Origin of the sequence: Treponema sp. Marseille-Q4130, from assembly GCF_014334325.1 — a bacterium.
Classification (GTDB): domain Bacteria; phylum Spirochaetota; class Spirochaetia; order Treponematales; family Treponemataceae; genus Treponema_D.
The window spans coordinates 1-50,499 of sequence record NZ_JACSET010000015.1; the positions used below are offsets into that span (position 1 = coordinate 1).

Annotated in this window: 45 protein-coding genes, 2 tRNA genes and 1 rRNA gene; 16 read left to right on the forward strand and 32 right to left on the reverse strand. The window is 50.1% G+C overall.

Annotated elements, in window-relative coordinates; genetic code table 11:
- From H9I36_RS12165 to H9I36_RS12215, 11 genes are all read right to left on the reverse strand, one after another.
- Positions 1-124, reverse strand: a 16S ribosomal RNA gene (locus H9I36_RS12165); the annotation flags it as partial.
- 383 nt (positions 125-507) lie between these two features.
- Complete coding sequence (locus H9I36_RS12170; RefSeq protein WP_187385615.1) at positions 508-1,263, reverse strand: pseudouridine synthase; 756 nt, start codon at positions 1,261-1,263, stop codon at positions 508-510.
- Positions 1,264-1,269: 6 nt separating this feature from the next.
- Positions 1,270-2,634, reverse strand: coding sequence for a citrate/2-methylcitrate synthase (locus tag H9I36_RS12175; RefSeq protein ID WP_187385616.1), 1,365 nt, complete (start codon positions 2,632-2,634; stop codon positions 1,270-1,272).
- 128 nt (positions 2,635-2,762) lie between these two features.
- On the reverse strand, positions 2,763-4,001 hold the full coding sequence (locus H9I36_RS12180) for a tetratricopeptide repeat protein (protein WP_187385617.1): 1,239 nt from the start codon (positions 3,999-4,001) through the stop codon (positions 2,763-2,765).
- 83 nt (positions 4,002-4,084) lie between these two features.
- The gene (locus tag H9I36_RS12185) at positions 4,085-5,176 is read right to left on the reverse strand and encodes a flagellar filament outer layer protein FlaA (RefSeq protein ID WP_187385618.1); all 1,092 of its coding nucleotides are present in this window, start codon (positions 5,174-5,176) and stop codon (positions 4,085-4,087) included.
- A gap of 71 nt (positions 5,177-5,247) precedes the next feature.
- Positions 5,248-5,724, reverse strand: a complete 477-nt coding sequence (locus H9I36_RS12190; protein ID WP_187385619.1) for a GerMN domain-containing protein — start codon at positions 5,722-5,724, stop codon at positions 5,248-5,250.
- Positions 5,725-5,741: 17 nt separating this feature from the next.
- Positions 5,742-6,785: an N-acetylmuramoyl-L-alanine amidase gene (locus H9I36_RS12195; protein WP_187385654.1), complete on the reverse strand. Its 1,044-nt coding sequence runs from the start codon at positions 6,783-6,785 to the stop codon at positions 5,742-5,744.
- A gap of 31 nt (positions 6,786-6,816) precedes the next feature.
- The gene (locus tag H9I36_RS12200) at positions 6,817-8,613 is read right to left on the reverse strand and encodes an ATP-grasp domain-containing protein (protein ID WP_187385620.1); all 1,797 of its coding nucleotides are present in this window, start codon (positions 8,611-8,613) and stop codon (positions 6,817-6,819) included.
- Positions 8,606-11,104 carry a cytidylyltransferase domain-containing protein gene (locus H9I36_RS12205; RefSeq protein ID WP_255422752.1) on the reverse strand — a complete coding sequence of 833 codons (2,499 nt, stop codon included), beginning with the start codon at positions 11,102-11,104 and terminating at the stop codon, positions 8,606-8,608. Before H9I36_RS12205 ends, H9I36_RS12200 begins: the two co-directional genes overlap by 8 nt.
- Positions 11,101-12,054 carry a hypothetical protein gene (locus H9I36_RS12210; RefSeq protein WP_187385621.1) on the reverse strand — a complete coding sequence of 318 codons (954 nt, stop codon included), beginning with the start codon at positions 12,052-12,054 and terminating at the stop codon, positions 11,101-11,103. The genes H9I36_RS12205 and H9I36_RS12210 overlap by 4 nt, the downstream gene beginning before the upstream one ends.
- Complete coding sequence (locus tag H9I36_RS12215; RefSeq protein ID WP_187385622.1) at positions 12,029-13,576, reverse strand: spiro-SPASM protein; 1,548 nt, start codon at positions 13,574-13,576, stop codon at positions 12,029-12,031. The genes H9I36_RS12210 and H9I36_RS12215 overlap by 26 nt, the downstream gene beginning before the upstream one ends.
- 182 nt (positions 13,577-13,758) lie before the next feature.
- Between H9I36_RS12215 and pyk the strand changes: the two genes are divergently transcribed.
- Entirely contained in the window at positions 13,759-15,552 is a 1,794-nt protein-coding gene (pyk, locus tag H9I36_RS12220; protein WP_187385623.1) for a pyruvate kinase, read from the forward strand.
- A gap of 122 nt (positions 15,553-15,674) precedes the next feature.
- Complete coding sequence (locus H9I36_RS12225; protein WP_187385624.1) at positions 15,675-15,842, forward strand: hypothetical protein; 168 nt, start codon at positions 15,675-15,677, stop codon at positions 15,840-15,842.
- A 52-nt stretch (positions 15,843-15,894) separates the two neighbouring features.
- Here the strand turns inward: H9I36_RS12225 and H9I36_RS12230 are convergent, their stop codons facing one another.
- Positions 15,895-16,548: an RluA family pseudouridine synthase gene (locus H9I36_RS12230; RefSeq protein ID WP_187385625.1), complete on the reverse strand. Its 654-nt coding sequence runs from the start codon at positions 16,546-16,548 to the stop codon at positions 15,895-15,897.
- Between the two features lie 29 nt (positions 16,549-16,577).
- On the opposite strand from H9I36_RS12230, the gene H9I36_RS12235 reads away from it, so the two are divergent.
- Positions 16,578-17,768 (forward strand): hypothetical protein, encoded by a 1,191-nt coding sequence (locus H9I36_RS12235; RefSeq protein WP_187385626.1) that lies wholly within the window; start codon positions 16,578-16,580, stop codon positions 17,766-17,768.
- Between the two features lie 38 nt (positions 17,769-17,806).
- On the opposite strand, the gene H9I36_RS12240 is transcribed toward H9I36_RS12235, so the two are convergent.
- From H9I36_RS12240 to H9I36_RS12250, 3 genes are all read right to left on the reverse strand, one after another.
- Positions 17,807-18,454, reverse strand: a complete 648-nt coding sequence (locus tag H9I36_RS12240; RefSeq protein ID WP_187385627.1) for a PTS sugar transporter subunit IIA — start codon at positions 18,452-18,454, stop codon at positions 17,807-17,809.
- A gap of 166 nt (positions 18,455-18,620) precedes the next feature.
- Positions 18,621-19,199, reverse strand: coding sequence for a hypothetical protein (locus H9I36_RS12245; protein WP_187385628.1), 579 nt, complete (start codon positions 19,197-19,199; stop codon positions 18,621-18,623).
- 415 nt (positions 19,200-19,614) lie between these two features.
- Positions 19,615-20,043, reverse strand: a complete 429-nt coding sequence (locus tag H9I36_RS12250) for a cytidine deaminase (protein WP_187385629.1) — start codon at positions 20,041-20,043, stop codon at positions 19,615-19,617.
- A 357-nt stretch (positions 20,044-20,400) separates the two neighbouring features.
- Here H9I36_RS12250 and H9I36_RS12255 point away from each other — a divergent pair, with 357 nt between their 5' ends.
- The 3 genes from H9I36_RS12255 to H9I36_RS12265 all read left to right on the forward strand — a co-directional run bounded on the left by H9I36_RS12255 (position 20,401) and on the right by H9I36_RS12265 (position 23,021).
- Positions 20,401-20,964, forward strand: a complete 564-nt coding sequence (locus H9I36_RS12255; protein WP_187385630.1) for a hypothetical protein — start codon at positions 20,401-20,403, stop codon at positions 20,962-20,964.
- Positions 20,965-21,076: 112 nt separating this feature from the next.
- Positions 21,077-22,138 (forward strand): hypothetical protein, encoded by a 1,062-nt coding sequence (locus tag H9I36_RS12260; RefSeq protein WP_187385631.1) that lies wholly within the window; start codon positions 21,077-21,079, stop codon positions 22,136-22,138.
- Between the two features lie 10 nt (positions 22,139-22,148).
- Positions 22,149-23,021, forward strand: a complete 873-nt coding sequence (locus H9I36_RS12265) for a M23 family metallopeptidase (protein ID WP_187385632.1) — start codon at positions 22,149-22,151, stop codon at positions 23,019-23,021.
- 60 nt (positions 23,022-23,081) lie between these two features.
- Here H9I36_RS12265 and H9I36_RS12270 read toward each other — a convergent pair whose 3' ends face one another.
- From H9I36_RS12270 to H9I36_RS12310, 9 genes are all read right to left on the reverse strand, one after another.
- On the reverse strand, positions 23,082-23,873 hold the full coding sequence (locus tag H9I36_RS12270; RefSeq protein WP_187385633.1) for a MetQ/NlpA family ABC transporter substrate-binding protein: 792 nt from the start codon (positions 23,871-23,873) through the stop codon (positions 23,082-23,084).
- Positions 23,874-23,965: 92 nt separating this feature from the next.
- Positions 23,966-25,141: a tRNA 2-thiouridine(34) synthase MnmA gene (gene mnmA, locus H9I36_RS12275; RefSeq protein ID WP_187385634.1), complete on the reverse strand. Its 1,176-nt coding sequence runs from the start codon at positions 25,139-25,141 to the stop codon at positions 23,966-23,968.
- A 52-nt stretch (positions 25,142-25,193) separates the two neighbouring features.
- Positions 25,194-26,186 (reverse strand): tRNA (adenosine(37)-N6)-dimethylallyltransferase MiaA, encoded by a 993-nt coding sequence (gene miaA, locus H9I36_RS12280; protein ID WP_187385635.1) that lies wholly within the window; start codon positions 26,184-26,186, stop codon positions 25,194-25,196.
- Positions 26,173-26,367 (reverse strand): DNA-directed RNA polymerase subunit omega, encoded by a 195-nt coding sequence (locus H9I36_RS12285; RefSeq protein WP_021331210.1) that lies wholly within the window; start codon positions 26,365-26,367, stop codon positions 26,173-26,175. The genes miaA and H9I36_RS12285 overlap by 14 nt, the downstream gene beginning before the upstream one ends.
- A gap of 291 nt (positions 26,368-26,658) precedes the next feature.
- On the reverse strand, positions 26,659-27,084 hold the full coding sequence (locus H9I36_RS12290) for a bactofilin family protein (RefSeq protein WP_187385636.1): 426 nt from the start codon (positions 27,082-27,084) through the stop codon (positions 26,659-26,661).
- The gene (gene lnt / locus H9I36_RS12295; protein WP_187385637.1) at positions 27,084-28,706 is read right to left on the reverse strand and encodes an apolipoprotein N-acyltransferase; all 1,623 of its coding nucleotides are present in this window, start codon (positions 28,704-28,706) and stop codon (positions 27,084-27,086) included. The genes H9I36_RS12290 and lnt overlap by 1 nt, the downstream gene beginning before the upstream one ends.
- Positions 28,703-29,020: an HU family DNA-binding protein gene (locus H9I36_RS12300; protein WP_187385638.1), complete on the reverse strand. Its 318-nt coding sequence runs from the start codon at positions 29,018-29,020 to the stop codon at positions 28,703-28,705. The genes lnt and H9I36_RS12300 overlap by 4 nt, the downstream gene beginning before the upstream one ends.
- An 86-nt stretch (positions 29,021-29,106) precedes the next feature.
- Positions 29,107-29,400 (reverse strand): 30S ribosomal protein S20, encoded by a 294-nt coding sequence (gene rpsT, locus H9I36_RS12305; RefSeq protein WP_187385639.1) that lies wholly within the window; start codon positions 29,398-29,400, stop codon positions 29,107-29,109.
- 243 nt (positions 29,401-29,643) lie between these two features.
- Positions 29,644-29,716, reverse strand: a tRNA-Lys gene (locus H9I36_RS12310).
- A gap of 165 nt (positions 29,717-29,881) precedes the next feature.
- Here H9I36_RS12310 and H9I36_RS12315 point away from each other — a divergent pair.
- Together H9I36_RS12315 and H9I36_RS12320 are read left to right on the forward strand one after the other, a co-directional pair.
- Positions 29,882-29,953 (forward strand) — tRNA-Val (locus tag H9I36_RS12315).
- A 1-nt stretch (position 29,954) separates the two neighbouring features.
- A complete protein-coding gene (locus H9I36_RS12320) occupies positions 29,955-31,616 on the forward strand; it encodes a nucleoside kinase (RefSeq protein ID WP_370586976.1) in 1,662 nt (553 codons plus the stop codon).
- 76 nt (positions 31,617-31,692) lie between these two features.
- Here the strand turns inward: H9I36_RS12320 and H9I36_RS12325 are convergent, their stop codons facing one another.
- The 7 genes from H9I36_RS12325 to H9I36_RS12355 all read right to left on the reverse strand — a co-directional run bounded on the left by H9I36_RS12325 (position 31,693) and on the right by H9I36_RS12355 (position 38,477).
- Positions 31,693-32,127 (reverse strand): flagellar export protein FliJ, encoded by a 435-nt coding sequence (locus tag H9I36_RS12325; RefSeq protein ID WP_187385640.1) that lies wholly within the window; start codon positions 32,125-32,127, stop codon positions 31,693-31,695.
- The gene (locus H9I36_RS12330; protein ID WP_187385641.1) at positions 32,124-33,533 is read right to left on the reverse strand and encodes a FliI/YscN family ATPase; all 1,410 of its coding nucleotides are present in this window, start codon (positions 33,531-33,533) and stop codon (positions 32,124-32,126) included. Before H9I36_RS12330 ends, H9I36_RS12325 begins: the two co-directional genes overlap by 4 nt.
- 27 nt (positions 33,534-33,560) lie before the next feature.
- Positions 33,561-34,493 carry a flagellar assembly protein FliH gene (gene fliH, locus H9I36_RS12335; protein WP_187385642.1) on the reverse strand — a complete coding sequence of 311 codons (933 nt, stop codon included), beginning with the start codon at positions 34,491-34,493 and terminating at the stop codon, positions 33,561-33,563.
- Positions 34,494-34,513: 20 nt separating this feature from the next.
- Complete coding sequence (gene fliG / locus H9I36_RS12340; RefSeq protein WP_222864703.1) at positions 34,514-35,629, reverse strand: flagellar motor switch protein FliG; 1,116 nt, start codon at positions 35,627-35,629, stop codon at positions 34,514-34,516.
- A 4-nt stretch (positions 35,630-35,633) separates the two neighbouring features.
- Positions 35,634-37,346, reverse strand: coding sequence for a flagellar basal-body MS-ring/collar protein FliF (gene fliF / locus H9I36_RS12345; protein ID WP_187385643.1), 1,713 nt, complete (start codon positions 37,344-37,346; stop codon positions 35,634-35,636).
- A gap of 30 nt (positions 37,347-37,376) precedes the next feature.
- Complete coding sequence (locus H9I36_RS12350) at positions 37,377-37,556, reverse strand: hypothetical protein (protein ID WP_187385644.1); 180 nt, start codon at positions 37,554-37,556, stop codon at positions 37,377-37,379.
- 267 nt (positions 37,557-37,823) lie between these two features.
- Entirely contained in the window at positions 37,824-38,477 is a 654-nt protein-coding gene (locus H9I36_RS12355; RefSeq protein ID WP_187385645.1) for a DUF4230 domain-containing protein, read from the reverse strand.
- Between the two features lie 99 nt (positions 38,478-38,576).
- Between H9I36_RS12355 and hflK the strand changes: the two genes are divergently transcribed.
- The 3 genes from hflK to H9I36_RS12370 are packed head-to-tail and all read left to right on the forward strand — an operon-like array spanning position 38,577 to position 42,289.
- Positions 38,577-39,551 (forward strand): FtsH protease activity modulator HflK, encoded by a 975-nt coding sequence (gene hflK / locus H9I36_RS12360; protein WP_180485273.1) that lies wholly within the window; start codon positions 38,577-38,579, stop codon positions 39,549-39,551.
- A complete protein-coding gene (gene hflC / locus H9I36_RS12365) occupies positions 39,548-40,534 on the forward strand; it encodes a protease modulator HflC (RefSeq protein WP_187385646.1) in 987 nt (328 codons plus the stop codon). Before hflK ends, hflC begins: the two co-directional genes overlap by 4 nt.
- An 18-nt stretch (positions 40,535-40,552) precedes the next feature.
- Complete coding sequence (locus H9I36_RS12370; protein WP_187385647.1) at positions 40,553-42,289, forward strand: hypothetical protein; 1,737 nt, start codon at positions 40,553-40,555, stop codon at positions 42,287-42,289.
- A gap of 895 nt (positions 42,290-43,184) precedes the next feature.
- Here the strand turns inward: H9I36_RS12370 and H9I36_RS12375 are convergent.
- Positions 43,185-43,883 (reverse strand): Bax inhibitor-1/YccA family protein, encoded by a 699-nt coding sequence (locus tag H9I36_RS12375; RefSeq protein ID WP_187385648.1) that lies wholly within the window; start codon positions 43,881-43,883, stop codon positions 43,185-43,187.
- A 117-nt stretch (positions 43,884-44,000) separates the two neighbouring features.
- Here H9I36_RS12375 and H9I36_RS12380 point away from each other — a divergent pair, with 117 nt between their 5' ends.
- The 5 genes from H9I36_RS12380 (at position 44,001) to H9I36_RS12400 (ending at position 50,191) form a co-directional block, all read left to right on the forward strand.
- Positions 44,001-45,137 (forward strand): Mbeg1-like protein, encoded by a 1,137-nt coding sequence (locus H9I36_RS12380; RefSeq protein WP_187385649.1) that lies wholly within the window; start codon positions 44,001-44,003, stop codon positions 45,135-45,137.
- A 69-nt stretch (positions 45,138-45,206) separates the two neighbouring features.
- Positions 45,207-48,296, forward strand: a complete 3,090-nt coding sequence (gene lon, locus H9I36_RS12385) for an endopeptidase La (protein ID WP_187385650.1) — start codon at positions 45,207-45,209, stop codon at positions 48,294-48,296.
- Positions 48,297-48,548: 252 nt separating this feature from the next.
- A complete protein-coding gene (locus H9I36_RS12390; RefSeq protein ID WP_187385651.1) occupies positions 48,549-48,773 on the forward strand; it encodes a DUF6364 family protein in 225 nt (74 codons plus the stop codon).
- Positions 48,766-49,188, forward strand: a complete 423-nt coding sequence (locus H9I36_RS12395) for a PIN domain-containing protein (protein WP_370586977.1) — start codon at positions 48,766-48,768, stop codon at positions 49,186-49,188. Before H9I36_RS12390 ends, H9I36_RS12395 begins: the two co-directional genes overlap by 8 nt.
- Positions 49,189-49,282: 94 nt before the next feature.
- Positions 49,283-50,191 carry a hypothetical protein gene (locus H9I36_RS12400; RefSeq protein ID WP_187385653.1) on the forward strand — a complete coding sequence of 303 codons (909 nt, stop codon included), beginning with the start codon at positions 49,283-49,285 and terminating at the stop codon, positions 50,189-50,191.
- Positions 50,192-50,499 lie beyond the last annotated feature (308 nt).

The window sequence follows — 50,499 nt, forward strand, 5'->3', positions numbered from 1 at the left end:
GGGTACGTTATCCACGTGTTACTCACCAGTCCGCCGCTCTCGGCATTGCTGCCTGCCGCTCGACTTGCATGGTTAAGACGCGCCGCCAGCGTTCGTTCTGAGCCAGGATCAAACTCTCCATCATTATTTTCCCGGATTGCTCCGGGTCTAATTCCGTTCGTTTGTCCCCGCTTGCTCTCGCTTAATTCGGGAGACTTTCTATCTCCGCATGCGTCTTGCTTTCTTTCCTTCCCTCTACCTATCAAACAGCGCACCCGTGATTTGCGCGGGTAGCTTGTAATTTACTACTTTTCTCCACTCTATGTCAAGTACCTCCCCTCCCTTTTTCAAAACTTTTTTCTCCACCGTATATGCGTTTTGGAATAAGAGCTGCCCCCGACTCCCCTCACTTTACAAAACACAATGTCCTTATCAGCGGTGCAGCGACGGTAACCACCCCTTTGATAAAAATAAATCAGCGCTTTTGCGCTTTATTTCCTTATCATGCTGAAGCGCGCGCACAAGTTTTCAAATTCGGTATAGCAGCTCAATTTCATCTTCCGAAAGTTCCCTCCAATCACCTTTTTCAAGGCTTTCGTCCAACCGAAGCGATCCGATTGCGATGCGTTTCAAATAGGCGACTTCGTTTCCGAGCGCGGAAAAGATACGCCTTACTTCGTGAAACTTTCCTTCGTAAATCGTAAGCGTGCATTCGTCTTTTTCATCGCCGCTTCCGATCCATATGAGTTCGGCGCTTTTGCAGTCCGCTTCTTTTTCTCGTCCTTCCGGTTCTATGTGCACGCCTTGCGCGCACTCGGAAACATAGGCCGATCCTTCCGCGCTTCGAACTTTCTTTGCGAGGCGCACAAAATACGTTTTTCCGCATTCGCTTTTCGGAGAAGTGATGCGGTGCGTGAGTTCTCCGTCGGTTGTAAGGATGAGGAGACCTTCCGTATCGCAGTCGAGTCTTCCGATCGTGTGCAGATTGTCTTCGAAAAAAGGCGTACGGTACGCATCGCCGAGAAAATCGAAAACCGTTCGATGAAGTCCGTCGCGCTTTGCACACACATAACCCGAAGGCTTGTGCATCATGAGGTAGACCTCTTTTCGGATTTCGATTTTTTTACCGTCCGCGGCGACAACATCGCGATCTTCATCGATGTGAAGCGACGGGTCGAATACGCTTTTACCGTTTACCGTTACGGCGCCCGAACGAAGAAGTTTTTTTACGGAAGAGCGGGACCCCAAACCTCCGTGCGCCAGCAATTTGTCGAGGCGGATCATGTGCGCTTACTTTACGCGCTTTTCGATCGGAACGTAATCGCGCACATCGCACACGTTTTTGTACGCCGGCCGGTAAATCCTGCCGCCCGCAACGATCTCTTCGATGCGGTGCGCGCTCCAGCCTGCAATACGCGAAATCGCAAAGATGGGCGTATAGAGTTCACGCGGAATATTGAGCATGGAATAGACGAAGCCCGAATAAAAATCGACGTTCGGACAGATTTTTTTGTCGGCGCCGTGCACTTCGGCGAGAACTTCCGGAGAAATATCCGCAATGAGATTATAGAGCCGGAATTCCGCTTCGCATTTTTTTTCTTTTGCAAGCTTTGCCGCCCGCTCGCGAAGGAGTACGGCTCTCGGATCGTTGATCGTGTACACCGCGTGTCCCATACCGTAAATCAAACCCGTGCGGTCGAACGCTTCTCTCTTTGCAATTTTAATTAAATAATCGCGAATCTGCTTTTCGCTCGTCCAATCCTTTACGTGAGACTTGATGTCATCCATCATTTCCATAACCTGGATATTCGCTCCTCCGTGTCGATGTCCTTTAAGCGAACCGATAGCTGCTGCGATCGCCGAATAGGTATCGGTGTCGGCGGATGAAACGACGTGCACCGTCAAACTCGAATTGTTTCCGCCGCCGTGTTCGGCGTGCAAAATGAGGGCAAGGTCGAGGATTTCCGCTTCAAGGCGGGAATAGTTTTTATCCGGACGAATGAGGCGCAAAAAATTTTCCGCAGTCGAAAGCTCGGGCAGCGGATTGTGGATATACATGCTCTTGTCGTCGTAAAAACGCCGCTTCGCCTGATACGCGTAGGCGGCAAGCGTCGAAAATCGCGAGATGAGTTCGATGCACTGCTTGAGCACGTTTGCGATATCCCGCCCTTCGGGATCGGTATCGTACGAATAACTTGCGAGCACGCCGCGCGCCATCTTGTTCATAATATCGCTCGAGGGCGCTTTCATGATCATATCTTCCGTAAAATTCGGCGGGAGCGTGCGGCGGAGTCCCAAAAACTGGGTAAACTCGTCGAGCTGCTTTTGCGTCGGAAGCTTGCCGAAGAGCAGAAGATAGACGCACTCTTCGTAGCCGAACTGCTTTGTACGCTCGGCATCTTTAACGAGGGAAGCGACATCGTAGCCGCGATAAAAAAGTTTTCCGGGGATCGGCACTTTTTCGCCGTCTATCATATCGTAACCGACGACATCGCCGATGCGCGTGAGTCCGACGAGCACGCCCGTTCCGTTCGCATAGCGGAGTCCGCGCTTTACATCGTACTTGGTGTATAGAGCGGGAGGGATCGGATCGTTGCGTTGGGCAAGCACCGAAAGTTTTTTTAAAAATGCGTTTTGAATCTGTTCTTCCGACATGGCAATCCTGTAAAAAATGCGTTTTAATTATACAGATTTTTTACCGCAACCGCAAGGCGAAAATGAGCCGACATCTTTTGCGAGCAGCCGAGCCGCGCGCCGAAACGCATTCGGCAAAATATGCGCTCCTAAATTTTATCCATAATCTTTGCGAGCAGCACGTTGCAAGCGTCGTCGTTTATGCCGAGTTTTTCCGCAGCGCGTATATCGCCGAGCGCGCTTTCGTATTCGCCTTTTTCGTAATACGCTTGTGCGCGATGATAAAAGGCGTGAGACTGGTATTCGTTGATCGACAAAGACTTCGAAAAGCGATCGATCGCGGCCGTATTGTCGCCGAGAATGCCGTAGACGATCCCCTCGTAATACAGGGCGCGAAAGTTTTGCGGGTTATGAGCCGAACTCGCTTGAAAATCTTCGAGCGCTTTTTGATATTCGCTTTCGGTAAAATAGGCCATACCGCGGTGTTTATATATGACGGACAGCACGACGGCGGGCGGAACAGATTCGATGATCTGCGTGTAGATTTCGATCGCCCTCGCCAAATCGCCCGTATTGTGCGCGTGAATGGCATCAAGGAGCAAATCGTCGATCGTTCCTTTTGCAAAAGGTGCGGCGCTTCCTTCCTGTTCGGGAGAAGTCTGTTTTATCTCGCGCTTGATCGTATCGAGTTCATCGACTTTTTCATAAAACAATTTGCGCCGCTCGTTCACTTCGTCCTGCAGTTTTTTTTGATAATCGCGGATCTCCTGAAAAATCGTATCGGCGAGCGTCAGCGACGCGTTGATCGATGCGAGCTTTCTGCGAAGCGGCAAATCGAACGGAGAAAACTCGCTTTTGTAGATAAGCTCGTGCTCAACTTCCGCCCACGCGTCCTGCAAAATCGTGCGGATTTGAATTTCGCACACGATATCGTTTAAGCGCGGAAGCGACGGAAAATCGGACGGCGACGGAAAACACGAATCGGGGATGTTAACGAGGATGTGAATCGACTCGTATTCGAAAGCTTTGAAATTCTGAGCGGGTCCCTTTTGCTCGATCTCTCGCACATCGAAAAGTCCTTGCACCTGTTTCAAAACGACGGCGATGTCTTCGAGAAACGCGCAGATGATGCGTATGCCGATCATATCGGTGAGACAGATGAGAGAGCCGTCATCCGGAGAACTCACCTTTAAGCGCAGAATCTTTTTATAATAACTGTCGAAAGATTTTATGCGTGCTTTATACGTCGGAGGAGATGCGAGCGTGACGGCACGTTCGAGCCGCTTTTGAATATTTTCCATAACGGCATAAAAATACGGCTCGTATGCTTTATAGGTTTTTTGAATACGGTCTTTTGCCGGCAAATTATCGTAGGCTTTGTATTCCATAACTCGAAAGAACGGTTAAAAAAACGTCCCCCTCCGCACGGAGCGGCAAGAAGGACGTTTTATTAACAAAAACTTACGGCAGCTTATCGTGCATTTGCGGAATTGCCCGACGAACGAGCAGCGTTCGACGTGGAGTCCGGATTGAGACTCGAAGTAAAGCTTTCTTCCGTAGCCTGTTTGATGCGTTCGAGATAGCGATTGACCTGCTTGTTGCCGAAGCGCTCCATTTCAAACGCTTGGCGTTTCTTTTCGCGCTCACCGATAATACCCCACAGATCTTCGTCCGCAATATCGCGCTCCGACGTCAAGACAGCTCTGTCGTAGATGATTTTGACATCTTTGAAGTAGCCGATATAGTCGCCGCCGATGTGAGCGGCATCGCGCGTGATCAGGAAGCCGGCAAATTTTACATACGGAACGCCGCGCGGATAGATCGGGTATACGCGGATTTCGCGGTTGCGGATATCGCTGATATACTGTGGGTTATTCCACACGAGTTCTTTCCAGCCGTCGAATCCGAGATAGCCCATAAAGTAGCGGCGTTCGATGCCGTCGTTGTCTTTGAGTAAAACGTACAAGCCTTCGGGGTAGTTCATACCCATCGTCGTGACGGCGATCGATTTGATCGCACCGACATTTCTGACGATACCGTAACCGTCTTCGAAAAGAATCTTACCGCTCGCTTTTTCTTCGTCGGTCTGTGCCTGGCGGTTGCCGTCGGCGTCGGCGGCTGCAAGCGGTTCAAACGCGGGAATGTCGAACGGCGGTTCAATGCGCGCGTTTGCGTTCGAATTCCATTCGGGGAAAATGATACGAACGCCCATGACGTTCGATCCGGCGAAGGGAACATCAGCTCCGCTGCGCACAGGGGCTGCGACGACCGTCGAAAGCCCTACGGACTGGACGTTCTGTGCCGATGAATTGAGCACGATTTCCCATTCGGGAAGAGCGAGAGAGGTCTTCATGAGATCCCGCTGCTCTGCGGTGAATGTAGCGCCCGCAGCTGCGGCGTAATTCATTACAGTACGGCCGTTCTGCGTCGGATTGCCGTTTGCATCGGCGACGACGTCCGCATCGAGCTGCGTAAAATCGATAAGCATCGATTCCGTAGCAAAAAGCCCCGCGCCTCCGATGAGCAGCATTCCCGCCGCAATCACTAAAAAAGTCTTCTTCATTTTGGAAGCTCCTTATACTATTCGATGTAGCCTTGTACCGTTTATCACGATAGTGCAAAAAAATCCGTTTGTCAAGGATTTTGTTTTTGCAAATCTCCTCGGGCGTTTTTTTCGTACACGTGATTGCCGGCGACAAACACTTCGATAGTATTAATATTTTTAAAATTATACAGGATATTTTTCCTGAATAATTCCATCCCTTGTCGTATTTCGGATGCGCCGTCCGATTCGGAAACGAGCACGTCCGAAAGATCGACATACAGAACGCCGCCGCGCACAAAACACGATTGCGCACGGGTACCCCGCGTAAAAAGCGGGCGGTATTCCGCAGTCAAAGGTCCGAGCAAAAGTTCGTCCACGTAACAGTTCACCTTTCCCTGCACGGGACGTCGCGGTAAATACCTCGACTCCATGCAGATTTTGCCGGTCGCAGCCGACTGGAACATAAATACGCGCCGTATGCCCGGATAGCTCATTATCCACAGCACAAGAGACAGAACGAAAGAAGCCGACACGATTGCAATAAACGCCGTTGTTTTTCTTTTCATAGCGCAATCGTACAAAATCATTTTGATGATGTAAAGCCTCTCGATCGCTCAAAGTGCGTGATAAAATCACTTATGCCGTTATATATGCCGAATGCGGCTTTTTGCAGATACTGCGTATCGCTCAAATTCCGCGCTTCGGTATAATTCGTTAAAAAACCCAATTCGACGAGTACGCTCGGCATGTTGGCGTTTCGAACGACGAACCATTCTTCCGCCTTTATGCCGCGCGCTTTCGACTTGTCGCCTATCTGCGCCTGTAAGCCGTCCATGATAAATTTTGCGATGAGGACACTTTCGGTCGTATACTCTTCTTCCGTCATCGCGTTCAAAATCGGAAAAAGCGTTTTATCTTCTCCCGCAGCTGCCTTGTCGATAACGGTGCGGCGATATCCCGGCGACAGATACCACACTTCGTAGCCGCTCGCTTTTTTATCCAAAGAAGCGTTTACGTGAACGGAAACATAGAGCACCGCTTCGTTTTTTTTCAGCCGCACGGAATTGGCGATATCGGTTCTCTCGCCGAGCGAAAGAAAGGTATCTCCGTTTCTCGTCAATATGATCTTTTTGTCGGGAAACGCCGTTTTGAGTTTTGCATACAGCATTTTTCCGACGGCAAGCGTTACGTCTTTTTCCCGAATGACGAGCGTCTCCCCGTTTTGCCGGAACACTTGGCTCGCACCCGGATCTTTTCCGCCGTGTCCCGGATCGATTAAAATCGCGCCGACGCGGTAGTGCGCTTCTTCGCTTTCCGTTTTAAAAAACGATTCCGCATTATCGATAAAAGCCTGCGACACGAAAAGGGCGCCCGACTTCGCGACGGGGGCATCGGTTACCGAAAGCTTTCGGTTATCGAGCAGCACGACGCTGTCGCCCGCACGGAAACTGATTTGGTGACCGTTTTTTTCCATAAGACCTGTTTCAGCCAAACTGTCCCAATACAGGAGAATGCCCGACGCTTCGGCCTTTTTCAGCAGTTCGATCGTTTCAGCCGCATAGCTTTGCGCCGTCGCTGCAAAAAGCAAAATAAGAGAAACGAATATAATACTCTGTCGTTTCGGCATGTTCATAGCCTTTTTCATTCTCCGATAATGTTCACAAACCGGCATTTACCCTATCTATAGTATCGGCAAAATACAGCATTCCCTGCACCCCCCCCCGCAGTCCCGCACGCCAAAATTTTTTCGCGTCGAGGTCGGGGTGATCGGGGCAAAGTTCGTCGAAAACTGCGCAGCTTTCGGCAAAACTTCGATGATTCCAGTCGCGCTCATCCGATTCGTAAAGCCTTTGCAAAACGCGCGGCACGCAATCGGACGCGCGAGCGCCTTTCGGTATGACGCCCGTCACCGACTTCCAATCGATGGCAGAACAGACAGATGCATCTTGCCGCGACGTAGCAGCGAAAGCCGATCCGTACGCATCTTCGCTTTCAACAGCGGCAGAGGCCGCCCCGTAAGCGTCGGGCGGAAAGCGCGACGAGTTTACTTCCGCTTTTTGTACGAGCGACTGTGCTTCCGCTGTTTTATCCGCCGTACGATTTTTAACTTCACCCGATTCCGACGCGGCAAAGGACGCATCGGCAAAAAACGTATCCGTTTCGGGGACGCAGGGTTCCAAGCGCAGCACGATTTTCGAAACCGCTTTTTCAGCGGCGGCGATCGCCTCCGTACACGATGGGGAAGCTGAAATCACATTGCCGCATTTTTGTACGTTGTTGTGCGGAAAGACGACTGCATCTCCCGCACCGATTCGCGGAAATACGTCTTTGACGAAGGGAACGGAACACGCCCTTTCCAAGCCCGATACTTCTTTAACAATTCCCGGAATTGAAATCCACGCGCGCTCCGCGCTCGCATCAACACACGGAAGTTCGTACAGTTCGTAGGGCGCGCCACAGTTTCCGCACGAGGGGGGCGGCGTAAATGGAATGCGTTTCCGATGCGCTTCGAGGAACGAAGGCTTTTTTCCGCACGCGATGAGGAGCGCTTGTTCGGTGAGATTGCAGTGCGACGCGTAAGGGTATGTCCAGCCCGACATAAAGCCGCCCGAAAGACGCGCGGCCACCTCGCCTATCATCGGCCCCTTTTCCGTATATTTGATGTCGGCCTTTGCCGCCCCGCAGGAAAGACCGAGCGCTTTTGCCGCAAGCGCAAAGACCGCGATGAGTTCGTTCTTTTTCGCATCGGATATCGCAGTCGGCATCGTGTGCCCCGTTTCGATAAAGTACGGCGGAAAAAAGATATGCCTGTCGGCAAAACCCGTAATCGTCATCGTCCCGTCATATATGAGCGCGTCGATCGAATATTCATCACCGCTCATGTATTCTTCGAGGATGGCGTTTTCAGTCCGTGAAGACGCGAGCGCCGTCTGCAAAGCATCTTCCGTTTCGTCTTCACTCCTTATCATGCGGCAGCCGCGGCCTCCCATATTGTCCACGGGTTTTACGACGCACGGAAAGCCGAGTTCTCTCACGCATTTTTTAACAAAATCGAGCTCGCTCTCTTTTTTCGTTACACCGAAAAATTTCGGAGAAGGTACGCCGGCTTCCGAAAACTTTTGCCGCATCCGCACTTTGCCGCTCGCATTGCAGGCAGCTTCATAGGAATGGCAGGCAAGTCCGAGCTTTTCTCCCGCGTAAGAAACGGAAGCCGAAAAATCGGTTCCCGCCGTAAAGATCGCCCGAAGCCCTCCTTCCTTTTGTAATTTTTTTGCAAACTCGTAAATCCCTTCTTTATCTTTTAAATCGATGCGTTCGAATCGGTCGCTAAGTCCGACGCAGACGGCGCCTTCGTTACCGTCGACGACGACCGCGCGGCAGCCGATTTTTTTCGCCGCTTCGATCGCGGGTTTTTGCAAAAAGCCCGCGCCGAGTATGAGTATGTTTTTATCCATGCGATTTTTCTCCCTCTCCCGCACCGCCCGTTTTTCTGCAGTACACTTCGAAAGTGTCGCCGAGACGTGAGATGCGGCTTCGGAAAGCGTAGAGCGAATACATAAGCGAATCTTTTTTCCAGCCGTGTTTTTTCACTTGCGGAAAACGCTCGGGATGATGACCCGTCGAAATTATCTTTTCAACCGTAAAGCCGAATCGCTTGAGTATGTGTTTCGCTTTGGACGGTTCCCACAAAGTATAGTGATCGGCGGGGCTTTGCGCATAAAAATCGTCCGTATTCATAAGAGCGGAAACGCCTTCTGCGGACGGCGTCGAAAACGCAAAGATGCCGCCGTCTTTTACCAAAGCGCGGGCGCTTTCGAGAACGCAATCAAGATTTTGAAAATGTTCTATGACGTACCACATCGTAAGCGCGTCGAATTGCCGCACGCCGAATTCCTGTGCCGGATCGAAGTCGGGGAAAGCTGCACAGGATGCGGGAAAGAGAAGCGAAGACTGCACATAGGATACTGCATCTTTCGATACGTCGGTGCCGAATGCCTGCCATCCGTCTTCCGCAGCGGCCGCAAGGAAGGGTCCGTAGGCGCAGCCGACGTCGAGCACGGAAAGTTTCGATGCAAAGCGTTTTTTATTTTTGACGAGCGAATCGATTTCGCGGATGCGGCGCTCTCCTTGCGCCTTTATCGCATCGAAGTCTTCGAGATAGGTTTTGCCGTACTGCGCTTTATACTCTTCGGCAAAATAAGTTTTGCCGTAATCGGGTGCGGCGTTTGAATCCGTCCACGACATATAGATCATGGCGCACGAAGCGCAGCGTCTGAACGTCCGGTGCAGCGTGCGCGAAACGACGACGTTTTTTTCGGGATCGCTTTGTCCGCAGACGGGACAAGAGAAACGCTTGCCCTTTGCAAGGGATGAGATAAAAGCGCCGAGCGAAGCGTGCCGATTTACGGGATCGATATGCGGATAGAGTTTTTCGCTTTCGCTTAAAGCCGTATGCAGTTTTTTTCCCGCAGCATCTTTTTTTTCGAGGCAGACGAATCCGTATTTTTTTGCAAGGGATGCGTGCAGCTTTGTCGGCGAAAACAAAAGTACGGCGCAACCTGCATAGGCGGCTTCGTATGCGGTAAGCCCATAATGCGTTACGACGAGATCGTAGGATGAAAGCATTTCGCGCAAAACGGGAACGGGACGCATACACGTCACACCGGCTTCTTCCGCTTCAGACGAGTCGATGCCTTCGGGGACGACTGCGCTCACAGAGAGACCTTCTCGCCGAAGCGATATCGATACGGGAACGGTAAGGGATGCGGGATCTTCACCGCCGAAACACACGAGGGCGGTTTTTATATCGGAGCGCGTTTTGCTTCTTTCCCCGCTCCGCGTACGGGAGGGCATGGTCATAAATGCGCTTTCGGTTATATTCGCTTTACGCGAAAGATTCGACGGGATGATATCGATGAGGTAATCGCAAAAGCACGTATTGTCCGACCCCTCGTCGATCGCGGCAAGGGGAGCTGCGGCACACAGGGAAGATGCCGTATGTTTATCGAGCGAAAAGAAATCCGAAACGATGAGCGAATATTCTCCGGGAAGCGGATCTTCCGTAACGATCTGCCAATCCGAAAGCCCCCTTCCTTTCGCCTGCTCCGTAAGTTCGCAGCATTCGCGAAGCGACGCATCTTTCGGAATATACACGAGGGCGCCCGACTCGATCGCGGCGTCAAGACACCTTCTCAGATGTCCCGTCCCGCCCCCTTCTTTTACCGACGGCACGAAGAGCACGGGATGCGTAACGCGCGGTTCGGAAAAGGCCGATAAAATCTGCTCCGTCGTATAGGGCTCATCTTCCGCTTTTCCCTTGGAAAGAAAGCGGACTGCCGCAAGCGCTCTTCGGTAATCGGATGGCGTGTCAATCGTCGTCCGGTAATCGGGATAATAAAAACGAGACGGCGCTTTTTGCATCACAGCCGAAAAGCGGTTTCGATGATTGTAGAGAGCAGGCGCCACATGTTCGCGGTCGTAAGGTATGCTTGTCGATTTTTCAGCCGCGACGAGCGATTTGCCGCTGAACACTTCGACGCCCGAACCGTGCGGCAGCCCCGTCCACGTCATATAATCGCACGGAGAAAGCGCAATGCGGCGCATATATTCGTCGAGGAGAGACTCCGCCGCTTCGTAAAATAAAAACGGATTATCGGCGGTCGCACGTACGACGACGTCCGCATCGATCTTTTCGATCAACAGGCAAAAACGCTTTAAGACATCGTCGAGCGGACCTGAAAAAATTTCCCAGCCGCACGAGCGCGCGACCGGCTCCAGTTCGGAAAAGGACGCTTCATCCGTTGCGACGTAATACGCGTCGGCTTTTACTTTTTTCATCGCCGAAAGCGTCCACGCGAGTACCGGGCGACCGCCCAAATCTTTGAGCGCTTTTCCGGGAAATCGTGTCGAAGACATTCTGCACTGAACGATTACCGCCGTCATCATTCTCTCCATTCTTCTATCAAATGCTTCGCATCCGTGTGAAATCTCGCGCGGTTTGTGCGCACCCATTTTTTCGCATCTGAAAAGCGGCGCTTCGCTTCAAAAAAGCCGCACGACGAATGCGCAAGAAAATTGAAAAACGAAAGAGAAGAGAGCTCACCTCCCGAATCGGATTTAAAACGCGGCGCCAAATTTTTAAGATAAAACTGCAGATAGGTTAAGTCCGCCGTCGTGTCTTCGATCGGAACGCGCTCGTCGTAAGAAAAGAACATCGACGTCGAAAGGCAGGTCTCCTCTCCCCACAGCCACGAGCGCAGCGCCAAATCGAGATTTTGATAATACGAAGACGTGATCGTATAGTCGAAACCGCCGAGCTGAATGAATTTGGTTTTATTGTACAGGCCGATACAATCGAAGGGATAGAGCGTTCGCATACCGTCTTTAACAACTGCGGATTGAGAAACGGAAAACTTTCCGCGAGAGGCTTCGGGCGTAAAGCGCACGGGAAGCACGTGTTTTGCCGCATCCGATAGGCGCGGCGCGATACAGTATTTTCCGGTTTTTACGAGATTTTCGGCGAGGTGCGGCTGTAAAATCCCCTGCGGTATATAGAGCGAATCGCGCAGCACGAGCACGTACGAACTGGGCGCTTCGCCGATACCTATATTGATCATATCTCCGTCCGTCACTTTTTCGAGCGGAATAACGAACTGCACGGACGGGATGCGCTTCGAAAGCTCTTCGATGTTGTAACTGCCTGAATTAGGTTCGATCGAAATGACGGAAGCGAAGCCGCACTTTGAAAGCGTTTCAAGCGTCTGCGCATGGAAGCGGCTCGCGTTCGAATTGAGGAGTACGACGGAAACGTCCATCTTTTTTTCAGACGGCGCTCTCCCGCCGATGACGGTGCGGTTTATCTGCCATTCGTTAAAAATTAAAGGTATAGTATTCATCGCATTTCCCGCATACTTCCCCGTATTCGCACTTCATATCCTTTTCGGCGTAAGAAGTCATCCGCTCCCAAATCGATTCAAGGCTTTCCGTAAACGCATTGCCTATGATATTGTTAAAAACGTATTCGCGGCACGGCGGTACATTTCCGTCGGAGAGGATCGTCATGTCGCGCCGCAAATGCCAGCACGGATTCCGTTCGAGGGGCGAAAGGTCTGCGGGTTTACACTCGGGAAGGAGACCTGAAAACCAATCGTATTTTTGGATTATCACTTTGCCGCCGTTTTTATCGTCTTTCCAAAAGCGGTAAAAAGCTTCGAGTTCCGCTTCGTTGTCGTTCGTCCGCACGAACTGAGGATAGGTCGTATCGGGAAACGCGCGCTGCAAAAGAGCGACGGCTTTATGAGCTTTTGAAAGCGAGCCTTCCGAACCTCGCATCTTTTTGTACGTCGCTTCGCTTACCGCGTCGAGCAGCACGATCCAAATGATTTTTCCGCCTGAAATCTCTTTGACTTTTTCGCACAGTTCTTCGGTTATGTGCAAGCCGTTCGTTTCGACGAGCAGGGAAAGCCCATCGTAAGAGGCAGCCTCTTTAACAAAATCCGTAAAATCGGGATGCAAAAGCGGCTCCCCCCACGCCGAAAGCGAAACGACGGCGCTTTCCGAAAGGGATGCCATTTGCGACACAAGCGGACGGAATTCGGCGAGCGTCATATCGCGCGGATTTTTTTCTCCGTACGTTTTTTTATATGCTTCCCTGTACGGCGAATAAATGCACTCACCCTCTTCCCTGCCTGAAATCTGCACGTTGTAAAAGGCTGGCACGGTTTTCAAAACCGACACGAGCTGTACCGCTTTTTCAGAAAGACTTGCCGCGTCTTTTCCCTCTCCGCACGCATCGTAGAGCGCGCGGGAAGCGATATATCCCGCTTTGGTCGAGCATTCGAACGAAAGGCGGTAAAGGCGCCAGTCCTTCGGCGCGAGTACGGTTTCGATTTCAAACGAATTGATATCGGTTTTTAAAATCTTCATGACGGCATCTCGTGTGACGACTTCATCTCCGAGATTTTTTTGCCGCGCAAGAGAGGCGATGATGGCCGCCGCCCCCGTATCGATCGCTTCTGGCGAAAAGCCGTAGGGATAGCCGTCCGCAAACGTGTATTCGGCGGCGTAGATTTTATGCACGCGAAGTATTTCATCGGTAAGCGCTTTGTCCAAAAAGGGACAATCGGCGGCGGCATAGAGTGCGGTCTCCACTTTTTCGCTAGGGCTTGCAATTTCGCCCAGCACATCGGTCGTCGTCCACACTTCCTTTTCTTTTACGGAAACGGGCACGGAAGAGGATGCGGCTTCTCTTTTGCACCTTTGGGCATTATCGGATGCGGCAAGGACAATGACGGGAGTACCTTCCGAAACGGAAGCCGCCCACGAAAGCGCCCTATCGTATGCGGAACGTCCGCCGAATTTTTTTTCGAACATATACCGATCGCCGAATGCGGCATTTAAAATAACGACGGTTTTCATCATTACAGTATCGGCAGATTATACACGTGCCATTAAACTCATCATAAGCCCGTATTCGATTTTTAATCGGAAGGATGTGTACTTTGTAGATATCGGCAAAAAAGGAAAAATTATGGCAAAGTGATCAAAATGCCTGCAATCCCCGTGATTACACAAAAAGCGTTTTGTGCTATACTCTCATCATGTCGTTACGAAAAACAAAGATCGTCTGTTCGATAGGACCCGCAAGCAATAACGATGACATTGCGGCAAAGATGATACGCGCGGGTATGGACATCGCGCGCTTTAACTTTTCACACGGTACGCACGAAAGCCAAAAAGATATGATGGAGCGCATCCGGCGTCTGTCGCACGAAATCGGAAAACCGGTCGCGCTTATGATGGACTCCAAAGGCCCTGAAATCAGAACGGGTATCGTGCCGGACGATAAAACGATTACGATAAATAAAGGCGAGCGCGTCATCGTCACTACGGACGACAGCCCCGTTACCGCGGCAAACGGAAAGGATGCGGCGCATATTTCGCTTTCGTGGCGCGACTTACCGAAGCGTATTCAAAGCGGGCACAAAATCCTCATCGCCGACGGCCTGCTCGAACTGGACGTCGAATTTTCCGACGGAATAAGGGTCATGTGCAGGGCGGCCAATACGGCGACTATCGGCAGCAAAAAAAACGTCAACCTCATCGGTCTGCACGCGGGGCTTCCAATTATGAGCGAACAGGATAAGGCCGATATCGCGTTTTCGGTACGGATGAACTGCGACTTTATCGCGGCGAGCTTTACGAGTTTTGCGAGCGAAGTGCACGAAATACGGCGCTATATCGAATCGCTCGGTTCGAATATGAAAATCATCGCCAAAATCGAAAATGAAGAAGGTCTCGACAATATCGCAGAAATAGCTCAAGCGGCCGACGGCATTATGGTTGCCAGAGGCGACATGGGCGTGCAGCTTCCGATAGAGCGCATTCCGCTTGCGCAAAAGCGCATCATCGAAGAATGCCGCAGAGCGGGAAAGCCCGTCATCACCGCGACGCAGATGCTCGACTCGATGATCGTCAATCCCCGTCCGACGAGAGCCGAACTGACCGATGTTGCGAACGCCATCTTCGACGGCACCGACGCCGTCATGCTTTCGGGTGAAACGGCGAACGGCGCATATCCGGCCGAAGCGGTCGAAACGATGGCGCGCATCGCGCAAACGGTCGAAGACAGCGAACAATATTGCGCCCGCATCAAAGCCGCCCTCCCGCTTCCCGACGGAGACCCGACGATCGGCAGGATCATGGCGCAGATGGCGTATGAAACGGCGGATAAAATAAAAGCGCTTGCAATTGTCGTTCCGACGATGAGCGGCAACACCGCTCGCATGATAAGCACGTTCCGTCCCGAACAGGCGATCCTCGCCGTCACGCCGAACGAACAGGTACAGCGGCAAATGCTTCTCAACTGGGGCGTCTTTCCGCTTCTTTCAAAAGCGGTTGACGACAGCGAAGACATGGTGCAAAACGCGGTAAAGATCGCCCTCGATAACGGCTTTGTCCGCCAAAGCGACAGAATCATCCTGTGCGCGGGCATCCCGCTCGTAAGCCCGATCCCCGTAAACACGATCCGAGTTCTCCTCGTCGGAAACGTATTGGCGCGCGGCCGTTCGGGAGGAGAAGCATCCGACGTGTCCCGCGTTTCCGGAAGGATCGTAAAAGCATCTTCTCCCGAAGATGCCGTTACGATGCTCCGCCGCAAAACGGGCGAAATCCTCATCTGCCCTTCCCTCGACGAAAGCTGGATACCGATCCTCCGCCTCGTCGACGGCGTCATCTCGGAAGGCACGAACGAAATCCCCGCAGACACGATGAAAATGATAAACACGAATATCGTTTGGATAAACGAAGCAGGCAAATCCGCCGGTGCGATCGAAAACGGGCTGACCGTGACGATCGACGGAAAGGATCTGCTCGTGTACGAAGGGAAGATGTAGCGGACGGGCGGCGGAGGAAAAGGAACGGGAACTGAATCGCCCGCGGCGCCTGCATTACAGCGATGTCGCCGATACCGATGCGGGCGATTTACAAAAGCGGATATTCGCGTTATAGTATGCGTATGACAATCGAAGGATACTTTGACGGAAAAACCTTTGTGCCGCTCGAAAAGCTTTCTCTAAAGCCGAATCAAAAAGTGCAGATCACGATTCTCGACGAATTCCTCACGTCCGAAAAGCAAAAACAGCTCGCTCGGAAACGGGACAAAGACGGCGATAAAAGGGCATAGCTCAAAAGCTGATCGCGTTTTTAGAGCTTTTCCCAAAACAACGAAGAATCGGCTACTGCCCGCGGATCGGTTTTTCGAAATAATCCGGCAATGCGATGCGGACGATCTTTTCTTTACCCGAAAGCGGAAAAGAAAGCTGCGATGCGCACAAGAGCAGTCGTTTCGTACCGCAGTGTTTTTTTAATAATTTATTTTTTGCGAAGTTTCCGTGTTTGTCGTCGAGCGCGATGGGACATCCTTTCTTTGCCAAGTGGATGCGTATTTGGTGCATACGCCCCGTCTCAAGCGTCAGATGAACGAGCGAAAGCGAAAGCTTTTCTCCGCCGCAGTCGATTTCGAATACCGCGCTCACTTCGTACTGCGTGACTGCCCGTTTTACCTCTCCATGCTGCACGATGTCGTCCGTTATTACACCCTGTCGCTCCGAAAAAGTTCCGATGCAAATCGCATCGTATTCTTTTTTTACCGCGCGGGAAGCGACAAGCTTTGACCACTTGGCGGCGGCGGTCTTTGTTTTTGCCGCGATCATAAGACCCGACGTATCTTTATCGAGTCGGTGTACGAGAAAAATTTCGTGCCCCGTTTGTTCGGGAAGCTCCCTGTCAAGCGGATGAGCGACGCCCTCCCCTCCCTGTACCGAAACGCCTGCGGGTTTGTTTATAATGATGATTTCTTCGTTTTCGTATACAATGGGGATCGCATTCATTTCGATAACTATAGACGAGGTACCGTAAAATGACAAGAAGCTTTGCCCGTTTTTTTTCCGCAGTCTGCACGGCTTTTATCTTCTTCTGCGGCATATCCCCCGTCGCTTCCGAAACGGTCGTCGACAACACATACGGCTGGGCGCTCGATATGCCGGAAGGTTTCAAACTTTCGGACGCGACGGAAGACGGCACGTCCTACCTCTTTTCATACGCGAACGTTCCGGTCGTCACTGCGATAAAGCTCTATAAAAGCGGTACCTATGAATCGAGCGCACAGGCCTTCGACGGCGCGGTCGGAAAACTGCCGGACGGAAGAGGCGAAAAAGAATCGTTCGAATGGCGCGGCACGGATTCGGCTCTCGGAACCTTTTCGATGACGCTCGGCGGCGTCCGCTATAAGGGATGGGCGCTCGCGGTCGAACTTCCTTTAAACGGAGCGCACATCGCAGTTTTATGCTATGCGAACGAACGAAACGAAAAAAGCTGCGAGCCTTTTATCTTATCGATTTTAAACTCCCTCGCCGTCGACCGCGGAAGCTATAGGGAAGAAGGCATCGTCGCGCGCTATGCCTATCCCGCAGCCGAACGGAAAGATATAGAGCTTTCGATCAACGGACGAACGATTTGCACGAGCATCGGTGCGGAAGACGAAGAGGCATCCGATTTCGTCATCGATATGGAATTTGCGGTTTTAAAAATGTACGCGGCAAATCCGCTGTGGAAAGAAGCGTGGCAGCGCTATTACCGCGCGATTTTCCGCGACAGCTGCGGCCGCTTAAAGCGGACAGCCTTCGATGTGCAAAGCGCGCTCATGGAAGATGCTGCGGCTTTAAATCCCGAACATCCCGATACCGCTTTTGCATCGCTTCTTTTGACTTGGGTGCAGGGGTTTCGCTATGAGCGCAAAATAAACGCTGCGGATTTTACATCCCTTCCCGCCGCCCTCACCGGAAGCGGATCGGATTGCGACACGCGAAGCCTTTTACTCTGCACTCTTCTCGAAAACGCGGGAACGAAGTGTGCGCTTTTCGTATCGCGCGATTACAGCCACGCCATTTTCGGCGCCCTCGTTCCGTCCGTATCTCCGAAAGAAAATGCACGCATGAGTTCGGGCGGAAAAGATTTTTTACTCGGAGAGACGACGGCTCACGTGTCCCTCGGTTTGATCGCTTCGGATTTCAGCGATGCGAAAAAATGGATTGCGGTGGAACTGCCGTAAACACCTGCCGAACCGGACACGCTTATCGCCGAGCAAGATCACGCTTCGATCAATAATTTATATACGTCATCGGTCGTCGCGGCATTTAAAAGGCTGTCGCGGAGTTCCTTTTTTTTGAGCTTTGCCGAAAAATACGAAAGCGTCTGCAAATAATACGAATGCTGGTTGTACGCCGCTGCTATCATAAACAAAAGTGAGACGGGCATATCGTCGATGGGTTGAAAATCGATGACGGGCGTTTTACACACGCCGACCGCCATAACTAAATCGGTGACGGATGAAAGACGCACGTGCGGGATCGCGATGCCGCGCCCGATCGCCGTGGACATAAGCTCTTCCCGCTTTAAGATTTCGGAGATGAGTTCGTCGGAACGTTTTACCTGCGGAGCGCTCGAAAGCGCAGTCGCAAGTTCGACGAGAGCGTCGTGCCTTGAAGTTTGCGAAATAAAGATGACGCGGTTCGGAGAGAGGATGTTTTTTACCTGCACGACATCGTCTTTTTTGCGGCCGGCCGAAGACGAGAGGCGCTCGTTAACCCACTTTTCAACTTCCGATTTTTTAAATCGCCACACGGTTCCGATTTTGCCTGCGGGGATTTCGCCGCGCTGCGCCCAATCGTAGACGGTGCGGTCGGAAACGCGGAGATAATTTGCAACTTCTTCGATGGTGAGGATCGTGTCTTCCATAATCGAACAATTCTGTACTATTTGCGATATTTTGTCAAGATTTACACCGTTTTACATTGTTTTCGCAAAAACAGTATTGTTTTAGGTCGAATGTCAAGTTTCAAAAGTATTGAGCTGAACAAAGCTGTGCTTTCGGCAGCACACAAAAGGCATAGCTCTCCCTTTTTTAGTTTTCCAAATCCCCGCCGAATATCCAGCCCTCATAAATCTGTATTTCATCTACATAATAACAGTAATACCAAAAGTCTTTTTTACCGCCGCGTTCTTGTTTTTGCGTCGTTCGTTTGGAAACATAAACGTCCGTACCGTTTTTAAACCAATGAAAAATTTTTCCAATGCGAGGCGCATTCCGTAAGCCGACCGCGGTATTTTCTCCGCAACGGATTTTTGCCGTATACCCCGAAGTAAAAACATAGATACTTCCGTAAATGCTTCCTGCCAAATCCATTAAAAAATCGTCGATTGCTTCAAAGGATGCATAAGGCGGAACGCCGCCGCAAGAAACCGAATATACACGATTATTTTTATCCATCCATTCGACTACACCGATACCGCCGCCGATCGGATTTTCTTTTTGCTTATACAATAATTTCGACTCGATGACATTCTCATCGGAAAAGAAACCGCAGCTGTCCGTATAACTCCATTCATAATGCAGTCCCGAAATATCAGGAAAGGCAATATCAAATACGGTAACATCACAGCCGCGTGCCGTACAAGGAGCGCCTTTATAAACGAAGTCCATTTGTGCAACGGGCGGCGTACCGCTAATGATGAAATATTTTACCTCACTTGCTGCTTTGGGAATATAAAACCGTATGTTTAGCTTTGCATAAATTTCTTCGGCACTCGATTCTCTAATCGGATTTGTAATCGATACCTGCTTTTCCGCATTATCGGAAGACAGTGTACGTTCGGTTTCCCTCAGCCGTATTCCAAACAAACATACTATAAGAAGCAACACAAGACAACCGACACAAGTCATTATTTTTATACGTTTATTTTTCATTATACCTCTATAAAAACTTGTTTCAGGATATATTAAACCTGTTCAGGTGTAACGGCCTTTCCGTCGGCGGAGGTTACGGCGTTTTCGTTTTGCATTTTTGCCCACAGTGGCCGGCACGGTACGTTTAATGTCAGCGCCGAAACCGCAGCTTTCAGCGGCCACTGCCGTTCGACGCAAGTTCATGCAAACTGTCGTAGGGATACAGTACGCCGAGCGTCGTTTTGACGCAGTGCTTCCAGTCGGGACCGAATACGACGGGCGTTTCGCCCGGCGCGAATTCGCTGAGCACTTGGCGGCACGCACCGCAGGGACCGACCGGATAATCGGATGCGGGCGTCGCAACCGCGATCGCTATAAAAGTGCGCACGCCTTGAGAAGCGGCGGTAAAAATCGCGCTTCGCTCGGCGCAGTTCGTAAGCCCGAAAGATCGGTTTTCGATATTCGCTCCGGTGATGATTTTTCCGTTTTCCGTGAGCAGGGCGGCTCCGACGGGAAAATGCGAATAAGGAATGTACGCGTGCTTTGAAGCTTCGAGCGCTTTTTCAAAGAGCGATTGCAGCTGTTCGTCGCTTATTGTCATAAAACCTCCATAAAAAATTTTACAGAAAACCGGAACTTACTACTCACCCGCAATACACATGACAATTGCATTATAGCCGAATACGTAAAAAAAAGTATACGGAAACTTCTCAAAAAGATGGAAAAAGAGTATTCCGAAATTCCGGACTTGAAAGATTGATTGATAAATTTATGCTAAGGTTATATAATTCGTTTGCCGTTTTTGCAAGACACCGATGAAAAGGCGCATCGAAAATATGCTTGAAGCAGGGATATACGAAGATCGATTTTTGATTGTCGACACGAATGCAGATCCGAATGTTATAACATTGTCTTTGACAATATCTTTAACAAAACACAAATTTTTACGGGAGTAAATATGAGCGACATAATCCGACCGGTTATTACCGGTATCCTGATATCGTTTATTTTCTTTTTGATGAAGCGCAGCAAGAAAAAAGACTTGGACACGAACACCGGCAACACATTAAAATTGCCGATGTATATTTTTATCATCGGGCTTATCGATTTTCTGATCTTCGCCGGATTCGCATTGTTTTCAAATCTCTTTCCGAACGGAACGGAGTCGGCGGCAACGACGATACTGTTTTCGGTTTTCGCCTTGCTCGGTCTCTTTCTCGTCTACATGTATTTTATCGAAAACTATACATACGATGAACACGCGATAATCTACAGAAAAATAAATTTTAAAAAAATTAAAATGGAATGGAATTCGATTGTCAATATAAAGTATTCGCATGGAATGCAATGGTTTGTCATAAAATGCGCCGACGGTAAAAAAGGATATTTTTCGGTAATGCTGAAAGGTATGAAGCCGTTTGCGGAGCGGATTTTACAAAGGGTCTCCGCCGAAAAAACCGATTTTAAAACACGCGAAATGCTCACCGCGCTGAAAAACGGGAACACAATCGGAAGCTTTTGACTTTATAACAAAAAACGGTTTCGGAAAAAATAAAAAACGGAATGTGCTGCAGTCGAACGGACGCCCAAGTCATTGACTTGTTTTCCGTATTATTATAGCATATTTTTCATATATGAAACATAAAAAAGGCGTCGCTTTTTATGTCTTATTGGGCATCGCATTCAGCATCGTATATATTATTTTAGCCGCCGAACCGCTTGCAACAGAGTATCAGTTTATACCGCAGTGGAAACTCGATGTGAACGCGCAGCCGACGAAAACGGCTTCCGCAGACGAAAAGCCGTTGTATTTTAAACTCGGACAGACGATGGGATATTTTACCGAAAGCGGCACGCTTTTGTCGGTCGAAACCTTTCCGTTTAAAGCCGCGATTTCGGAGCGGTATTATGCTCCTTACAACACTTACGGTTCGTCGATCGATTTTTTTACGCCCGACGGGGAAAAAGCCGGTACGATAAACGAAAGCGGTTTTCCGCTCTTCGATAAAGACCGCATCTTCGTATTTTCGGCAGGCGGCGCTTCGTTCCTCGAGTGCGATTCCGGCGGAAAGCGCAAGTGGGAATACAACGGCACGGTTCCGATCACCGCCTTCGATTCGTCGCTTTCCGGCTGCGTTGCGGGATTTGCCGACGGAACGGTAAGGCAGTTTTCCCCCGACGGAACGATGATCCAAAAATTTGCGCCCGGCGGAAGCGACTACCAAGTGATTCTCGGCGCCGCCCTTTCTTCCGACGGTTCTATGATTGCATTGGTTGCGGGACAAAACCGGCAGCGCTTCGTATTGATGAAAAAATACGATGCCCAGACGAAGATCGTCTTTCACGAATACATCGCGCAAAGCGACCCTCGCCAGCGTCTCGTCGTATTCAGCAAAGACGGCTCGGTCGTGTGGTACAATTACAAAGACACGCTCGGCATCGTCGATACGAAAAGCGGCAAAGTTTCCCACCTTGCGATCCGAGGACAGGCGATTTCGCTCGAAGAGGCAGGCGACCTCGTGTTCGTACTGACAAAGGACGATACAAAATATACGGTGTACGCGATCGAAAAATTCGACACGATGAGCGCCTCGTTTTCATTTACAGCGCAAACCGCGTTTATCCGCGCGGACGGCGAAAATCTCTTTATCGGAAAAGATTCATCTATTTTGCGGATAAAGATTACAAAAAATTAACGGGAAAACTATGAAACGAAAATCGATATATGCCGTACTGCTCGCGCCGATACTCCTTGCTGCGATGCCGCTTAGAGCGTTCGACTGGCCGCAAGATGAAGTGATGTCGGATACGTTTTATTCATATTTCGGCCAGCTCCGCGGCGGCATCATCAGCACCTCTCTCATCTTCGCCGATACGTCGGACATAAAAGCCGCCGACAACGGATATGTCGTCGCCGTCATAAACGAATACGACGACGATTCGGTATTTTTTCCGTCGGCGCTCGGGAACGCTGTCATACTCGCGCACGGCGACAATCTCATGACGGTGTACGGGAATATCGATAAAGAAACGATTCCCGCTTCTCTCTACTCATCGGAAAAAACGACGGAGGGAACGGTCTTCGGTTCGAGCGGAAACGCCGGCTGGCAGCAGGGGCGTTCAAGTCTCGAATTTCAAACGATCGATACGGCAAACGGCAATGCGATAAATCCGCGCGTCCTCATGCCGAGGATCGGCAAAGAGCTTTCGCTGTCGCTTTCAGGCATCACGCTTGAAGGCAAGGGCGTGCGCTATGATTTACTCGTTCAGCGCACGCTGCCTGCAGGCTCATACCGCGTGTACCGTCAGCGCCAAAGCGTTGCGATGCCTTATAAAACGCGCGTCGTCGTAAACGGTATCGTCGCCGATGAAATCTCGTACGACCAGCTCATTCAAAACGGAAGTGTCGTCTATGCCGTCGGGCGGAAAAATTATCCGAAAGAAGCGCTCTACCCCGATGAGCGTCTGCAGCTTTTGGGAGAAGCGACGCTCACTCCGGGAAAAAACACGCTCGGCATCGCCCTCACCGATATTTTGGGAGAGGTGACGGCAACATCGTATGCTTTGACTATTTATTAATTTGAACGACGAGATGGAAAAAGGCAATCGAGCGACCGAAGTTTTTCGATTGCCCCGATATTAAAATACTGCGATAACTTCGCCGTTCGGATAGTGTTCGGCTATGTAATCTTTTACTTTTTGACTCGTCATCGCTTTGACAAGCGCTTTGATGCGTTCATCGTTTTGCAAGCCGTCTTTGACGCAGAGTATGTTGACATAAGGCGAATCAGCGCCTTCGACGAGGAGTCCGTCTTTCGATGCGGTAAGCCCTGCGGGAAGCGCGTAATTTCCGTTGATAACCGCAGCGTCCACGTCGTCGAGCGTGCGCGGAAGGGAGGCCGCTTCGATCTCGCGGAATTTGAGATTCAAGCGATTTTCGATGATGTCGGCGGGAACGGCGGTGAGACCTGCTTTATCGTCCAGTTTGATTAAACCCTTCGACTGCAGCAAAAGCAGCGCGCGTCCTTCGTTTGTCGGATCGTTCGGAATCGCGATCACCGCTCCGTTTTTCAGATCGTCCGCGCTTTTTATTTTATGCGAATACAGCGCAAGCGGTTCGATGTGGATGCCTGCGACGCTCACGAGATGAAAGCCGCGCTCTTTGTTGAACGACTCCATGTACGGAAGATGCTGAAAATAATTCGCATCGATCTGTCCCGATTCGACCGCTTCGTTCGGCACGACGTAGTCGGTGAATTCCTGCACTTTCAGTGTAACGCCTTCTTTGGCAAGATCGTCGACGAGCAGATTGAGGATCGCCGCGTGCGGCTCGGGCGTTGCGCCGACAGTCAGCACTTTCGCTTCCGATTTTTTCGAGCAGCCGACCGATACTGCGGCGGCCGCTGCAATCGCTAAAATACTCTTTTTCATAGTGTTATCTCCTGATTTCAGTCATCGCGACTATACAAAGTATTTCCTACTTTGTCAATAGGTTAAATATCAATTATCGAAAAATCGATTGCTCACGCGTCTTTGTCGGCGCTTCGGATAACGCCGCCGCCTGCTATAACACCGTCGATATAGAGTACGACAGATTGTCCCGGCGCTGCGGCGTGCGCATTCTCGGCAAACGAAATGCGGTACGGCTTTCCGGAAAACGACTCCCCCGTATGCGATGCATAAGGTTCGACATGCGCCCGCATCGGACGGGAAGCGAAGCGGATCTTAACGAAGGCGTCGAACGGAGCATCCGGCGCAATATCACCCGGCCACACGAAATCGTCGGCAATGAGAGAGCGCGCATCCAAGTCCTCGCTGCCTGAAAGGATGACGAGATTGTTTTTCGCATCGATCGAATGGACGTACAAAGGCTTTACCGACGATACGCCGAGTCCCCGCCTCTGCCCTATCGTATAGTGTTCGATACCGCGGTGTCGACCGAGGACGCGCCCGTCGAGATCGATGATATCGCCCGATATCGATTCTTTATCGGAAAACAAAGCCTCAAAATATTCCGGAGAAATAAAATCCTGGCTTTCGGCTTTTTCCGATGCCGCAAGATTATTTTCCTTCGCGATGCGGAACACGTCTTTTTTTTCGATCTCCGCAAGGGGAAAGCGCACTTTTTCAAGCGTCGCCGACGGAACTCGATACAGAAAATACGTTTGATCTTTTGCACTGTCGAGCGCCGTCGCAATCATCGCAGGTTTTACCTCGGTGTGCCAAAGCCCCGTCTCCGGCTTCACGATGCGCGCATAGTGACCGGTACAAAAATAATCGTAGGTGATGCCCTGTTTTTGCACGCCTTCGAGCAGCGCGCCGAATTTAACAAAACTGTTGCAACGGATGCAGGGATTCGGCGTCCTTCCCGCACGATACTCCGCTTTAAAATAATCGATCACTTGTTTTTGATATTCGTCTTTAACGTCGATGACGCGATACGGGATATCGTTTTCATTGCAGAATTTTTCACAGTCCGCTATATCTTTCGATTTGTCGGTACCGTAACACGAAGAACGCAATTTTTTGCCGTCGGGGAGTTCGGGTAAATCGCCCTTCCACAACGACATCGTTACGCCGATAACCTTGCAGCCCTTTTGTTTGAGGAGCAGCGCGGTAACCGTCGAATCGACGCCGCCTGAAAGTCCGACGACGACCGTGTCGCCCGCTTCCGGCAGTTTTTGCGTAACATAATTCATAGGGGCAGTGTAGCGTAAAAAGCGAAGTTATAAAAGCGGCCTTTGTTATTGTTTACAAAATCTTTGCGCACTTGTCGTGACGAAACATTTCGTATTTTTTCAAAAAGGGTAAGACTGCCGTCTCGGCAATTTTTCGCGCAGCTTCGGCACTCCCGTCGTACGGAAACACAAAGGCGCCGGGTATATTGTGCATATACGTATACTGTTTTTTCGCATAGGCCCGGCTCGCCGCTTTGATGCGCGATTTTATTTCATCTTCGCTTCCGGGCGAAAACCATTCGCGATAGCCGATCGCGCGCATGGCAGGCGACTTTTCCGTACAGCCCGAATCGATGAGTTTTTGCACTTCGTCGGAAAGTCCCGCACGAAACATTTGATCCACGCGCGCGTCTATGCGTTCGTACAGCGTTTCGCGGGGCATCGTAAGAATGATCGTGCAAAAATCGTAAGGCTTTCGAAGCTCCGCACGTGCGGCAAAAAAGCTCCGCTTCTTTCCCGTAGCAATCACGATTTCGAGCGCCCTCTGTATGCGGTATGCGTCGTTTTTGTGGATGATGAGTGCGCTTTCGGGGTCGAGCGATAAAAGACGCTCCCACATCTTTTCGGCACCGAGCGTTTGCATTTCATCATGCAGTTTTGCGCGGAGGAACGCATCGACTGCCGGAGTATCGGGCAAGCCCAGCATAAAAGAACGGATATAAAAACCGGTGCCGCCTGAAACGACCGGCAGTTTGCCGCGAGAAAAAATATCCGCGCACGCATCGTCCCCACGCGCGACAAAATCGGCAGCTGAAAAAAAATCGTGAGGATCGCATATATCGATCAGATGATGCGGGAGCTCTGAAAGAAGGGCAGCGTCGGGCTTCGCCGTTCCGATATCCAAACCGCGGTACACTTGCATCGAATCGGCGCTGACGATTTCCGCCATCCCGTTAAAAAAAGAGAGACTGCTCCGAGCAAACAGGGTTTGCAGCAAAGCAGTCTTTCCCGAAGCCGTCGGTGCAAAGAGGACAAGCACCGGACGGGCGGCGTCATTGCCGTTCAATTTTAAACGTCACTTCGTCGTCAAAAAGCTGGCGGGCGGCAAGAGAAACGACTTTACCGTCGTTTTCTTCGATTTCCGGATCTTCGACCTTTGCCATCTGAAACGCGCGTCGGCTCGCCGCAACGGTAATTTCATAAATATTGTCGCTGTATTTTACGAGTTCTTCAAGCGGAAATACCATATACTACCTCACACATTATTGGGCACAGTTACCTCTAAAAACTGCAATTTTTAAAGCTTCTCTATTATAAAAAAAAAATACATCGTTGTAAAGGCGCCGCAATTTTTTGTAGGGGCAGGACGACACCCCCGTTCAGGGCAGGGGTTTCTTCCTGCCCCTACGACCCCATCCTTCTTCCTCGCACTGCCAAAGGGGAAACCCCTTTGGAAACCCCGTTTTGTCAGATCGCGTTCCGCGAAAAGACGGAGTAAAAACAGTGCCTTCCGAACAAAACGCCGTTTCGCTTTCAGCTCAATGGATCGCGTCGGATTTCAGCGCGAGCGCGTCTTTATATTCGGAAGATGCGACGGAAAACAGATCGATATCCGGCTCTTTGTCGAGCATCGTAACCTGCCCTTCAAAATTGACATCGCTTGCAATGCGAAGACGAGCTGTCGTTATATCGCCCGTAACGCTGCTGCCGCTGCATATTTCAACGCGCTCGGAAGCTTCGAGGTTTCCGGTAACGCTTCCCGACACGATGATCGAGCGCGCTGTAATCGTCTCGCCGGTGCACACCGCGTCCTTTGCGATCTCCAAATCTCCGCTCGCTTTTATCTTTCCGTTGAATTTTCCGGTAATGATGAGTTTATCCGAAAATTCGAGTTCGCCGTCGAACTCCGTTTCCGGTCCGAATACCGTCACATTGATTTTTTCGTCGTCCTGTTTTTCCGCCATTATATCCTGCTTCTTTTTCCGTTTAAAATAATGCATACGATGCACATGAGCAAAGCCGCCGCAACAAAAAAAATCGCAAGCGCGTCGCCCGTTTTATTATACAGCGTTTTTCCCGCAGTGTCATCCGCGACGGGCATCATGCCTGTTAAATAAGTTTCAGTAAACGGCTCCGCTTCGAGCAGAATCTTTCCGGTGCGGTCGACGATGCACGTCTGCCCCGATGCGGTACTCCGAACGGCGGGCACTCGGTTTTCGGCACAGCGGAAAACCGCCATCGCAAGGTGCTGATTTTGACAGCTCAGGCTTTTCGACCACGCGTCGTTCGACATATTGACGAAAGCTCGCGCGCCGTTTGCGACAAAGCGGCGGCAGTCGTCGCCGAAGGTATCTTCAAAGCAGATCGGCACGGAAAACGAAATTCCCGCAGCGTGAAAAACGGTACGCTCACTTCCTTTTGCCCATAAATGCGTATCCGCTTTTTCAAGGGCATCGTAGAGCCGGGGAAGCCGTTTTGCAAAGGGCACCGTTTCCGTAAACGGCACCAAATGAATTTTCCGATAGATTTCCGGCTCCGGCGGTACGACGTTTTTTCCGGGCGTAAAAACGAAAGCGCTGTTGTAATCGTCGGTGCGGGTGCCGCCCGTGTCCACGGAATGAAAATTTCCGATCACGAATACGGCTTTTTTTTCGTCGATAAAGTGCAGCACCGAATTGATAAGGTCGAACCTTCTCCTGTCGCGTCTGAGCGCATAGTGCGTCAAAATCGACGGAACGACGGCCGTCTCGGGCCACACGACAAGCGCTATGTCGGGATCTTCCGAAAGCGCGCGCTCCGTCAGCGTCATAAGCGTTTTAACATCCCGTTCGTAAGAAATTATATCGCCCTGCCACGGATCGGTATTGTGCTGCACCGCGCAAATTTTAATAAATTTTCCGTTTTCATTTTTTTGCGAAAGAAGCGCGCCTCCGTATGCGGCGAATGCGACGAGCGCAAACGCCCAAAGCACAATTCCGAGCGCGCGCCGTTTTGCCGATGCTCTGAAGCCTGCGATGTCTTTTGTTTCCGCACCGATATACACGGCGTACAACCACGCGGATGTAAAATCGATGAGAAAGCTAAGCGCCCACACGCCGAAAAGAGATGCGCTTTGGACGAGGAGGAGGTTTTGCCACTGCGTATAGCCTGCAACCCCGTACGAAAATCCCGCGAAGCCCGTCGTTTTCAGGTATTCGTGCGAACAGAGGATGAGCCATTGGACGATCCACGCGTGACGTCCGCAAAACCTGTCGGCGATCTTTAAGCATACAAAGAGCAGCGCGTATGAAATAAAATATTCGACGCTTATCGCAGCGGCGGCAACGACGTGAAAAGTGATAAGCCACGAAACGTATAAACAGTATGAAAGCGCTCCGTATACGCCGCCCCACAGCCACACCGTTTTAAAAGACGAACGGCGGACGAGCATAAAAGCGGGAAAATACATCACCCATGCGACGAGCGGAACGCCTTTTGAAAAGATAAAACCGGGATTCGCGAGTGCGAACAAAACCGCACCCGCAAGCACTAAAAGAGCATTAATAAAAAAATGATTCGAAGCGGAACGGTTTTCCGTAAGGGTCATCGCTCGACCTGCTCTTTTTTGAGATTCCACAGCGATTTTTTGAGTTCCTGTCCGGAACGGAACGCGGCGATGTAGTGAGGATCGACGGAAAGCGTTTCGCCGGTTTTCGGGTTTCGCGCAACGGATCTGCCCTTACGCAGGCGCGGCTCAAAAGTGCCGAATCCGCGCAGTTCGATCGTCGCTCCTGCGACAAGCGATTTTTTTATCTCCCCCAGAAAATTTTCCATGACCTCTTGAACGACGCGCCGTTCGCAATTCGTATTGCGATACACCGATTCGATAAGGTCGTATTTTGTTATTTTTTTCTGAGGCATAGAATTCCCGATACGGCGATAAAAAAAGAACTCCGGCAGAAACCGAGCTTACAGTTCCTCCGGAATTTTTTTGAGACAGGCAATACTTATTTTGCAGCCGCTTCTGCAGGAGAAGCAAAAGTCACATTGAAAAGTTTTTTCATGCGGGACTTTTTGCGCGCGACGGTATTGTGTTTTAAAACGCCCTTGCTGCGCGCGGAATCCAGTTCTTTTTGAACAAGATTGTATAAATCTTCCGCCGTTTTTTGCTCTTTGCTCTGCACCGCTGCAACGAAACGTTTTACGGCAGTTTTGCACCGCGATTTAATCGCTTTATTATGAAGGCGGCGCGCTTCGCTCTGCTTAAATCTTTTTTCCGCAGACGTCTGTTTTTTTGCCAAAGGAGACCCCCAATTAATAACCTAATGTTAATATTTCATATAGTATCGAAGCGCTTCCCTTTAGTCAAGCGTATCGTTGACAGCATATTGACGGTTATCACAACAATGCCGAAACATCAGAACCGTGTAAATCGCCTCGTCCGAATATCCCCTCAATTCTCGAAAATTAACAATCGATAAGACGGGAAGGATTGGAAAGGATGGGGAAAATCAATGCACGCTTAAAAACGAAGCGCGCGAAGATGAGCTATTGCAGATTCGAACTGCAGACCCACGCCTTAAAAGGGCGTTGCTCTACCTACTGAGCTAATAGCCCAAACCGTACGGCAAGTATGTCGGTTACTATATTATTTTTTGCAACAAGTGTCAATAACCTTTTTTGATAATAATCGCAGTCAAAATCGCTTCCTGTCGATCGCTTCCTTGACAGCATGCGTCGAACCTGTTAAAATCTTTTATTATATTCGATACTTGATCGTTCGGGCGGTTAACTCAGGGGTAGAGTGCTACCTTCACACGGTAGAAGCCATTGGTTCAAATCCAATACCGCCTATATGCCGGGACAGATGCTTTCCGTCACTTTTCCGTCGGGCAAAACGCTGTGCGTGCCTTCCGGTACGCCGCTCAATACGCTGCTCTCGCACTTTTCCGAAAAGAGCGAACACATCCTTGCCGTAAAAGTGAACAACGGAATCGAGCCGTTCGACAAACCGCTCGAAATCAATTCCTATCTCGAACCCGTCCTCGACTCGAGTAAAGACGGCGCACAAGTGTACCGCCGCTCGCTTTGCCTTCTGCTCGCAGCCGCCGCTCACAAGCTTTTTCCGCTGTCACGCCTTTTGTGCGGACACAGTCTCGGAAGCGGCTATTACTATACGCTCGAAACGGGAAAACCGATAAATAAAGAGCAGATTGAAGCGCTCGAAAAAGAGATGCGCCTCATCGTTGCAAAAAATCTTCCGATAACCGTACAGTTCGTTTCCTATACGGATGCGGTTTCGCTTTTTGAAGCGCTCGGGAGAGTCGAAACGAGACTGCAGCTGAATTATTTTTGTCCGCCGCGAGTCAAAATCAATTCTCTCGACAATTTTTCCGATCTCTATTTCGGTCCCCTCGTTCCGTCGACGGGCTTTTTGAAAACTTTCGGTCTCCTACCCTACGGCAAAGGTTTTTTGCTGCGCTTTCCGCAGCCGTCCGCTCCCGACGAACTCCCCGAATTCGTCGACCAGCCGCAGCTTTTCGAAATCTACAGCCGCTACAAAGAATGGGGAAAACGCATCGGCGTAACATCGGCGGCAACTCTCAACAAACTCGTCAATGAACGCAAGATAAACGATTTTATCGATATCGCCGAAACCTTTCAGCAGCGGCAGTTTGCAGATGTCGCCGACCAGATCGCAAAACGCGAGCGGGTGCGTGCCGTATTGATCGCAGGGCCGTCGAGTTCCGGCAAAACGACGTCAGCAAAAAAGCTCGCACTCGAACTCCAAGCGATCGGCTACCTGCCGCACGTGCTCAGCCTCGACAGCTATTACGTAGGGCGCGACAAAAATCCGAAAGACGAAAACGGCAATTACGATTACGAATGCCTTGAAGCCCTCGACATCGATTTGCTCAACGACAACCTGCTCGACCTCTTTGACGGAAAAGAAGTGCGCATCCCCTCGTACAACTTTCAGCGCGGCGAACGCTATTATGAAGACAAAAATACGATGAAGCTCGCTGAAAACGAAATTTTAATAATCGAAGGAATTCACGGCTTAAACGATAAACTGACATCTCGCATTCCGCACGAACTCAAATTCAAAATCTATCTTTCCGCACTCACGCAGCTGAACCTCGACGACCATAACCGCATTTCGACGAGCGACAACCGCCTCATCCGTAGAATTGTGCGCGACTCGCAGTTCCGCGGCAAAAGCGCCGCCGAAACGATTTCGATGTGGCCGAGCGTACAGGCAGGAGAGCAAAAACACATTTTCCCGTTTCAACTCAACGCCGACGCGATGCTCAACACCGCCCTCGACTACGAGCTGGCAGTCCTCAAAGTCTACGCCGACCCGCTTTTACGTTGTGTCAATCCGACGCAAAAAGAATACGGAGAAGCATGCCGCCTTTTGAGCTTTCTATACAACTTTTCGCCGATTCCGCCGACGGCCGTTCCCGCGCGCTCGATTATGCGCGAATTTATCGGCGGCAGCGCATTCCATTATTAAAATCGAAAAAAATTATTAATTAATAATATCCATATATAACCTGTGCGGCAGTCTCAAAGTTAAACAGATGTGCTGTTTAAAATCTTCCCCTCGCGGCACGCGCATTTGTCATATCGTCGGCGATATCGTTCGCTTCGTTCATCTCGGCATCTTTGTACTCATCGAACTGCCGATCGCGCAGTTTGCGGAGGCTTTCGGTTTTTTGCATCGCTTCCTGCATGTCTTTGCGTCTTTGCTCGGAAACGAGCTTCGCTTCCGCCATCTTTTCCAAAAGGTAAGTTTTTTGCTGGTCGAGGAACGCATAAAAATCGTTTGCCCGCGCTATATCGTTGAAATCGGTCGAGCCGCGCATCTTTGCAGCGAGGGCGGCATATTGAGAGGCGACTTCGTCGATGCGCATTTGAATATCGTGTTCGACCGCCATCGCTTTACCGAGCGCGAGTTCCGCTTCGTTTTGCAGATACTCGCGGTATTTCATCACGTCTTCGAGGGGAAACGCAAATTTTTTCATTCGGATTCTTCGGCGATTTGGGCTGCGCCCGGAAGAGGAACGACGGGAGATTCTCCGTACTCTTCGATCGGGATCGCAACCCCTGAAAGCTCGGAAAGCGTTTTGAGAGTTTCGTCGAGCGGGCACTTTTCGTATTCTTCCTGCCTTAAAAAAGCTTCGATGGCGGCATGCTTTTCGAGAGCCGCATCGATTTCAGCCGAATTGCCTTTTTGATAGATACCCGTCGTGATCATCATTTCGTTGTTCGCATAAGAGGCCATAAGAGTGCGCAATATGCCGACGGCTTTTTGCGTTTGGCGGCCGGTAACGCGTTTGGAGAGGCGGCTTATCGACTGCAGCACGTCGATCGCGGGATAATGGTAGGCCTGTGCGAGACGGCGGTTCAATATGATGTGCCCGTCGAGCGTTCCGCGCACTTTGTCGGTGATCGGTTCGTTGAGATCGTCTCCGTCGACGAGCACGGTATAAAACGCGGTAATGGAACCTTTGTCGTTTGTACCGGCGCGTTCGAGCAGCTTCGGGATCATATCGAATACGCTCGGCGGATAGCCCCGCTGCGCAGGCGGTTCGCCGTTTGCAAGTCCTATTTCCCGCTGTGCCTGTGCAAATCGTGTGACGGAATCGAACATGAGCATGACGTCTTTGCCTTTATCGCGGAAATATTCGGCGACGGCGGTCGTCACGTAGGCTGCGCGCAGGCGGCAGATCGACGGCTGATCGCTTGTCGCCATAACGACGACAGAACGGGCCAAGCCTTCTTTTCCCAAATCGCGGTTGATAAAATCGAGCACTTCGCGGCCGCGCTCTCCGATCAAACCGATAACGTTGATGTCGGCGTCGGTGTTGCGCGCTATCATACTGATGAGCGTCGATTTCCCGACCCCGCTTCCGGCAAAGATACCGAGCCGCTGCCCCTTGCCGACGGTGAGCATCGCGTCGATCGCGCGCACTCCCGTCGCTACCCTGCGCACAACGGGAAGACGCTTCATAGGATCGGGAGGAGATGCGACTGCAGGATAATAAGTTTCCGGCACGATTTCGCCGAGTCCGTCGCAGGGTTTTCCCGTCGCATCGATGACGCGCCCCAAAAGCGATGAGCCGACGGGAACGCGCAGCACGGAACCCGAAGCGACGACTTCGCATCCGACTTCGAGCCCCTTCGTGTCTCCGTATGCGGTGAGCTTTACCGTCGTGCCGTCAAGGGCGACGACTTCGGCTGCAAGCGTTTCGGCGGAATCGGGCATGCGGATCGCACACATTTCACCGATGACCGAACGCGGCCCGCGGCTTTCGATTTCGAGGCCGTTGACCGCCGTCACGTGTCCGATGTATAAAATCGGATCGATCGTTTCGGCCGTTTTGAGGTATTTTGAAAAATCGAATTCTCCCGTATACGATGAACGCATGTCCCCACCCGCACGGATTTTATTAATTTAGGAAGACGGTTCGATCACGTCGGATTTTGCAAGCGTTTTTACCGGCGAGATTTCCATAACGCGGTTTTCGAGTTCGCTGAGCTGGCTCGAAATGCGCGCGTCGATTGCACCGAAGTCAGTTTCGACGATACAGCCGCCCTTTTCGACCGTCGAATCTTCGACGACCGTAATGCCGCGTATGTTTTCGACCCGCTTGATAAAATCGTCTATGTGTTCCGTCGTGAGTTTGACGTCTTCGAGGTTGACGCGGAGCGTCACTTCGCATCTTCCCTTGACTTTCTTCAAAGCCGCAAGCACGTTGCTCATAATGACGCTCTTTTGATTTTCGGAAATGATTTTGACGACTTTGCGCGTCATTAAAATGACGAGTTCTACGATCTGCGTTTCGGTATCGCGCAAAATCTCTTCGCGGCGGTGCATGACGGCTTCGAGCATCGAGTGCATACGCTCTATAAGACGGTTCGCTTCGGCCTCTCCGTCGCGGTAGCCGCTTTCGTGACCTTCGTCAAAGCCTTTTTTATGCGCGTCCGATTCGACTTTTTGCTGCTGCGCCTCGGCATCGCGGATCAAGCCCTGCGCCGCCTCCTGCGCTTTTTTTACGATCTCTTCCGCGTTTTTTTGAGCATCGGCTTTAATAATATTCGCTTCGTCGGTTTGACGCTTCACTTCGGCAAAGGCCGCCTGTTCCGCCTTCCGAACGATCTCATCCGCAGATGCCTGCGCTTCGTCGAGCATCCGCTGTTTTTCCGCTTCCCAATTTTTTTTGTACTCTTCCGCTTCGCGCCGCAAATCGTCGACCGTCGGTCCGTCGTATTCCGGCACCTCTTCGACTTTTTTTTCTTCCGGCGGTTTAAATTCGTGGACGAGCTTCAACATGACTTCGCCCTTTTGCGATTTGACTTCATTCGGGCGGAAAACGGTTTTTGCCATCTGCTTCCTCTATAGTGCCGTCAGCTTACGAGTTCGTCTTCACCCGAACGGGCGATAACGATTTCACCGGAATCTTCAAGACGGCGGATCGTTGAAACGATTTTTTGCTGCGATTCTTCGACGTCTTTAAGACGCACCGGTCCCATGAATTCCATATCTTCTTTTAACATGCTCGCCGCGCGCTTGGACATATTGCGGAAAATTTTATCCTGCACTTCCGTATCGACGGATTTGAGCGCTTTTGCGAGTTCCTGCGTATCGACTTCACGCAATACTTTTTGGATGGCGCGGTCGTCGAGCATAACGATATCTTCGAAGACGAACATTTTCTTTTTGATCTCTTCCGCCAAATCGGGATCTTCTTCTTCAAGCGATTCGATGATCGCCTTTTCCGAAGAGCGGTCGACGAGGTTCAAAATTTCTACGATGCTGTCGACGCCGCCTGCTGCGGTGTAATCTTCGCTTGAAAGCGTAGAAAGTTTTTTTTCGAGCACGCGTTCGACTTCGCGCAAAACATCGGGGGAAGTTCTGTCCATCGTCGCCAGGCGCTTCGAAACTTCCGGCTGCATCTCTTCCGGCAGATTTTGGAGAATGACGGCGGCTTTGCCCGGTTCCAGATACGCAAGGATGAGCGCTATCGTCTGCGGGTATTCCTGTTGAATGAAGTTCAGCAAGTGCGCGGGATCGGTTCTCCGTATAAAATCGAAGGGGCGCACTTGGAGCGAACTCGTAAGGCGGTTGATGATGTCGATCGCTTTTTGACTTCCGAGCGATTTTTCGAGGAGTTCGCGCGCATAGTCTATACCGCCGGTCGTAATGAAATTCTGCGCGTTCATCAGCTCTTGGAATTCTTCGAGAACGGCGTCTTTAAATTCCGCATCGATCGTTTCCAAACGCGCTATTTCAAACGTCAGCGTTTCGACTTCGTCTTCGCGAAGATGCTTCATGATTTCGGCGGAAACGTCGCTGCCGAGCGACACAAGAAAGATCGCGGCCTTTTGCCTGCCGGTTAAACTCTTGTAATCTTTTATGCCTTTTTTGCCGCCTGCCGCCGTCGGCGTTTTTAAGCTGCCGGGCTTCGGAATGGGCTTCGGATTGTTCGCCTTTGCGCCTGCGCTTTTCGCTTCTTCTGCCATACTGTCACTCCTCCATCAGCCACGTGCGTATGAGCATCGCAACGTCCTCCGGATGCTCTTTTGCCATCGCGATCGCATTTTCCTGAAGCTCCGCCCTCCGCGACTCTTCGACGGACATCGTAACGCCCACGCTCTCTTCTTTTGCATCCCACAGCGCCTGTTCGCGGGCTGCCTGCTGCTGGCGCAAAAGCTCTTCTTCGCGAAGACGGCGCCGCCGTTCGAGCTCCCGCATGACGAGGCGGATGACGATGAACAGGACGAGCACGAGCGCAACCGCGCCGAGTGAAATCATAAAGGCAAGACGCCGCCTGATGCCCGCAAAATACGCTTCGTCTTCTGCGGCAAATTGCGCGGTTCTGTCGTACGGAATATTCGTCACCGTTACGATATAATTTTTGCTCACGTCGTAGCCGACCGCTCCCTGAATATAGTTCGCCGTCTGCACGAGCGTATCGGTCGGAACGGGCGTATACACGCGCCGGATCCTGCCCGTTTCCGGATCGATAACCGGCTGATGCGTTTTCGGATCGAGCTGCGTCGTCCACGTACCGTCGACGTTCGCCGCAACCGAAACGCGGTCTATCTGCGGGCTCGTCTCTTTGTGCTCCTGAGTAGTGTTGACGACATTGTTTTGCGTAACGCCCGTTTCGGTAGAACGCCCGATGACGTTCGACATATCCGAATACACGGGCGGCGTCTGACCTTCGGTGCCCGCGGGCCCTTCGGGATTAAAACCCGTACCCTGCCACTCTTTCGTAACGGTCTGCTGCGAAATCGTCAGCGAATCGCGAAGTTCAGAATCGTCGTAAGGAGTGCGCGAATTGTCGGCGCGGATTTGAATCGGCGTGTAGATCGTAGAATCGCTCGTACGCTTCGACATATCCATATCGATTTTGATATTCAAATCGCGCAGGCGGTCTTCGGTATACGTACTCTGAAGCGATTTTAAAATCTGCGCGCGGTAGTAGGCTTCGAGCTTTTGAATTTCGCGCTGCTGGCGCGCGACGAGATTGACGGTATCGATCGCGTCCATAGCGGCGAAATCGTTCAAGACATTGCCGTCGGCGTCGGTGATCGTGATGTTTTCGGGACGCAATCCTTCGACCGCCGTCTGCACGAGGCTTTGGATGCCGCGTATGCGCCTGGGATCCTGCAGCAGAGAACTCATAGGCTTTACGCGCAAAATGATGCTTGCAGTCACCGGATTTTGTTCGGAGATAAACAGAGAATTGTCGGGCAAAACGATATTGACGTCGGCCTTCGTTATGTCGTCGATCGCTTCGAGGTGTTGCTTTACCGTCTGCGTGATCGCGTTTTTCAGACGCACGTTTTGTTCGGCGTCCGTCGTAGACCAGCTTCGATTGTAAAACGCCGCGAACGGATCGATGTTCGACGGAACAAGCCCTTCTCCGATGAGCACGTCCCTCATGCGCCGCGCGGTGCGTTCGTCTCCGACGGAAATATAACCGTCATCGGTCACGTAGGCTTCGACGTTTTGCTCGCTCAATTTGTCGAGGATTCTCGTCCGCGCCATCTCGTCGGTAACCGGCGAATTGAAAAGCCTGACCGTCGTCGGACGCGACGAAAGAGACGCCGCGAGCACGATCGCGACGATGACGAGCGCAACAAGGCCAAAGAACACGATCTTCTGCACGACCGTTCCTTTCGCCCACAAATTTCGTATAGATTCAGTAAGCCTTTTGAGCCATTCGTTCATCTACCCCTCCCGTGAACGAATACGTAAAACTTATTTTCCCTTTCCGCGTATCGTTACCATAGGCAGCGTCTGCTTTGTCGATCCCTGCATATCCGCAAATCCCATGCAGTTGCAGTTATTCTTTTCCGCCATCGCTTCCGCTTCCTTTTTGTCTTTGTAGACCCACACTTGCGATACCGGCGCTACGACGTAAAACATTTCGCCTTTCATAACCTGCTCACACCCCCTTATGCCACTAATAATGAAGCATGCATTGTTATTGAACGACAGACTGCGGCTATCCGCAGTTAAAATCTTTACCTTAAGACGCGCACATTCCAAGTACGGCGCAAACGCCGAAAGACCGAACTCGCGGTATTCTGCGACGCTGAAACAGCGCAGGCAGATCGCAGCCTATGATCGAGCATTCGGCACAAAATATATAAAATTATACCATAGTCTTTTATTTTTGAAAAGAGAAAGTTTGACACGTTTTCGTCAGCGTATCGCAACGTTTTCAAAGCCGAGCGCGGTCATGGATGCGCGAAGGACGGCCTGTGCCTGCGTATCCGCATCGTCCAAAAGCCCTTCGGCGACGAGGCGTTCCGCGGCGGATGCTCTGCTCTCTTCGATTCCGTCGAAGATTTCTTTCATCGTGATCGGCACGAAGATGCTGCGCTTTTCATCGAAGATTTCCTGAGAGGCAATTTCGTTTCCGAGGAGCTCCGATTTCGGAAGCGAAATCGAAACGGATTTTCCGTCTTTCGAAACGGTCGCCTTGATCTTCGTAATGTCGGCAATACCTGCACGCGCTACACCGGAATATTTGACGATGCTGTAGCTTTTTGCGACACCGAGCGCGCCGCTTTTTTTTATACTCACGATTTCGCTGTAGCGTACTTTTACCGTAACGAGTTCGCGGCACAGAACGAGCTGCCGCTCGATTCTCATATATTTTTTCGTAAGCCTTATTTCGAAAATTTTTTTTCTGCCGAAATACGCGCCGGCTCCGAGTGCGCACAAAAGAAGCGCGGCAAGGATGATTTTCAATAAAAGGCGTCGTACGGGAAGCTGTGCCGCTTTAATAATTTTTTTCGCCGCGCTTTGCGCAGTCCGCTTTTTCTCTTCGACCGATGTGCGCTCTTCTTTCATATCAATCTCCCATAAAAACATTTACAAAAACCCGCAATACCGCCGTTTCGATTATATCATCGCTTGTTGTTTTATGGTATAGTTGAAATGAGGAATACTATGGGAAAAATAACAAAAGAATCGGCGCGGCGTTTTTTTTCAAAGCCGTCGTCCTATGCGCTGCTGCTCGCCCTCTTTATCGGAGCGTCGGCGGTAAAAAGCAATTTTTACATCGTCGATGAAACGGAGCAGGCCGTCATCACGAGATTCGGCAAATACGTCGAAACCGTCGGCCCGGGTCTGCATTTTAAGCTGCCCTTCGGCATCGACAAAAACTACAATATTCCGGTGCAAGTCGTTCAGACGGAACAGTTCGGTTTTCAAACGATCGAAATGAAGCGGAACAGCCGCTATCAAAACGGCATCGTCGCCGAATCCACGATGCTCACGGGAGATTTGAATATCGTCGACGTCGAATGGATCATTCAATACCGCATCGTCGATCCGAAAGCGTGGCAGTTCAACGTCGAAGACCGCACGCGTACGATCCGCGACATCTCCCGCTCGGTGATCAATACGCTCGTCGGTGACCGCGCCATCCTCGACATTATGAGCGCGGAACGCACGAACATCGAAATGCAGTCGCGCGATATGATGAACGACAATTTTGCAAAGCTCGGTTTGGGCATACACGTTACGACGGTCAAACTGCAAAACATCGTTCCGCCCGAGGGCGTGCAGGATGCTTTCGAAGACGTCAACAAAGCGATACAGGATATGAACCGATTTATCAACGAAGGAAAAGAAGCGTACAACGCCGAAATTCCGAAAGCTCAAGGTGAAGCCGACAAACAGATTTCGGTTGCGCAGGGCTATGCGGCGGAACGCGTAAACCGCGCGAGAGGAGACGTCGCCCGCTTCAACTCCGTGTACCGAGAATACCGGCGATCGCCGCGCGTCACAAGAGAGCGCATGTATTTGGAAACGATGGACGCCCTTTTCAATTCCGACACGAAGAGTACGCTCATCGACGGGAGGCTCCAAAACGTACTGCCTATAAAACAGCTTTCGGCTTCCGAAGGAGGCGCACAATGAAATCGATCAAACGTATCGTACCGCCCATCGTCGTTTTTTTATTTTTGTTAATTTTTTTCTTCGCGTCCGGCCCGCTCTATATCGTCAGAGAGGGAAATCAGGCGGTCGTCACGAGATTCGGAAGCATCGCCGAAGTCCGCACCGATGCGGGATTGTATTTTAAAATCCCCGCCGCCGACATGGTGACGACGTATCCGAAGCGCATCCTTTCGATCGACGGAGATCCGCAGCGCATCCCGACAAAGGAAAATCAATTTATCGTCGTCGATACGACGAGCCGTTGGAAGATAGCCGATCCGAAATTGTTCTACACGAGTTTTAAAACGATCGAAAACGCAAGCAACCGCCTGAGCGACATCATCGATTCGGCGACGCGCACGGTCGTCACCGCAAACCGATTGAGCGAAATCGTGCGTTCTTCGAACATCATCAACGAGCGCGCGGCAAAGGCCGTCGCAGCGGAAGACGAAGAGACGAAAGAAATCGAATCGCTTGTAAACGTCAATACGACGATCGAAGCGGTCGTGCGCGGACGGGGCGCGCTCTGCGAAGAGATGACCGCCGCCGCAAACGCCCTCGTTTCGGACTACGGCATCACGGTTATCGACATCGTTCCGCGGCAAATAAAATATTCGGACGAACTCACCGAAAGCGTATACAACCGCATGATAAAAGACCGTAGCCAAGTCGCACAGGCATACCGTTCGCTCGGAGAAGCGAAAAAAACGGGGTGGATCGGACGACTCGAAAACGAAAAACGCACGATTTCTTCCGATGCGTATCGCCGCGCCGAAGAGATCAAAGGACAGGCGGACGCGGAAGCGGCGCGCATTTACGCCGAAGCGTACAACCGCGATCCGGAATTTTACGCGTTTTGGAAAAGCATGGAATCGTATGCGAATACGCTTAAAGGCCGCGATGCGACGTACAGCACGAATATGGATTACTTCCGATATTTGTATTCGCCCGAAGGCAGACGGTAAAAATTAATAATTAATAATATGAGTGAAATTATATTCGATACGGGATTAAACGAATCGGCATTTGCCAAAACCCGTCTTTCAAATTTACTTTCCGAATCGGGTATCGCAGCTTTCGCGGACAAAAATTTCGGATCCGATATGACCTTTTCGTTTTCCGAATGGAAATTCGACGGCGTCAAAACGATCGGAGACGAAGACGATGCGCACGTACGCCTTTTCGGGCGGTTCGGCGAAGAAGAGGAAATGCTCTCTCTTGCGGAAATCTTTTTGAAAGCGAAAAGAGGCGGAGAGGCCGAGCGCTATGCGGCAGCGGCCGCTTCGTATGCGGCGGTATGCGTGATCGAAGAGGCGAAAAAAGAAAACGTAAAAATCGAAAACATCGGTGCGGGCGGCATCTATGTAAAGACTGCACCCTGTTTTGCAAAAAAACCTGCGCTCCTTTTTTTGCCCCAAGCGCTCTTCGATAAAGCGTGTGCGACCGGCAAATCCTATGCAAAACTCCAGGGCTTTTGGATAAGCAAAGCGCTTTCCGAAAGGCGCGGCTCCCTTTCTTTTACGCAGGCGGTTATCGCCTACCGCGCCCTTGCAAAGCGTATGCCTTACGACAAAAGCGATGAGAGCGCGCGGAGCACCGACGAATACGATAAAAATTATATGAAGCTCGAGCACGTCATAAACGGAGTCGATGCATCTCTTGCCGAAAGCGTCGATGCCGCGCTTGAACTTCCGGCACGTACCGTAGAAGCGGAAAGGAAAAATGCACGCGGATCACACGATGTACACGGCGCGGCGGAAACGTTGCATACGGCGGACGGGCAAAAAGAAAAACCCTTCCCGCTTCAAGCTTTTTATGCCGAACTCGGAATCGATGACGGCACGCTGAAAGAAGTACCGCACCCGACCGCCCTTCCCCAAAGCGAATTCGACGCAAAAGTCGCAGCGTATTATAAAACGAAAAAAAGAAGCATAAGTGCTCGCCGCGCGTTCAGACGCAACGCGGGAACGATCGCGGTCTGTTTTGCAGCTTCGGCCCTTATCGCATTTTTTGCTTTCAGCGCGGTGCGCAATGCCCGACACCGCCCCTCCGCCGTCGGCCTTACGTCTTTTGAAGTCGCCGAAGCTTTTTACGAAGCGATACATACGCAAAACGTCGAACTCGTCGGCACAATGTCTTCGGGCAAAGTGTCCAAGCGCTACGGCGATATCGTCGGCGGTATCTACGTCATAAATAAAACGAGGAGCGCCTACGATCCGAAAAACGGCATCGTCGCCCCGGAAACGTGGTTCGCCTCCCTTTCGGAGGACAATGCGGAGGCAAGGCGGGACGTATACGGCATTACTTCTTTTACGCTCGACGGCAGAAAAGCCTCACTTGAAGTCCGCGTGCCCGAACGGTGCGAAAAACGAATGCCGGTAAGAAGCGAAGGAGGCGCACCGATTGACGAGGGCGCACAAACGGCGCACACGGCGGAATATTACACCGTACACACGGACGGCGAAACGGGCGATTTTATCGTAGAGCGCAATCGCGATACGGTAAGGCTGACGTATAAAAAGCACAGATGGGCTGTCACCGGTATCGAAGAAAAAGAGGAGAATGTGTCCGTCGACACCGCAGCGTTCAAATCCGACGCGATCTGCGCCCTGCAAAAATACGAAGGAGATGCCGCCCTTGCCTCAAGCGCGCTCAAAGAAAAGTACCCGTGGGTACCGGATCGCATCGTTGTTCAAAAAGCGGCGGAGCAAAATCAATAAGGGCGAGCCGTGTTCGGATGACGTCCGATTTTACAAGGGCTTATATCCTGTAGCCTGCTTTCCTTATCGATACTTGTTCGGACGGCGCCGTTTTGCGATCCCGCCCTTCGCAATTCCGCTTCCGCTCCAGCCGCCTTTTCAGGTGGCCGCTCCGCGTTGCTACGGTCGGGCGTAGGCGCATCGTATATGCGGACGACATCGTGCGCCCTTACAAAAATGATGCGCCTTTAAAGCCGCTTACTTATGACCGACGTCATTTTTTTCTGCTCTCTGACGCATGCGATATGCGCATCTTTCGACGTACCGATCGGGAGAGTTTTTCTATTTCCTCAACCGGCAGCTGAATTGCTTCCGCTATCTGTTTGTATGTATAATTATACACTTTTACGTAAATTTCAAACGGTACGGTTTTTTCATATAAGCGGCAAATGTATTCCAAAAATCGCAGTGGCATATTTTCATTTATCGATGACTGCTGTTCGACGAGGATAATGATCTTATCGTTCAACAACATCGAAATGTCGTTATAGTGTCCCGTGTAAATCGTCTGTTCGAGAACAATCGGTTTGATCGCCGTCTCTTCGATCTTTAAGTTTGTGTTGTGGATTGCATTGTAGAGCGATAGAAAATTTTCTTTCGCCTCATCGCATTTTTATCGGCGGGCGTTTTTTTGCGTTCGTCTCCGGCGCAGTCCGCGCGGATGTGCGTTTATCCGGGGGCTGTCCAAAAACTTCAGTTTTTGAACAGCTTCCTTGATTTTATATGCGATGTTTAAAATTAAGTCCTTGCAATATAAAGACTTAATTTTAAACTCGACGGGCTGTCGAAAAAGTAACCAACTTTTGAGACAGCCCCTTATCCACGGCTCCGCGAGGAGCCGTTTTGTTTTTGCGCTTTATCGTCTGCGGCCGAAGAGGCGCAGGAGGGCGAGGAAGATATTGATAAAATCGAGGTAGAGTTCGAGCGCGCCGATGATCGACGCTTTTTTGAACGTATCCGATCCGTCCGAATATTCGGCCGCCCTTAAAATCTTTTGCGAATCGTATGCGGTAAGTCCGACGAAGACGACGACGGTGATGAGCGAGATGAGCCACGAAAATCCCGACGAGCGCAAAAATAAATTGATGAGTGAAGCGATGATGATGCCCCACAGAGCCATGATGAGATAGCGTCCGAAAGAATTGAGATTCTGTTTCGTCACCGCGCCGTAGAAGCACATACCGCCGAACATTCCCGCAGCCGCAAGGAATGTTTGGCTTATCACCGTACCGGTGTAGTAGAGAAAGATCGATGAAAGTGTCAGCCCGTTCAGCGCCGAATAAACGATAAACGCGACCGATGCCGCAACGGGCGAGATTTTGCGGATGGATGCCGAAAGCCACCACACGAGCGCCACCTCTCCGATCGCGACGACCCAAAAGCCGATACCGCTTCCGCCGAACAGGAGTTTCAGCAGCGCTTCATTTCCCGCGGTAATATATGCGCTTACCGCACTGATGACAAGCGCGAGCGCCATCCATCCGTACGTGCGCGTAAGGAATTTCCGTTTTTCGCTTTCCAGTGCACGTGTGCCGATCGAATCGTATTGTTCCATATCCGTATACTCCTCTATGCAACGTTGATTTTCCCCGACGGGAACCCGTTATAAATATAACAACCGAATTGTATCATAAGATATAATTTTCTGCTATAATCATATAAGCGAGGGTCTATGGCAAATATTATCGATTACATTGCGTGGCGCGGCGACTTGCCGTTTTCCGTCGTTCCGTTCAACGATATCGATTCCCTCATTCTGTGCCAGATTTCGTATCTCGATTTCGGCGGCATCGTAAGTGAAAGTTTTAAAAAATGCGTAAGGCTGAAGGATGCCGCCTCTCTCTTTCAAAACGCAAAAGATTTTTCGAGACGGCGCAAAGTCGGCGTGATGATCAATTCTCAAACGGTCGAGCTTTTGTTCGCAGCCGCTTCTTCAAAGCGTTTCGGAGACGTAAAAGCCTGCGGTTATACGACGCGCTTCGATCTGCAAAAGGAAGAACAGTTTTCCGCGACGACTTTTTTGACCGGCGACAAGTATGCCTTTGTCGTGTTCCGCGGTACCGACGACACGATAATCGGCTGGAAAGAAGATTTCAATATGGGCGTACTCGAAACGGTGCCTTCGCAAATCGACGCGCTTTTCTATTTGACCGAAGCGATGAAATCGATACGCGGCCGCTTCCGCACGGGCGGGCACTCGAAAGGCGGTAACCTTTCGATCTATGCCGCCGCAAACATCGACCCCAAATTCAAAAAACGCATCTCCTGTGTGTATAACAATGACGGGCCCGGCTTCCGCGAAGAGACCGTCGCCTCTCCCGGCTTCCGCTCGCTCGCTCCGAAAATCCGTTCGTTCTATCCGCAGCTTTCCATCGTCGGTATGCTCTTTTCTCATGCGGGTTCCTATACCGTCGTCGAAAGCGAACAGGCCGGCATCAGACAGCATGATCCGTTTTCATGGCATTTGACGAAAGACGGTTTCGTTTCGCTTCCGGGTTTCGATGCGGCAAGCGAATGGTTCCACGATACGTTCAACGCGTGGTTCCGCGAGCTTTCCGATACCGAGCGTTCGCGTTTTGTCACAACGCTTTTTAAAGTGCTTGAGGCGACCGACGCCAAGACGAATTCCGAACTCGAAAAAAATTGGTGGCAAAACTCCGCAAAGATCGTCGGTGCATTTGCAAAGCTCGACGGTCCGTCGCGCGACAACATCATCAAAACGGTGCAGCTGCTTTTCCAAATCGGACACAGGCATTTGGCGCCGGCACGATTTTTGCCGCACGACGCTTCGAAGAAAAAAAAACGATAAATTTCCGGAGCGGATGAAACTGAAATTTCCGACGTAGACTATTTCATATTTAGGGAGTATATTTATTCTATGGCAAAGAAAGATATTGACAACAACGATTCTCCGGTATCGATTTCACAGGCTGAACTGGATAAAGCTTTTAGCGACGCGAAAGCGGCTTCAAAGGCGAATAAAACGGCGGATAAAAAAATCGCGAAAAAGCCGGCGTCGACAAAGGAAATTCTTCCTGCGGATCAGGCGCTCCCGGTAAAGCTTTTGCTCATCCCGCTGCAGGGACGTCCGATTTTTCCGGGCATCTTTACGCCTCTTATGATCAACTCTTCCGACGATACGAAAGTGATCGAAGAAGTGTGCTCGGGCGACGGCTATATCGGCATCGTCATGTTGAAAAACGAAACGGAAAATCCGTCAGTATCCGATCTGTACGAAGTCGGTACGATCGCGCGCATTATTAAAAAAATCAATTTACCCGACGGCGGGCTCAACGTATTTATTTCGACGCTCAAACGTTTCCGCATTCGAAAAGCGCTGCACGCAACTACGCCGATGGCGGCTGCGGTCGATTACCTTGACGATGAAGAAGACGACACGTTTGAAGTGAAAGCGCTCACGCGCGCGCTGTTGAGTGAAATGAAAGAAGTGTCCGAAAACAATCCGCTCTTTTCCGAAGAGATGCGCTTGAATATGGTGAACATCGATCATCCCGGAAAGATCGCCGATTTTATCGCGTCGATCCTCAACATCGATAAAGCCGATCAGCAAAAAGTGCTCGAAACGGTAAACGTGCGCCGGCGTATGGAGCAGGTGCTCATCTATATTAAAAAAGAGCAGGAGCTTTTACGCGTTCAGAAAAAAATTCAAAATGAACTCAACGAACGTGTCGAAAAAAATCAGCGCGAATATTTTCTCCGCGAAGAGTTGAAGTCGATACAGGAAGAGCTCGGCACGGACGCCGAAGGCAATGCGACCGATTATCAAAAATTTAAAAAGAAAGCGGAAGAATTTCATTTCGAAGGCGAGATAAAAGAGACGGTCGCCAACGAACTCGAAAAATTCAATCTCATGGATCCGAACTCCGCCGAATACATCGGTACGCGGAATTTTCTCGAACTCGTCACGCAGCTTCCGTGGAACGACAAGCCTGCGGAAAATTACAGCCTCGACGAAGCGAAAAAAATTCTCGAGCGCGATCACTTCGGCCTTGACGACGTAAAAAAACGCATCATGGAATTTTTATCGGTTCGAAAACTCAAGCAGGATGCAAAGGGCAGCATACTGCTGCTCGTAGGTCCTCCCGGCGTCGGCAAAACGAGTATCGGGCATTCGGTTGCGGATGCGATGCATAAACCTTTTTATCGATTTTCCGTCGGCGGTCTTCGCGATGAAGCTGAGATCAAAGGACACCGCAGAACTTATATCGGTGCGCTGCCCGGAAAAATCATACAAGGTTTGCGTACGACAAAAACGCGCGCTCCCGTTTTTATGATCGACGAAATCGATAAAATGGGACAGAGTTATCAGGGAGATCCCGCGAGCGCGCTGCTCGAAGTGCTCGATCCCGAACAGAATGTCGGTTTCCGCGACAACTATCTCGATTTGCCGTTCGACATCTCCGACATATTTTTTATCCTCACTGCGAACACGCTCGATTCGATTCCCGAACCGCTGCTCGACCGTGCCGAAGTCATTCAGCTGCCGGGCTATATCGATCAGGAAAAAATCGAAATCGCAAAGCGCTATCTCATTCCGAAAAATCTTAATAAAAACGGACTTGAAAAAAATCAAGTGCAGTATACGAAAGAAGCGCTTTTGATGATCGCCGAAGAGTACGCGCGCGAAGCCGGAGTGCGCAATTACGAAAAGAGCGTCGACAAGATCCACCGCAAAATCGTTACAGAACTTATGAACGAAGCGGAGAAAAAAGCGGAAGAAGCGGCGGCGAAAGCGAAAAAAGCAAAGGAAGCCGAACTTGCTGCAAAAAAGGCACAGGGCGAACACGTGCTCACGCAGTCGGAAATCGACAAACTCGTCAAAGCGAACCGTGATTTGACGCAGTCGGAAATCGACTCGCTCGTGGATTCCCGCTGGAAGCTTTCGCAGGGCGATATCGATCTGCTCGTAAAGAAAAATAAAAATCTCACGCAGACGGAAATCGACAAACTCGTTTCGGTAAAGCGCGAAAGTGAAAAAGTTTCAGCCGCCGATTTCGTCGACCGAACGAAAAAATATACGATCGATGCGAAAGCCTTGGACAAATATCTCGGCAAACCCGTCTTCGATGAAAGCGAAATCAAAAAGGCGGACATCGCGGGAACGGCGATCGGTTTGGCGTGGACGAGCATGGGCGGCGATACGCTGCTCATCGAAAGTATCGCTTATCCGAGTGCAAAGGGCGGACTGCAGCTCACCGGTCAGATGGGCGATGTAATGAAAGAAAGCGCACAAATCGCGATCAACTGGGTAAAAGCGCAGGTGCTTTCGAAAAAGATAAAGAGCGAAGAGTGGTTTGAAAAGAATATAATTCACTTGCACATTCCCGAAGGCGCGGTCAAAAAGGACGGTCCGTCCGCCGGCATTACGATGGCGACGGCGTTCATGTCGCTGCTCAGTGGAAAAATTATCAAGGGACATCTTGCGATGACGGGCGAGCTTTCGCTTACGGGGCAGGTTTTGCCGATCGGCGGGCTTCGTGAAAAAACGGTCGCGGCGCGTCGAAACGGGATCAAAACGATTTTGATTCCGAAAGCGAACGTGCGCGATCTCTCCGATATTCCCGATCACGTAAAGGCGGGTATTACGTTTATACCCGTAACTCGCGCCGAAGAAGTGATGCTGCACGCATTTGCGGAAAACGGAAAAACGGGAGCGCTTTCCGAAACGAAGAGCGTCAAAAAGATCGCGGTGAAAAAAAACGCTCAGGCGGAACGCGCGGTAAAAAGCGGTACGGGCAAAACGGCTGAGAAAAAATCGACAGCGAAAAAATCCTCAAGAAACGCTGACGGCGGAAAATCGTCGGCGACAAAAAAGGATACAAGTCGGCGCGAAAAATCCGTTGCTAAAAAGAGCGGGGTGAAATCGTCCGCTTCGAAAAAGGGCGCAGCGAAAGCGAAAAAAACCGCCGTAAAAAAAGGAGCGGGTAAATCGCGTAAAGGAAAATAAAGCTTGCCGTTCGCGCGGGTGCTTGAACGATACCCGCCGTCGGCGTGCGGCGCACGCGGTACTTGCGGAGTGCGATGTTTTGGAGGGAAACCTATGAAAAGTATAACTTTTTAGGAAATTAAAAAGTATTTTCTTACAAATTAGAAAATAAACGAATAACCATTAATCTTAATTTAAAAATCTGTTTTTTTTATCTATTTTCTCTTGACTTTATCAATGTGCGCACTTACACTGTGTTGATAAGGAGCGTTTATGAAAAATATAACTCTATCAATTGATGAAACTGTTTTACAGGCAGGCCGAGAATACGCCAGGAATCATAATATCTCATTTAATTCTCTTGTAAGAAAACTTGTTGAGCAAACGGTTGTTACCAATAAAGATTACTGGCTTCATGATACTTTTTCACTTATGGATAAATTAAATGTAACATCAGGCAATGAGAAATGGACAAGGGAAGAATTATATCGTGTCTAAAATATTTATTGATACCAATATACTTGTTTATACACTTAACTCAACAGATTCATATAAGCAGACTAAAGCTCGGAAAATAATGGAGAAAGTCGTAGATTTCCATCAGCCGGTAATATCAACACAAGTACTTAAAGAATTCTATGTAGTTGCAACAACTAAATTGAAGGCGGATCGAATAATTGTCAAAAATATTATACACAATTTTTGTAATATTGAAATTGTTCAAAATGATTTGGAACTGATAGAACAAGCAATAGATATCAGTGTAATTTCACAATTATCATTTTGGGATTCATTGATAATAGCTGCTGCAGAGAAAGCAAAATGTGAATTTATTATTTCCGAAGATTTAAATCCGGGACAGACATATCGTGGAGTAATGGTAATAAATCCATTTAAAGAAGATGTGTTCTAACCCTTGCTTCAACGCTCACATTGCGGACAAGCCTGTTTGCGGCTTAAATACAAGTTATACGGACGCCCGCACCGGGGCGCGCCGGGAGGAAAAAATGAAAAAAATAATTTTACTATTGATTTTAATAATTTTGTTATTCGGAGGCGAAAAAAAAGGTAATATTTCAGCAGAGGAAGTAAATAAAACTCCATATTCGGAAACAAAAACAACAAACAGGTTTGAATACTCATTGTCAACAAAAAGTTATTATTTAAAAGAGAATCCTAAATTTATGGGAAAAGCCATGAATTTTGCTTATCAGGAATATTCCGGTATTACAGCTCCCGTTATAATGTATCCGAAGTACGGATACATAAGAAAAAATGCCGGTGTTTCACCGAATTTTGTAAATATAACCTCAAAGCGGATTATGAAAGCAAAAATTTTTTTTAGAGGAACAGGACACTCCGAAGATAAAGATTTATCGGTATCATTTGATACTTTCGATTTTATATCAGGAAGTAACTGCACGGTTAAATTGCATGATTCTTTTCTTCAAGATAATCAGTACACAATCGATAAAATTATTTTCTATTACAATGATTTATCTGAGCAAACGGTCCAAGCCGATGAATTATACTCTGAAAGAGCACTTGCTCCGCTGGATTTGACCGGTTCAGGTATTTTCTTTATCGATGATCCGAATACCGGCTCTTATAATTTTATTGTAAAAACTTATTCTTCCGATTCGGAAAGTACCGGAAAGTATAAAATAACCGCTACCAAAGAAGACGGCAAAGAAGTAAATGTAGAAGGCGGTATTCCTTATCTCATCGAGGGAGATATTTTCTTAACCGATTTGTGGAGTAAGATAGCAATCGAACAATTATGTAATTTGAAAAAATTGGAAATTGAGTTTATTTCTGCGGATGATACGGTTTTAAGAGAAGAAGTTACCGATTCCGCTCAATTGGATAAAATTACTATGTGGGTATCGGCATTTAATTACTACGGATATAAATGATATTATAACCGTTAATGCATACGGTTACACACCGCACATAAGCAAAAGACTCTATGACAATAAAAGAATTCGAAAATAAATATCGATATATGAGTGAACTCAACGCATTGGCAAAGTCATACTGTCGGTACGTTTTAAAGCAAGGGGCGAAGATTTTGCTAAAATTCTGCAATCAATCAACAGGGGCTGTCCAAGAAGTTATTGCCAACAGCAGTAAGGACAGCCTTTTTTTGTGAAAGGTTCGATTTTCGATTTTTTTGAACGTCGTTTTTTTGTTTTAAACGTTCATCATTCGGGCAAGCTGCTTA

What these genes read in the sequence shown, in the direction of transcription:
- H9I36_RS12380 (WP_187385649.1), top strand. Translation starts at nt 44,001, where the DNA reads ATGGCAAATATTATCGATTACATTGCGTGGCGCGGCGACTTGCCGTTT.
- H9I36_RS12185 (WP_187385618.1), bottom strand. Translation starts at nt 5,176, where the DNA reads ATGAAGAAGACTTTTTTAGTGATTGCGGCGGGAATGCTGCTCATCGGA.
- fliG (WP_222864703.1), bottom strand. Translation starts at nt 35,629, where the DNA reads ATGGCAGAAGAAGCGAAAAGCGCAGGCGCAAAGGCGAACAATCCGAAG.
- mnmA (WP_187385634.1), bottom strand. Translation starts at nt 25,141, where the DNA reads ATGAATTATGTTACGCAAAAACTGCCGGAAGCGGGCGACACGGTCGTC.
- H9I36_RS12210 (WP_187385621.1), bottom strand. Translation starts at nt 12,054, where the DNA reads ATGAATACTATACCTTTAATTTTTAACGAATGGCAGATAAACCGCACC.
- H9I36_RS12240 (WP_187385627.1), bottom strand. Translation starts at nt 18,454, where the DNA reads ATGGAAGACACGATCCTCACCATCGAAGAAGTTGCAAATTATCTCCGC.
- H9I36_RS12300 (WP_187385638.1), bottom strand. Translation starts at nt 29,020, where the DNA reads ATGCCTCAGAAAAAAATAACAAAATACGACCTTATCGAATCGGTGTAT.
- H9I36_RS12190 (WP_187385619.1), bottom strand. Translation starts at nt 5,724, where the DNA reads ATGAAAAGAAAAACAACGGCGTTTATTGCAATCGTGTCGGCTTCTTTC.
- H9I36_RS12235 (WP_187385626.1), top strand. Translation starts at nt 16,578, where the DNA reads ATGACAAGAAGCTTTGCCCGTTTTTTTTCCGCAGTCTGCACGGCTTTT.
- pyk (WP_187385623.1), top strand. Translation starts at nt 13,759, where the DNA reads ATGTCGTTACGAAAAACAAAGATCGTCTGTTCGATAGGACCCGCAAGC.
- H9I36_RS12270 (WP_187385633.1), bottom strand. Translation starts at nt 23,873, where the DNA reads ATGAAAAAGAGTATTTTAGCGATTGCAGCGGCCGCCGCAGTATCGGTC.
- H9I36_RS12255 (WP_187385630.1), top strand. Translation starts at nt 20,401, where the DNA reads ATGAGCGACATAATCCGACCGGTTATTACCGGTATCCTGATATCGTTT.
- H9I36_RS12290 (WP_187385636.1), bottom strand. Translation starts at nt 27,084, where the DNA reads ATGGCGGAAAAACAGGACGACGAAAAAATCAATGTGACGGTATTCGGA.
- H9I36_RS12175 (WP_187385616.1), bottom strand. Translation starts at nt 2,634, where the DNA reads ATGTCGGAAGAACAGATTCAAAACGCATTTTTAAAAAAACTTTCGGTG.
- H9I36_RS12230 (WP_187385625.1), bottom strand. Translation starts at nt 16,548, where the DNA reads ATGAATGCGATCCCCATTGTATACGAAAACGAAGAAATCATCATTATA.
- H9I36_RS12225 (WP_187385624.1), top strand. Translation starts at nt 15,675, where the DNA reads ATGACAATCGAAGGATACTTTGACGGAAAAACCTTTGTGCCGCTCGAA.
- H9I36_RS12285 (WP_021331210.1), bottom strand. Translation starts at nt 26,367, where the DNA reads ATGGTATTTCCGCTTGAAGAACTCGTAAAATACAGCGACAATATTTAT.
- H9I36_RS12330 (WP_187385641.1), bottom strand. Translation starts at nt 33,533, where the DNA reads ATGCGTTCATCGTATACGGGAGAATTCGATTTTTCAAAATACCTCAAA.
- H9I36_RS12375 (WP_187385648.1), bottom strand. Translation starts at nt 43,883, where the DNA reads ATGGAACAATACGATTCGATCGGCACACGTGCACTGGAAAGCGAAAAA.
- H9I36_RS12350 (WP_187385644.1), bottom strand. Translation starts at nt 37,556, where the DNA reads ATGAAAGGCGAAATGTTTTACGTCGTAGCGCCGGTATCGCAAGTGTGG.
- H9I36_RS12245 (WP_187385628.1), bottom strand. Translation starts at nt 19,199, where the DNA reads ATGGACTTCGTTTATAAAGGCGCTCCTTGTACGGCACGCGGCTGTGAT.
- lon (WP_187385650.1), top strand. Translation starts at nt 45,207, where the DNA reads ATGGCAAAGAAAGATATTGACAACAACGATTCTCCGGTATCGATTTCA.
- H9I36_RS12215 (WP_187385622.1), bottom strand. Translation starts at nt 13,576, where the DNA reads ATGAAAACCGTCGTTATTTTAAATGCCGCATTCGGCGATCGGTATATG.
- hflC (WP_187385646.1), top strand. Translation starts at nt 39,548, where the DNA reads ATGAAATCGATCAAACGTATCGTACCGCCCATCGTCGTTTTTTTATTT.
- H9I36_RS12400 (WP_187385653.1), top strand. Translation starts at nt 49,283, where the DNA reads ATGAAAAAAATAATTTTACTATTGATTTTAATAATTTTGTTATTCGGA.
- H9I36_RS12195 (WP_187385654.1), bottom strand. Translation starts at nt 6,785, where the DNA reads ATGCCGAAACGACAGAGTATTATATTCGTTTCTCTTATTTTGCTTTTT.
- H9I36_RS12250 (WP_187385629.1), bottom strand. Translation starts at nt 20,043, where the DNA reads ATGACAATAAGCGACGAACAGCTGCAATCGCTCTTTGAAAAAGCGCTC.
- H9I36_RS12205 (WP_255422752.1), bottom strand. Translation starts at nt 11,104, where the DNA reads ATGATGACGGCGGTAATCGTTCAGTGCAGAATGTCTTCGACACGATTT.
- hflK (WP_180485273.1), top strand. Translation starts at nt 38,577, where the DNA reads ATGGGAAAAATAACAAAAGAATCGGCGCGGCGTTTTTTTTCAAAGCCG.
- H9I36_RS12170 (WP_187385615.1), bottom strand. Translation starts at nt 1,263, where the DNA reads ATGATCCGCCTCGACAAATTGCTGGCGCACGGAGGTTTGGGGTCCCGC.
- fliH (WP_187385642.1), bottom strand. Translation starts at nt 34,493, where the DNA reads ATGGCAAAAACCGTTTTCCGCCCGAATGAAGTCAAATCGCAAAAGGGC.
- H9I36_RS12260 (WP_187385631.1), top strand. Translation starts at nt 21,077, where the DNA reads ATGAAACATAAAAAAGGCGTCGCTTTTTATGTCTTATTGGGCATCGCA.
- H9I36_RS12265 (WP_187385632.1), top strand. Translation starts at nt 22,149, where the DNA reads ATGAAACGAAAATCGATATATGCCGTACTGCTCGCGCCGATACTCCTT.
- H9I36_RS12180 (WP_187385617.1), bottom strand. Translation starts at nt 4,001, where the DNA reads ATGGAATACAAAGCCTACGATAATTTGCCGGCAAAAGACCGTATTCAA.
- H9I36_RS12390 (WP_187385651.1), top strand. Translation starts at nt 48,549, where the DNA reads ATGAAAAATATAACTCTATCAATTGATGAAACTGTTTTACAGGCAGGC.
- H9I36_RS12320 (WP_370586976.1), top strand. Translation starts at nt 29,955, where the DNA reads ATGCCGGGACAGATGCTTTCCGTCACTTTTCCGTCGGGCAAAACGCTG.
- lnt (WP_187385637.1), bottom strand. Translation starts at nt 28,706, where the DNA reads ATGACCCTTACGGAAAACCGTTCCGCTTCGAATCATTTTTTTATTAAT.
- H9I36_RS12355 (WP_187385645.1), bottom strand. Translation starts at nt 38,477, where the DNA reads ATGAAAGAAGAGCGCACATCGGTCGAAGAGAAAAAGCGGACTGCGCAA.
- H9I36_RS12325 (WP_187385640.1), bottom strand. Translation starts at nt 32,127, where the DNA reads ATGAAAAAATTTGCGTTTCCCCTCGAAGACGTGATGAAATACCGCGAG.
- H9I36_RS12200 (WP_187385620.1), bottom strand. Translation starts at nt 8,613, where the DNA reads ATGGATAAAAACATACTCATACTCGGCGCGGGCTTTTTGCAAAAACCC.
- H9I36_RS12370 (WP_187385647.1), top strand. Translation starts at nt 40,553, where the DNA reads ATGAGTGAAATTATATTCGATACGGGATTAAACGAATCGGCATTTGCC.
- fliF (WP_187385643.1), bottom strand. Translation starts at nt 37,346, where the DNA reads ATGAACGAATGGCTCAAAAGGCTTACTGAATCTATACGAAATTTGTGG.